Here is a 54,566-nt window from a genome sequence, read left to right on the forward strand (position 1 = left end):
CGCGGGGACGCGGGGACGCGGGGACGCGGGGACGCGGGGACGCGGGGACGCGGGGACGCGGGGACGCGGGGACGCGGGGACGCGGGGACGCGGGGACGCGGGGACGCGGGGACGCGGGGACGCGGGGACGCGGGGGAAGGGCGTTGGTCTTAACGGTTCGGTGCGTGCGGCGGTTGGCAGTCGTCGTGCCCGCCGCGTGGGAGCGACGTTCGCGGCACTCGACGACTGCGCAGAGGCGGATTTAACTGAGTGACCGAAGTACACCCCCCACGACGATGCGCCAGCACGAGAGGCGGTGCTTGAGAGCCCGCTGCGAAGAAGGATCCCCCGGACGGACCTCGTGGAAGCGAGGAGCTAGACGCGTGCTGCGGTGTTTCACGTGAAACAACGGTCTCGATGGATGTGCCAGGAACTCTGGCGGGCATCCTCCCGTGTTTCACGTGAAACACGCGGGGAGTCACATGGCGGCCTTGCGGATGTCGTCGAGGAAGTCGTCGACGTGGCCAGGAGTCGTGTCGAAGGCGGTCATCCAGCGGACGACGCCGGTGGCCTCGTCCCAGTAGTGGAACCGGTAGCGCTGCAGGAGTGTCGTGGCCACCGTCGGCGGCAAGGCAGCGAAGACGGCGTTGGACTGCACGGGATAAGCCAGCGACACGCCGGCGATGCCCTCCAGGCCGTCCGCCAGTCGCGTCGCCATCCGGTTGGCGTGATCAGCGTTCTGCCGCCACAGGTCATCCGTCAGGAGCGCCGACAGCTGGGCCGATATGAAGCGCATCTTCGAGGCGAGCTGGAGCGACTGGCGGCGCAGGAAAGGCACGGCCTGGGTCAGCCCGGAGTCGAGCACCACCACGGCTTCGGCGGCCAGCGCACCGTTCTTGGTGCCGCCGAAGCTGAAGACGTCCACTCCCACGTCGGTGGTGATGGCTTTCAGATCGCAGTCCAGGAAGGCGGCGGCGTTGGCGAGCCGTGCGCCGTCCACGTGAAGGCGGAGTCCGGCCTCGTGTGCCGTCTCCGCGAGGGCGGCGATCTCTTCGGCGGAGTAGGTGGTGCCGAGTTCCGTGCACTGGGAGATGGAGACGACGGCGGGCTGGGATTCGTGGTGGTTGCCGACACCGCCCAGGCGAGCCTTGATGTCGTCGGGTTGGAGCTTGCCCTGCGCGGTGGGGATCGTCATCAACTTCACGCCGAGCAGCCGCTCAGCTGCCCCTGCTTCGTGGGTGGCGATGTGGGCGCTGTCGGCGCAGAGAACGGCGTCGTAGCGGCCGAGCATCAGGGCGAGGCCGACCATGTTGGCGCCCGCTCCGTTGAGCACCGCGAAGCCTTCCGCGCCCGGTCCGAACACCTCCTTGATCCCCTCTTCGAAGGCCGCGGTCCAGCGGTCGCCGCCGTAGGCGGGCGCGTCTCCGTCGTTCGCGGCGGCCATGGCCGCCAGGATGTCCGGGTGCACGCCCGCGTGGTTGTCGCTGGCGAAGCTCTTGGGGTACGTCGAATCGATCAGCACACCGCAAGGCTACTTTCACAACCGACGCGGACCACCTCGGGGCAGGGGAGGCGGGCGCCCGGCAAGCCGTCACGGGCCGGTTGCCGACGGGTTCTCCTGCCTGCCGCATGCCGGTGGCGAACGGGCTGGCGGCGCTGCCGTGGCTCGGCGGATCGCAGTGGCGGCGCCGTCGTGGGTGGAAGCGGGATCGGGAAGTGGCGACGCCGGTGCCGTCGGTACGTTTCAGGTTCCGGGCCGGACTTCAGGTACGGGAACAGATCCGCGTAGGGAAGAAGGGCGGGAGCGCGTCTTCGTGGGGGTGGAGCTCTGGGACGGACACCATGCGCGGGCGTGGGCCGAACGCCAGGCATGGGTCCGCACCCGCGTTGGGCCTGGGTGTCTGGGTGGGCCGAAGGGAGCGCGGGTCCGTGCCTTGGATGAGCTCCGAACGTGCCTTGGCCTAAGGCGTTGCGGGGCCGCGCTCCTAGAGGGGGTTTTCGGGACGGAAGCGGGCAGCGGCGTTCTGGAGGAGGGCGCGGCAGAGGTCGCCCAGGTCCTGGCCGGCCGCTTCGGCGGCCATGGGCAGGAGGGAAGTCTCCGTCATCCCCGGCGCCACGTTGACCTCGAGGAAATGGGGGACGCCCGCCGCGTCGACGATCAGGTCCGTACGGGAGATGTCGCGCAGGCCGAGTGCCGTGTGAGCGGTCACCGCCGTCTCCGCGCACGCCGCGGCGGCCTCGGGGGAGAGGCGGGCGGGGGCGAAGAACTCGGTGTGGCCGGCCGTGTAGCGGGCCGCGTAGTCGTAGACCCCTTCGTCGGGGACGATCTCCACGGCGGGCAGGGCCTCAGGGCCGTTGCCGAGGTCGACAACGGAGACGGCCACCTCCACGCCCTCGACGTACCGCTCGATCAGTGCCGTGTCGCCGTAGGCGAAGCAGCCGACCATGGCGGCGGGGAGCTCTTCCGCGGTGCGGACGATGGAGGCGCCGAGCGCCGAGCCGCCGCGGGCGGGCTTGACGAAGAGGGGCAGGCCGAGCCGCTCCACGATGCGGCCGAGCACGACGGTGGCGCCGAGGTCGTGGAACGTCTCCTTCGGCAGCGTGACGGACTCGGGGGTGTGCAGCCCGACGGAGCGTACGACGGCCTTGGCGGTGGGTTTGTCGAAGGCCACCCGGCAGGCGTCGGGGTCGGCGCCCACGTAGGGAACGTTGAGCAGTTCCAGGACGGAGCGGATGGCGCCGTCCTCGCCCGCGCCGCCGTGCAGGGTGACGAACACGGCATCCGGCGGGTCGGCGAGGATCGAGGGCACGAGGGACGCGTCGGTGTCGCGGGCTTCGACGTCGACGCCCGCCGCGCGCAGCACCTCGCTGACTCGGCGACCGGACCGCAGAGACACCTCTCGCTCATAGGAGAGGCCTCCGGCCAGCACGAGCACGTGGCCCAGATCGCTCATCACAACTCCTCCGCTGATCGCACGCTGTCCAACCGTACCGGCGCCGGGGGTGGATGGTGTACGGCAGGGGCTTCGTCCGCGCGCCTGGCCGGGTGGAGAAATGAGAAGGGCCGGCGTCACCCGGCGCCGGCCCTTCTCGTGACGTTCAGGCCAGGTCGGGCCCGGGCGTGTCCACGCCGGCGTGTTCGCGGGCCGACGAGGTGCCGAACGTGTCGCGCAGCTGCATCTCCTGCTCGATCACCCCGGCGAGCCGGCGTACCCCTTCACGGATGCGGTCGGGCTCGGGGAAGCAGAACGACAGGCGCATGTGTCGTGCCCCGCTGCCGTCGGAGAAGAACCCGGTGCCTGGTACGAACGCGACCCGCTCGGCCACGGCCCGGGGCAGGATGGCCTTCGAGTCGAGCCCTTCGGGCAGGGTGGCCCAGACGAAGAACCCGCCGGCGGGGCGGGTCCAGGTGACCTCGGGCGGCATCAGGGCGTCGAGCGCGTCGAGGAGGGCGTCGCGGCGCTCGCGGTAGAGCTCCTTGAACGTCTTGATCTGCTCGCGCCATGGCTGCGTGGCGAGGTATTGGCCGACGGCCAGCTGGGTGAACGAGGAGTGGGACAGCACGGCCGATTCCATGGCGAGCACGAGCTTGTCGCGGATGGCGTGCGGGGCGAGCGCCCAGCCGACGCGGAAGCCGGGGGCGAGCGTCTTGGAGAAGGACCCGAGGTAGACGACGCCGTCCGGGTTGTCGGCTCGCAGGGCGCGCATGGGCTCGCCGTCGAAGCCGAGCAGCCCGTACGGGTTGTCCTCGATGACGAGGACCCCGGCCCGCTGGCAGATGTCGAGCACCTGCTGGCGGCGGGCGATGTTGAGGGTCACGCCGGCCGGGTTCTGGAAGGTCGGGATCGTGTAGAGGAACTTGATGGGCGCGCCCGCGGTCTCGAGGGCGTAGATGGTCTGGGCCAGGGATTCGGGCACGATGCCCTGATCGTCCATGGCGATGTGAACCACTTTGGCCTGGTAGGCGGCGAACGTTCCCAAAGCCCCCACGTACGAGGGGCCCTCGGCGAGCACCACGTCGCCGGGATCGATGAAGATCCGGGTGATCAGGTCGAGGGCCTGCTGCGAACCGACGGTGACGACCACGTCGTTCGGCCCGGCGTGGATCCCCTCCAGCCGCATGACCTCGCAGATCTGCTCGCGCAGGTGCGGGTCACCCTGGCCGGAACCGTACTGCAGCGCGACGGGGCCGCGCTTGGTGACCAGGTCGGAGACCAGCTCGCCGACCATGTCGAGGGGGAGCGCCGTGACGTACGGCATGCCGCCGGCCAGCGAGACCACCTCGGGCCTCGACGCGACGGCGAAGAGAGCTCGGATCTCGGAGGCGACCATCCCGGTAGCTCGTGCGGCGTACCGATCGACGTACGCGTCGATGCGCGACCCGTGAGTCGCGGGTGCCTGACCGTGATCCCGCTCTGCTGTCACGGCCCACCTCCTAGGTGTCATATCGGACTGAAATACCAGATTACGCTAGACGGACATGTCGCCCGTGACGGGGCTGACCGTCGTGGTGTCGGCTGGTGGCATCTTCACTGGGCTACGATGCCACCTGTGGACGCGGTTTTCGCGCGCTTTTCCGGGTCAACGATAGGGGCGGTAGTTGTCGCGCCGGCTGGTCAACATAACCCTGGACAATCTTGACGATCTGCCGAGGCGCTGCCGGCGGTGCGTGTTCTGGGAGCTCGATCCCGTCAACGGTGAGCGCGCGGTGGATGCGGGCGACTCCGGGCTGGAGAAGGAGGCCTGGATCTCCGGCACGCTCCTGGAATGGGGGAGCTGCGGGAAGATCGTCTATGTCGACGGGGTGCCCGCGGGCTTCGTGCTCTACAGCCCGCCACTCTACAGCCCGCGTTCGCTCGCCTTTCCCACCTCGCCGGTCAGCGCTGACGCGGTGCTGCTGATGTCGGCCCACATCATTCCCGAGTTCTCGGGCGGCGGGCTGGGCCGGATGCTGGTCCAGGGAGTCGCCAAAGATCTGACCCGGCGCGGGGTGAAAGCCATAGAAGCTTTTGGCGACCTCAAGTGGGAAGAGCCTAGTTGCATAGTTCCTGCGGAATACTTGCTTTCTGTTGGATTTAAGACAGTTCGTCCGCATTTGAGATTTCCGCGGCTCCGACTGGAACTCAAGACCGCCGTTTCGTGGCGCGAGGACGTCGAGGTGGCGCTGGAACGGCTGCTCGGCTCCATGAGTCCGGAACGCGCCCTACGTCCCGTCTGACGGCATCTCAGCCCTCCGTGCGCCCATGCGAAAGCCCCCGCCGCGAGGGACGGGGGCTCTGCCGGGCGAAGCGCGCCACGACGGACGAACTACCAGCGCCGCAGGGCGCTAGATGATGCCCTCGAGCTCGCGCAGCAGCATGGCCTTCGGCTTGGCGCCGATGATCTGCTTCACGACCTCTCCACCCTTGTAGACGTTCAGCGTGGGGATCTGGAGTACGCCGTACTGGCGCGGAACCTCAGGATTCTCGTCGATGTTGAGCTTGACGATCTCCAGCTTGTCGCCGTGCTCCTTGGCGATCTCCTGGAGGATGGGTGAAACCTGGCGGCACGGACCGCACCATTCGGCCCAGAAATCGACCAGGACGGGCTTGTCGCTCTTGAGGACCTCGGTGTCAAAGGTGGCGTCGGTGACAGCCTTCACGGTGCGCTCCTTCACTTCTCGATGGTGGCCAGCCAGCGCTCGGAGTCGAGCGAGGCCGCGCAGCCGGTGCCGGCCGCGGTGATGGCCTGGCGGTAGGTGTGGTCCACGACGTCTCCTGCGGCGAAGACGCCCTCGATGTTGGTGGCGGTGCTGGGGGAGGCGACCTTGATGTAGCCATTCTCGTCGAGGTCGATCTGCCCCTTGACCAGCTCGGTGCGCGGGTCGTGGCCGATGGCCAGGAACAACGCGTCGGTGGCCAGCTCGCATTCCTCGCCGGTCTTGAGGTTGCGCAGCTTGACCGCCTCGACCTTGGTGTCGCCGATCACGTCGAGGACCTCGGAGTCCCAGACGAACCGGATCTTGTCGTTCGCGAACGCGCGGTCCTGCATGATCTTGCTGGCCCGCAGTGTGTCACGCCGGTGGACCACCGTCACCATGCGGCCGAACCTGGTCAGGAACGTGGCCTCCTCCATCGCGGTGTCGCCGCCGCCGACGACCACGATGTCCTTGTTGCGGAAGAAGAAGCCGTCACAGGTGGCGCACCAGGACACGCCGTGCCCGGACAGGCGCTTCTCGTTCGCCAGGCCGAGCTCGCGGTAGCCGGACCCCATCGCCAGAATGACGGACTTGGCGTAGTAGGTGTCGGTGTGGGTCTTGACGACCTTGGGATTGGCCTGGAGGTCGACCTCGACGACGTCGTCGGCGACCAGCTCGGCCCCGAAGCGCTCGGCCTGCTTGCGCAGGTTGTCCATCAGGTCGGGACCCATGATGCCGTCGGGGAAACCGGGGAAGTTCTCCACGTCGGTGGTGTTCATGAGCGCGCCGCCCGCCGTGACGGAGCCCTCGAAGATCAGCGGCTTGAGCTCGGCACGAGCGGAGTAGACGGCCGCGGTGTAGCCGGCTGGGCCGGATCCAATGATGATCACGTTACGCACGTCGCTCAACGCTTCACGCCTGCCTTCCTGGTGTGCTGATGCCATCGGCGTCAACAGATCCTAGGCCGCCATGATTCCCCACCCTGCCCTCAACGCCCACCCAAAACGAAAGAGCCCGCCGGAGCGGGCTCTGACGTGGGGTTTCGCCTACCAGCGGCCCAGCGCGGGCTTGCGCAGGTTCTTGCAGTTGAACGGGTCGACGATGTCGATGCGCAGCCTCTGCGCGGCCTTGTCCTTCCACGAGGCGATCACCAGGGCCTCCTGGCCGTTGTACTGCCCCTGGTCGACCGCGTACGTCGGCAGCTTCGACCGGTTGGCCACCCTGCTCACGCACTTGTCGACGCTCGCGGCGTCGGACGTGCCGCCGCCGACGATGGGCGCTGGTCCGAAGACGCCTTCGAGCGGCTGCCGCAGCTCGTGGTCGCTGTAGTTGTGCTGGCTGTCGGTCAGCGCGTACGACTTCGCCCGCTGCGGAGCGCGCTCCGCCTGCGAGGGTGTCGAGACCGGCTTCGACTGCGTGGGCAGCGCCACCGGTGGGGCGACGGCTTCGCCCTGGTTACCGCCACCGCTCGCCAGCAGGTTGGTGGAGGCCACCGCCGTGCCGACCACGACGGCCGCCGCCGCTGCCGCGACCGCGGGCAACGCCCAGCCGCGTCGTCGTGCGCGCGTGCGCCTGGCCGGGACGATGGTGCCGTCGTCGGCGACCACCCCGAGGCGCACCGGCTCGGCGACTTCCTCTCCTGGGCCATCGGTCGACACCGGCTCAGGAACCGCGGGCCTGCCGAAGCGTGCGGGCTCCGGCACCTCGGCTGCGCGCTCCCACGGGGCGTCCCGCATGAGCTCGTCCCAGTCGGGTGCGTTCGCGAGGCCGACGCCTCCGCCCTTCCGGGACTCCGCCTCGGCGGCCAGAGCCTTGTCGATGCGCAGTGCGACGCCCATCGGCATGGCCGGTGTGGGGGTCGCCGCGAGCACCTCGCGAACCGTCGCCAGGTCTGCCAGTAGCTCCCCGCAGGGGTCGCAGACCGCGAGATGCCCGCGGACCTGGCGTGCCGTGTCGACGTCTAGGAGACCCTCGGCCAGCTCGGCCAGGATGTCCAGATCGTAGTGCGTATCACCCGTCACGAAGTTCTGCTCCCTTCGCGGATGAGACGCGATTGCCGTCCGTTCGGTTCCGCAGATGCGAAAGAATCGGGGCAAGTTTCGCGCGTCCCCTGGCGCACCGGCTCTTCACCGTGCCGCTCGGCACCTGGAGCACCTGAGCTGCGTCTTCTACCGAATAGCCCATCATGTCGACGAGGACGAGAGCCGCCCGCTGATCGCCGGGCAGGAGTTTGAGTGCGGCGGAGACCTCCATGGAGACCTCACGCTCCACGGTCTGGTCGGGCAGGGGGGTCTCGCGCTCCGCGGCCTCGATCAGCTCGTCGTCGGCGACAGGCCTGACGGACTTGCGACGCATCCGGTCGAGACAGGCGTTGACCACGATGCGGTGCAGCCAGGTGGTGACGGCCGCCTCGCCGCGAAACGTGGCGGCCTTGCGGTATGCGGAGACGAAGGCGTCCTGCACGGCGTCGGCGGCCTCGTCAGGGTCACCGAGCGTACGCAGGGCGACCGCCCACATGCGGTCGCGGTGCCTTTTGACGATTTCGCTGAAGGCGTGAGGGTCCCCGTTGATATGGGCAGACAGCAGCTCGGCGTCTGTGACCGCCGGCCGCTCCGCTGCTGAGGGTGTCTCGGGTGGGGAGTTCACAAGAGAGTTTCCTGATTATGCCGATCCGGGAGAGTGCACCACTACTTCATAGATGGTGCCATGAAACTTGCCCGCATCTGCCGGAACGCGCGTAAACCAGATCAAAACGTACTGACCGCTTGCCGGTTCTTCGGGGGTGAGGGTGGTTTTACCTGCTGCGTTCTTCTTGGTCGCCACCGTCTTCATCGCGTCGAGATCGGCGGAGTCGCCCACCTTGAGTTCCACGTTCGCGCCCGACGCGTCGCCCAGCGTGGCCACCACGTCGCTGATCTGCATGGACTTGCCCATGTCGAGCAGCAGGCCGACGCCGTCCTTCAGCCGGCCCAGGTCGGCGCTGGTGTAGGCCTCGGTCTTCCACAACGTGCTGGGCTTGCCGTCGATGGCCAGCTTCGCGATGTCGGACTTCTCGTCACTGTCGCCGAGCGGGTCGAAGCCCTTGGCGCTCTCGGGCTTGACGGCCTGAGCCTCTGCGGACGCCGACGCCGACGTGCTGGGCACGGTCTGCTGCGCCTCAGGATTGGTGGGGCTGCCCAGGCTCCTGCCGATCGTCCACGCGCCCACGCCGACGGCGGCGATGACGAGCAGCACCACCAACGTCATCAGCACCCGGTTGACCATGCTGCCCTCGCCCTTGGGCACGCGGTGCGGCAGGGCCTGCGGCGGCGGGACGGCCAGCTTCTGGCGGTGGGCGATGTCGAGACCCTCGGTGTGGGAGGCGGAGGCCACCGCGGGAGTCGAAGGATAGGAGATCGGGATCGGCATCGGCCTGGCGACGTCGGCCAGCGCATCGGCCACCTCGGCCGGAGTGGCCAGCGCGCCCTGGCCCCTGCGCGCCTCGGGCAGGCACGCCCGCACGGTCACCGCGTCGAGATAGCCGGGCACGCCCGCGGTGACCTGCCGAGGCGTGCAGAAGTGGCCGTCGGTCATCGGCGCCGCGGGCAGGCCGCCCTCTTCCTCGTCGCCGGGCCAGTGGCCGGTCAGCCCCGCGTAGAGCAGCCGGCCGAGGCCCTCGGCGTCGTCGAGGGCCGGCTGGTCGGTGGTGAGTCCGTACATCGCCGCGTCGACGGCCACGCCGAGCACCTTGACCGTGTTGCCGGTCGTCCACACCAGGTGGGACGGGCGCAGGCACAGGTGGTAGAGCTGCGCCTCGTGGGCGTGCGCGAGCGCCTCGGCGGCCTCGGCGACCAGCCCCGCCGCGCGCTCCGGCTCCAGCGGCCCCGAGGCCAGCAGGTCGGTCAGGCTCTCGCCGGTGACCCACTCGCTGACGACGTAGGAGGCCTTCTCGTCCTCCGCCGCGTCGAACACCTGGGTCAGGCGCGGGTCGGTGAGCCGGCTCGCCGACCGGGCGGCCGTGACGACCTCGTGGACCCGGGGGAAGCCGGGGGCGAAGGTGTGGACCGCCACGGGCCGGGCGAGGATCTCGTCGATGGCCTTCCACAGGGTGGCGCCGTCGGACTCGCTGACGCGGTCCTCGAGCCGGAAGCGCTCGGCGAGGCGGGTGCCGGGTTCGACGGCCGACGTGCTCACTGGCTCACTCCGCTGGGCCGATCGGGCGTGCTCATGACTCGACTCACCTGCGTGGTCGTGTACCACGAAGGCACGCTATGCCGGGTGGATCCGCCCACGCCCCTCCTGCTTCCATTCGCCGCGTGTCGGGCTCCATGGTAGTGCCGAGTAGATTCCGCCCGCGTTCTTTACCGACCTACCCGCCCCGCGACCATCCCAACGATGGAGTTGACCTCCGGGATGCGCATTCTGTGCGCAACGCCGAGATAGAGGATCAATCCAAGGCCGCCACCGACGGCCAGAACGATCAGCGAATTGACGAACCCTAGCCCGTCGAAGACCCCCGTGACCACCCAGACCGCCCCGAGTGCCAGCACGGCGGTGGGCAGAGCGGCGAGATACATCCTCGTCAGCGCCATGCCGATGCTCCATCCGCCCAGCCCTTGGACCCGGCGGCCGGCCAGCCACCACGCCGTCAGGGCGCCCAGCGCGTACGCGACCGCGTACGCGAGAGCCAGCCCCATCACGGCGTAGCGCGCCGGCAGCAGCGTGAAGAAAAGCCACATGAGCAGGGCGTTGACCGCCGTCGTGCCCGCGCCGACGAACACTGGCGTGCGGGTGTCGCCGAAGCTGTAGAAGACCCGGAGCAGCAGTTGGAAGAGCGCGAACGGCACCAGCGCCAGCCCGTAGACCTGCAGCACGTTGCCGATGTAGACGGCGTCGGCGACGCTGTTGGCGCCGTGGCCGTAGATCGGCACAGTGATCGCCGGGCCGAGCACCATGAGCAGCAGCGACACCGGCACCATCAACGAGCAGATGAGGCGTACGCTCGACCCGAACTCGGAGCGGACGTCGTCGAACCGCCCGTCGCTGACGGCCCTGCTCATGCGCGGCAGCATGGCCGTGATCACCGAGACGCCGATGACGCCGTAGGGCAGCTGGAAGAGCTGGAACGCCAGGGTGTACGGGCTGATGCCGTGCCCCTCCACCACGGAGCCCGCGGCGCTGGCAAGGTTGGTGGTCAGCACGAAGCCGAGCTGGGTGACGACGGTGTAGCCGATCGTCCAGACGCCTGCCTTGGCCATCTCACCCAGCCGGGCGTTACGCAGGTCGAGGCGGGGCTTGAAGGAGAACCCGGCGCGCTTGAGCGCCACGATCAACACGGACGCCTGCGCCACGATGCCGGCCGTGGTACCGAGGCCCAGCAGGACGAGATCACCGTCGGTGACCTTGGAGATGTCGCCCTTCGCGGTGCTGACCAGGGCGAAGAGAAGGAACGCGCAGATGACGACGACGTTGTTGAGCACCGGCGCCCACATGGGCGCGGCGAAGCGGTCGCGGGTGTTGAGGATGGCGCCCGCCACCGCGCCCATGCCGAAGAAGGCCAGCTGCGGCAGGATGAAGCGGGCCAGCATGACCGCGACCTCGAACTCCCGGCTGTCCGGTGCCCACACCGTGTAGAGGTCGATGAGCAGCGGCGCGGCGAGAGCGGCGGCGACCGCGATGACGGCCAGCGCCAGCGTGGCGAGCGTCAGCAGGCGCTGCTCGTAGGCCCGCCCGCCGTCGGCGTCGTGCTGCTGCGCCCGGACGATCATCGGCACCACGACGCTGCTCAGCACGCCCAGCAGCAGCAGGTCGAGAATGCTGTACGGGATCGCGTAGGCCGCGTTGTAGGCGTCGCCGAGCAGAGCCGTGCCGATGGCGTACGCCAGCACCATGGTCCTGACGAAACCCGTCACCCTGGACACCATCGTGCCCGCCGCCATGATCGCGCTGGCCCGCAGCATGCGGCTCATGCCGTGCTCACCTCCCGGTTCTTGGCGGCCCTGGCGAGCTTGCGTTCCGACCGTCGCCGCAGCACCCGCGTCACCACGGCGGCGAGCATAACGGTGAGAGCGGCTCCGACGATCACCGAGGCGATGCCCGTGTAGCCCGTGGTGCGGATGGTCAGCCGCACCGGCTCGCCGTACGCCTTGCCGTCGGTGGTCTTGAGCTGCACGGTGACCGTCGCGTCACCGTTGCTGGTGGCGCTCATCGGCACCTGGACAGTGCCGCTCTGCCCGACGCCGATGTTGAGCAGCTCGTCCTGATCCTTCACCTGCAGCAGCTTGCGGTTGTTGGACTGGACGTCGATGTAGAGGGCGATGGGGGCGCCCGTGGAGTTCTTCACGCTGATGGGCACCACGCCGTTGCTGCCGGCCAGCGTGCGCGGCCTGTCGGGGCCGGCCCCGGTGATCGCGACCTTCTCCAGGCGGTCCTCGACCTCCGCGCTCACCACCTTGGTCAGCGCGCGGCCCGTCCGCGAGCTGGCGCGCCAGGCCGAGGAGGAGAGCCTGAGCACGGCCGCGTCGAAGCTCGACTGCGTCGTGGTCGTCGTGATCTCGGCGGTCAGCTGCGCCTCCGCCCAGGTCTCCTTGACCCGCTTGAGGTATTTGCCGCTCAGCTCGTCCTTGCGGTCGGCGTCGGTGTAGGTCAGCCCGGCGCGCGGCACCGACGCCTTGCCCGGCTTGATCGACTCGAGTGTCGTCATCTGCAACCACGGCAGGCGGCCCGCGGTCTTCATCAGGGCGGAGACGAGCGCCGGGTTGGGGTCCCAGCGCCGGGACGGGGCGATGACCAGCGACCTGGGCGCGGCCTGCCCCTGTTCGGCGGAGATCATCGCGGTCTCGGCGATGAAGCGCTGCGTGCTCAGCAGCGTGCTCGTGGCGCCTTTGGGCTCGAACAGGGCGCTCAGCTGGGGGTCGGCGACCAGCGCGGTGACGGGGCCGTTGACCGAGTCGAGAGTGGACGCGGCGTCGGGAGTGAAGGTGACGGGCGGCTGCGGCGGCAGGTTGCCGGCGTCGAGCAGCACCCGGTCGACCTTGGCCTCGGCGACCGAGAGCAGGTCGAGCGCGTCCGGGTCGAGCCGGCCCGACGGCGGCCAGTTGACGTTGGTCTTCACCTCGCGGCCCAGCAGCTCTCTGGCTTTCTGCCCGGCCAGCTGGATGGCCCTGTTGGGCTGCACGTCGAGGCCGCGGTGGGCCAGCCCTGTCACGTCAGGGTCGGCGTAGGGGACCGCGACCACGGGTGAGGAGGCCAGCGAGGTGCGCATGGTCGTCAGCCACGTGCCGGCCTCGGCGCTGGCCGGCCGCTGCTCGTCGCCGTCCTTCGTCTTGACCGTGTAGCCGCCCTTCATCATGTTGACGTCGTCGAGCAACGCCGGGTCGACGAACCAGCTGACGGTCTTGGGCGCGACCTGCGCGATGCGGGCCAGGTCGGCCAGCCGGCCCTTGCCGGTGATCGCCTGGCTCAGCTTGTCGTCCACGAACCGCGACGCGTCGGTCGCCCGGTGCGGCTGGTCGATGACCGGCAGGGCGATGGCCAGCTGGTTGCGCGGCAACTTGGGCACGGTGGGCGGCGCGTAGGTGAGGAAAGTGCGCTGCGCGTAGACAGGAACGCCGTACTGGGCCACGTCGATGGCGATCGGATAGACCCCGAACGAGCGGTAGCCGAGCTGCACCGGCGTCGCGGTGAACTCCCAGCGCGCCTCCTCACCGGCGGCGAGCGGCGGGATGTCCGTCGCCGAGGAGCTCGAGACGTTGGCCGGGAGCGTTGCGGTGTTCTGGTCGGCCGCGTAGGTGGCCATGGAGGCCCGGTCGGTGAACCTCTGCGGCGTGTAGCGCAGGCGTACGCGCTGGGCCGGCGTGGGCGCGCCGGTGTCGTTGCGGACCGTGCCGGTGAACGTGATCTCGTCTGTCTGCAAGGTGGGCACGTCAGGCGTGATCGACGCGAGCGACACGGTGACGGTCTGCCTGCTCGCGCTGGTGGCAGCCGCGCCCGGCGTCGCGGCCACCAGGGGGGCGAGCAACGCGGCGGAGAGCACGGCGAGCAGCGTGGCCTTACGGATCACGCGGATGCCCGAGCTGGAGTACGACGACGCACGCCCGCAATGGTACGGGTTCAGTGCCGCCGCGCGACCGCCCCACGTGATCCTCTCAGGCGTGTGCCCCGTAGGTCGGCCAGCTTTCCCGGCAGGAGTGTCAGCAGGTCGACGGCGCGCAAGGAGAGCGCGGTGTGGCGTTCGCCGATGGGCATGAAGACCGGCCCTTCGTCCACGCGCAGCCGGTCGTCGATGAAGACGGGCAGCGACTCCGGCAGCAGCAGCGGGCACACCAGCCCGTCGGCGTAGTCGGTGGCCGCGTTGACCACGTGGGCCGGGGCGTAGCGCACCTGGCGCGCCGCGAGCAGACCGCCGACGGCTCCAGGGCTGGGCGGCAGGGCGACGGGGGAGGTCACCGCGACGACGACCTCGCGGCCGACCCTGGTGGCCACGTCGAACACGGTGACCATCAGGCACCTCTCGGGTGCCGCGGAGACCGTCCTCGGCAGCTCTTCCGCGGATGTCATGGGACGCGGAAGGCGTACGATCTCATGATGGACCTGGTGTGCGAGGAGCCAGCGGTGGATCGCGAGGGCGTCCTTCATATAGTCCTCCTTACCTCGTTCCATGGCCCCCGACGGTCCCATGACCGAAGGTAACCCGGACCTGGTGTGGCTCGGGGGATATGTTCCGGAAGGACCCACTGAGTTTGTCCGACTCAACTCTGACCGAAAGCCAGCGGCAGGCCATGCACGGCCTGTTCCGCAAGATCGCGCCGGCGGCCGACGAGCTCGGCCGCCTGTTCGCCGCGCACGGCCACGAGCTCGCTCTGGTCGGCGGGCCCGTACGTGATCTCCTCCTCGGCCGCATCGGCAACGACCTCGACCTGACGACCGACGCCCACCCCGAGCGGGTGCTGGAGCTCGTCAAACCCTGGGCCGACTCCGTGTGGACGATCGGCATCGACTTCGGCACCGTCGGCCTGCGCAAGGGCGCCTCGCTCATCGAGGTCACGACCTACCGCAGCGAGTCGTACGACCCGAAGTCGCGCAAACCCGAGGTCATGTACGGCGAGACGCTGGAGGCCGACCTGGAGCGGCGCGACTTCGCGGTCAACGCGATGGCGGTGCGGCTGCCCGGGCACGAGTTCGCCGACCCGTACGGCGGGCTGCGCGACCTGCGCGCCAAGGTGCTGCGCACGCCGGGGCCTCCCGAGCGGTCCTTCGGCGACGACCCGCTGCGCATGTTGCGGGCGGCCAGGTTCGCCTCGCAGCTCGGGTTCGAGGTGGACGACGAGGCCCTCGCGGCGATGTCCTCGATGGCCGAGCGCATCCAGATCGTCTCGGCCGAGCGCATCCGCGACGAGCTCGACAAGCTCCTCTGCGGCGCCCACCCGCGCGAAGGGCTGGGGCTGCTGGTCCAGACGGGGCTGGCGGCCTACGTGCTGCCCGAGCTGCCCAAGCTGCGCCTCGAGATCGACGAGCACCACCGGCACAAGGACGTCTACGAGCACACGCTGACGGTGCTCGACCAGGCCATCGCGCAGGAGGAGGACGGCAAGCCCGACCGGATCCTGCGCTGGGCGGCGCTCATGCACGACGTCGGCAAGCCGAAGACGCGCCGCCACGAGCCGGGCGGGCGGGTGTCGTTCCACCACCACGAGGTGGTCGGGGCCCAGATGACGAAGAAGCGGATGACCGAGCTGAAGTTCCCGAAGGACGTCGTGTCCGACGTCTCCCGGCTGGTCGAGCTGCACCTGCGCTTCCACGGCTACGGCACGGGCGAGTGGACCGACAGCGCCGTGCGGCGCTACGTGCGCGACGCCGGCCACCTGCTCGACCGGCTGCACAAGCTGACCAGGGCCGACTGCACGACCCGCAACAAGCGCAAGGCCGCGGCGCTGTCGCGGACGTACGACCACCTCGAGGAGCGCATCTCCAGGCTCGCCGAGGAGGAGGAACTGGCCAAGATCCGGCCCGAGCTCGACGGTAACGAGATCCAGCGCGTGCTCGGGGTGGGGCCGGGGCCGGTCGTGGGGCGGGCGTACAAGTTCCTGCTCGACCTCAGGCTCGACAAGGGCATGATCGGCAAGGAGGCGGCCACCGAGGCGCTGCTGGAGTGGGCCAGGTCAAACGACCTCGGCACGTGACGTGGTGGTGATCATCCGGTAGGCGAGCGCCGCCGCGGGATAGCCGACCGAGATGATCAGCACGGCGGCGTACGACTTGCCGTCGGGAGGCAGGATCACCGCCGACAGGGCGGCGGCGAGCACGTACATGCCGTTGAAGAGCATGTCGTAGATGGAGAACGCGCGGCCTCGGTAGATGTCCTCGACGTCGCGCTGGACCGTCGTGTCGGCGCAGATCTTGACGCTCTGCCCGGCCAGGCCCAGCACGAACCCGGCCACCGGCAGCCCCCACTCCTGGAACGGCAGGACGAGCACCGCCGTCAGCACCCCGGCTCCGGCCATCGCGATCTGCACCCACCGCTCGATCCCGAACCACTCGGTCGCGTACGGGGTGACGATCACGGCCAGGGCGGTGCCGAGTCCGGCGCCGACCACGACCAGGCTGACCCCGCGCAGCGCGGTCTCGGCGTCGCCGTCGGCGAAGTAGTAGCGGTAGAGGATGATGCCGAGCGCGGTGGACATGCCGAACAGGAACCGGTGCGTGGCCATCGCGCCGAGCGTCGCGGCGGCCACCCGGTGCCGCAGCAGGTGCTTGGCGCCGTCGGCCAGGCCGGTGACGACGTTGCGCAGCTCCTGGCGCGCCTGCGGCCGGTCGGGGTCGGGCCACGGGCCGAGGAGCTGACGCTCCATCGTCCGCGCCACCAGCGCGCTCAGCGTGAACACCACGCCGGACGTGGCCAGCAGCAGCGCCACCCCGAAGTCGCCGCCGCCGAAGATCTCCCGCAGCAGGAATCCGACGCCCGCGCCGATGAACGTGGCCACCGTCCCCGAGGTGGGGGTGACCGCGTTGGCCGCGATCAGCCGCTCAGAGGGGACGACGTGCGGCAGCGAGGCGCCGAGCGCGGCCAGGAAGAACCGGTTGACGCCGAGCACCAGCAGCGCCGCGCCGTAGAAGAGCGGATCCGGCACGTCGGCGGCGATCAGCCCGGCGGCCACGAGCAGCAGCAGACCGCGTACGAAGGGCGCGACGACCAGGATCTGCCGCCGCGACCAGCGGTCGATGAACACGCCGACGAAGGGCCCGAGCACGCTGTACGGCAGCAGCAGCACGGCCAGCCCGGCGGCCACCTCGAGCGCGGTCGTCTGGTTCTCGGGGCTGAAGAAGGCGAAACCGGTCACGCCGAACTGGAAGATCCCGTCGGAGAACTGGGAGACCAGCCGGGTCCCGAACAGGCGCCGGAAGTCCCGGCCTCGTAGGACCACGCGGAGATCGGCGACGAACGACACTCCGTCAGCCTAGCCCCGTGCCCCCCGCCCGGGACGCGCGGATGCCGGTCCGGCAGGTGGTCCCGGGTTCCGCACGGCACACATGATCACGTACGCTTCATAGCGTGACGACTGAGGAACACGTTGTGCTGGTCGATCGCAGTGGCCACGCGCTCGGCACCGCGCCGAAGACGTCGGTGCACTCCCGCGACACCCCCCTCCATCTGGCCTTCTCCAGCTACGTCTTCGATCGGGAAGGCCGCGTCCTGCTCAGCAGAAGGGCCGACCACAAGATCACCTGGCCGGGCGTCTGGACCAACAGCTGCTGCGGCCACCCGCTGCCGGGCGAGCCGCTGGATCGCGCGGTCATGCGCCGGCTCTCCTACGAGCTGGGGCTGAAGGCCGAGCGCGCCGACCTGATGTTGCCCGGCTTCGCCTACCGCGCCGTCATGGCCAACGGCATCGTCGAGCACGAGCTGTGCCCGGTTTTCCGGGTCACGGTCGACGCTCCCGCCGTGCCCAACCCCGACGAGGTGGGGGAGGTGTCGTGGATGCCGTGGAAGGAGTTCACAGAGGGCGTGCTGAACGGCCTGCTGGCGATCTCGCCGTGGTGCAGGGAGCAGGTGCCGCAGCTGGCGGAGCTCGGCTCCGACCCGCTCACCTGGCGGCCGGCCGCCGCCGGCGAGCTGCCTCCGGCCGCCCGCCTCTGAGCCCGCCTCTGTGCCTGCCTCTGTGCCTGCTCTCTGGGCCCGCTCTCTGGGCTGCCTGAGATGCGGAAGGCGCCGCGCCCGCTCGGGGGTGCGGCGCCCTGGGGGCGGTCAGGGGGTCAGCGTTCGACCTCTCCGCGGATGAATTTCTCGACGTAGTCGCGGGCCTGGTCGTCGGAGTACTGCTCGGGTGGTGACTTCATGAAGTAGGAGGACGCTGACAGGATGGGGCCGGCGATGCCGCGGTCGAGGGCGATCTTGGCGGCGCGGACGGCGTCGATGATGATGCCGGCGGAGTTGGGGGAGTCCCAGACTTCGAGTTTGTATTCGAGGTTGAGGGGGGTGTCGCCGAAGGAGCGGCCTTCGAGGCGGACGTAGGCCCATTTGCGGTCGTCGAGCCAGGGGACGTGGTCGGAGGGGCCGATGTGGACGTCGCTTTTGCCCATTTCGCGGGGGATTTGGGAGGTGACTGACTGGGTTTTGGAGATCTTCTTGGACTGCAGGCGCTTGCGCTCCAGCATGTTCATGAAGTCCATGTTGCCGCCGAAGTTGAGCTGGTAGGTGCGTAGGAGTTCGACTCCGCGGTCTTCGAAGAGTTTGGCCATGACGCGGTGGGTGATGGTGGCGCCGACCTGGGATTTGATGTCGTCGCCGATGATGGGGAGGCCGGCTTCGGTGAACTTGGCGGCCCAGGCGGGGTCGGAGGCGATGAAGACGGGCAGGGCGTTGACGAAGGCGACGCCGGCGTCGATGGCGCATTGGGCGTAGAAGCGGTCGGCGTCTTCTGAGCCGACGGGTAGGTAGGAGACCAGGACGTCGACCTGGTTGTCGCGGAGCACGTGGACCACGTCGACGGGGCTTTCGTCGGATTCTTCGATGATGTCCTGGTAGAACTCGCCGAGGCCGTCGTGGGTGTGGCCGCGTTGGACGGTCACTCCGGTGGGTGGCACGTCGGTGATTTTGATCGTGTTGTTCTCGCTGGCGACGATCGCCTCGGACAGGTCGCGGCCGACCTTCTTGGCGTCGACGTCGAAGGCCGCGACGAACTCGATGTCGCCGACGTGGTAATCGCCGAACTTCACGTGCATCAGGCCCGGGACCCGTACGTCCGGGTCGGCGTCCTTGTAATAGTGAACGCCCTGGACCAGCGACGACGCGCAGTTGCCGACACCGACAATGGCCACGCGAACCGAACCCATCGCACTCGCTCCCTTACTCATCAGTTGACGTGGTGTCTCTTCCGGGCTCTTCCGAGGCCCGGCGCTCCGTTGCGATCAGCTCGTTGAGCCAGCGAACCTCGCGCTCGACCGACTCGAGCCCGTGACGTTGCAGCTCGAGCGTGTAGCTGTCGAGGCGTTCCCTGGTGCGCGCCAGCGCCGTGCGCACCGCGTCGAGCCGCTCCTCCAGCCGGCTGCGGCGGCCTTCGAGAATGCGCAGACGGACTTCGGCCTCGGTGTGCCGGAAGAAAGCGAAGTGCACACCGAAGCTCTCGTCCTCCCATGCGGAAGGACCTGCCTGGGTGAGCATGTCCTGCAGGCGTTCCTTGCCCTCGGCGGTCAGTTTGTAGACGATTTTCGACCGGCCGCCGACGATCGTGGCGGGAGCGGGCTGCTCCTCCGCGATGAGGCCCTGAGCCAGAAGTGATCGCAAACAGGGGTACAGCGACCCGTAGGAGAACGCACGGAACATCCCCAGCAGGGCATTGAGCCGTTTGCGCAGCTCGTAGCCGTGTAGCGGCGTTTCGTGCAGCGACCCGAGCACGGCCAGTTCCAAGACTCTGCCCTGTCCGCTGGCCATGGGAACCGCCCCCCTCTCGTGTCGATGTATCGAGCCGATACATCTTGAGGATACGTCGTGGCGCTATATCGCCGCAATCTATGAATCCGCGGAGTCGTTGGGATGGACCCGCAAAACGCCGTAGTCTGGCGCTCATGTGGTCACAGCGAAGGGTGGTGGATTACGGTCTCGCGAAGAGAGCGGCAGTCCGCTCCCTGCGTTCCGGGCGAGCCTCGCGCGGTGACGTCTGTGACGCACAGCCCTACCTCCTTCGCGCGGCACGCCACTTCGGCGAGCCGACCGAACGACTCTGCCCGGTCTGCGAAAGGGAGAACGTCACTAATGTGACTTATGTCTACGGTGAGTGCCTCGGGCGCCATGCCGGCCAGGCAAAAGTCACATCAGAGCTCATCGCCATGGCTCATGATTACGATGAGTTCCGGGTGTACGTTGTCGAGGTCTGCCAAGGTTGTTCCTGGAACCACTTGACGGTTTCGTACGTACTCGGGAACGGACCGCCTGACCTCGTCGGCCAAGCGTGAAGACCGAGGGCGGCGAGGAGCCTCACGCCCTACCGCCGTTTCAGTTCCGACGACGTTGCGAGGACGTGTGAGTAACAGCATGAATGAGGGGACGGCACGCCAAGGAAGGCGCCGTCGCTCCAACTCATCCCGTTCTGTGCCCCAAGGTTCCTCTCGCCAAACCGGCGGACCCGGCTGGGGCGAGGAGCCGGAGGCCCGACGTCCTGAGGCGGCGTACGAGCAGACCGGCGCCATGGCCGCACAGCCGTACGACGAGCCTCCTCGACGCGGCGACCCGGCGGGCGAGCGCGGCGACCAGCCGCCGCCGCGCTCCCGCTCGCGCGAGGAGTCGCGCACGCTCGGTAACCAGGAGACGATGGTCAGCGACGCGCCGCGGCGCCGCAGAAGGGGGCAGGGCGGACCGCCCGAGCCTCCGGGACCGCCCGTCAAGAAGGGCGGCGGCGGCCGGGGCGGCTGGCGCAGGTTCGTGCCGAGCTGGAAAATCGTCGTGGCCGGCGTCGTGGTGCTCGCGGCCGGCATGTTCGGCATGGTCATGGTGGCGTACGCCAACACCCCGGTGCCGACGACCGTGCAGGCGGAGGCGACCGCGCAGCAGAGCACCATCTACTACAACGACGGCAAGACCGAGATCGCCAGGCTGGGCATGCCGCGCGAGAGCGTCGAGATCAACGAGATGGCCGACAGCGTCAAGGACGCCGCGATCGCCATCGAGAACGACACGTTCTACGAGGACTCCGGCATCTCCTTCTCCGGCATGGCGCGCTCCGTGTGGATGACCGCGACCGGTCAGCAGTTGCAGGGCGCCTCGACCATCACCCAGCAGATGGCCCGCGGTTACTACGACGGCCTCAGCCAGGAAGTGTCCATCGAACGAAAGATCAAGGAGATCTTCGTCGCGGTCAAGCTCGACGACACGCTGACCAAGGACGAGATCCTGCGCAACTACCTCAACACCGTCAACTTCGGCCGCGCGTACGGCGTCCAGGCCGCCGCGCGGGCCTACTTCGGCAAGAGGATGACCGCCGCGAAGCTGTCCCCCGAGCAGGGCGCCTACCTCGCCGCGCGGATCCAGCAGCCGGCCTGGGAACCCGACTCCCCGGCGCTGAAATACCGCTTCAACCAGACCATCAAGAGGATGGCCGAGCTCTGGCCCGAGAAATACGGCCAGCTCCCGCAGACCGCTAAGTTCCCCAAGACGAGGAAGAGCACCAGCAGCAACTCCCTGGGCGGTGACAGGGGCTACATGGTGCGGCAGGTGCTGAACGAGCTGGAATCGCGCGGCCTGACCCGCGACGAGGTCGAGAGCGGCGGCTTCAAGATCACCTCGACCTTCGACAGGAAACTGATGAAGGCCGCCCGGCAGGCCATGAAGACCACGATGCAGGGCATGTCGAAGGAGTTCCACGGCGGCCTGGCCGCGGTCAACCCGAAGAACGGCCGCGTCATCGCCTTCTACGGCGGCGACAACTACGTCAACGACCCGTGGAACGAAGCCTTCGAGTCGAAGAAGCAGGCCGCGTCGGCGTTCAAGCCGTACGTGCTGGCCGCCTGGCTGCAGGCCGGCTACTCGCTCAGCAGCTACGTGCCGGGCAACGAGACCGTGCCGAAGGAGCTGCCGGGGCAGCAGAAGGGCGGCATCACCAACAGCCACAACGTCGGCAGGGCCGTCGACGTGGTCAAGGCGACCGCCCAGTCGGTCAACACCGCCTTCGTCTCCATGGCGTACGCGCTGCCCAACCAGCTCGACGACGTGAAGAACCTCGTCGTGGCGGCCGGGTTCAACGAGAAGGCCATGACAGCCGACATCGAGGAGCACCACTACCAGTTCGCCATCGGCAGCGCCCCGGTGACGCCGGTCGAGCAGGCCGCCGGCTACTCCATCTTCGCCAACGCCGGGAAATACACCCGCTACCACGTCGTGCAGAAGGTCGAGCAGAACGGCCAGGTCGCCTACCCCGAGCAGCAGCTCACCAAGTCGGTCATCGACCCCGGAGTGGCCGCCGACTCCACCGTCGCCATGGCGGCGGTGCTGCGCAACGGCACCGCGGCGGGCAAGGGCCTGGGCAACAGGCCGGCCGCCGGCAAGACCGGCACCAACAACGACGAGAACGGCGCCTGGTTCGTCGGCTACACGCCGCAGATCTCCACCGCCGTCGGGTTCTACCGCGAGGAGTGCAGGACGAAGAGCGGCAAGGTCGTCCCGCCGCTGCACTCCAACTGCCCCATCACGCCCAAGGGCAAGGCAAGCAAGAAGTACGACGTCAACAACCCGTACACCAGACCGTACGAAGTGTCCCTGGGCTTCGAGGGCGCGGGCCCGCCCACGATCGCCTGGCAGCGGTTCATGCTGGCCGCGCACGAGGGCAAGCCGGTCGAGGAGTTCCCCGAGAAGGCCGAGATCGGCACGCCGGAGAACATCGTGCCGAGCCCGACGCCCACGCCGACGAAGACGCCGGAGAACCCGTTCGACGACGGCGAGAACCCCTTCGACGACGAGACCGGCGACGATCCCGACTGCCTCATCGGCTGCGACGGCGACACCGGCGACGAGCCCACCATCGACGATCCGCCGCCGGCCGACGACGGGTTCCCCGAGATCGACGACCCGAACGTCGCGGGCGGTGACAACGGGCCCGACAGGAGAGCCGCGGGCCCGGGGCCGGCCAACGGCAGGCTCGAGGGCCAGTGACGAGCACGGAGGTGCGCGCGCCGCTGGTGGCGCGAGCCATCCCGTACCTTCCCCTGGGGCTGTTCGCGGCCCTGGGGGCGTCTCTCGCGTACATCGTCCGGCTGCCGTGCCGCACCGGCGGCTGGAACGACCAGATCTCGACGTACACCAACTTCTGCTACACCGACATCTACCCGCTCTACTTCGACAGGCAGCTGGCCACCCAGAACCCCTACTTCGCCGATGTGCCGTTCGACAAGCAGGTCGAATACCCGGTGGTGCTGGGTGAGGTCATGCAGGCGTTCAGCTGGATCGTCCGGTGGCTGGAGCCCGACCAGGTGGCCCAGGCGGTCAGGTTCTACGACCTGACGGTCATCCTGCTCGGCGTCTCCCTCGTGGCCGGCGTGCTGCTGATGGCCGCGGTGGCCGGACCCACACGGCGGTGGGACCCGCTCTGGTACGCCGTCGCGCCCGCCGTGGTGCTGGCCGCGTACATCAACTGGGATCTCATCGCGGGCGCGTTGTCCATGGGCATGCTGCTGGCCTGGGCACGCAAACGTCAGGTGCTGGCCGGGGTGCTGCTCGGGCTGGCGATCGCCACGAAGTTCTATCCGCTGATGTTCGTGGGCGCGTTGTTCCTGCTCACCTGGCGGACGGGGCGATGGCGGCCGTTCCTGGTCACCATGGGCTCGACCGCCGCCGCGTGGCTGGTGGTCAACCTGCCCTTCATGGTCCTCGCATGGGACGGCTGGCGCCGGTTCTACGTCTTCTCCCAGGAACGCGGCGTCGACTGGGGCTCGCCGTGGTTGTTCTTCCAGAACAAGGGCTGGCCGGTCCTCGGCGAGGCCGACGTCAGCACGCTCGGCATGGCGTCACTGGCCGTCCTGTGCCTCGGCATCGCCGTGCTCACGCTGGCCGCGCCGCGCCGGCCGAGGCTGGCGCAGATCTGCTTCCTGGCGCTGGCCGCGTTCATGATGACGAACAAGGTGTGGTCGCCGCAGTTCGTGCTCTGGCTGGTGCCGTTCGCCGTGCTGGCCAGGCCCAACTGGAAGCCGCTGGCGTTGTGGCAGCTCGCCGAGGTGTGGTATTTCGTCGCCATCTGGCTCTACCTGCTCGCGCAGCCGCCGCTCAGCAGGGACGACCTGGGCATCGGCGACGACACCTACTTCACCGCCGTCTGGGGGCGGGTCATCACGATCGGCATCATGATGGCGTTGGTGGTGCGCGACATCCTGCGCCCCGACAAGGACGTGGTGCGGCAGGCCGGGCTCGACGACCAGGCGGGCGGCGTGTTCGCCGACGCGCGTGACCGCTTCACCCTGGCGTCCATCACCCGATGATCACACGCTCGTCCGGCCGGGACGCGCTGCTGCTGTGGTGCGGCTCGCGGGCGGGGCTGCTGCTGGCGACCGTGCTCGGTGTGACGCTGGGCGAATATCTGGACAGGTGGCGCAAGTGGGATGCCACGCTGTTCATCACGATCGCCCAGTACGGCTACGACGGCGAGCCGGGCAGGCCGGTGGACGAAGGGCTGCCCGCGTTCTTCCCCGGGCTGCCCGCGGCGCTGCGCATGGTCTACCTGGTCGTCCCCGACTGGGCGGCGGCCGGGCTGCTGGTCTCGCTGGCCGCCGGGGCGGTCGCCATGATGGCGCTGGCCCGGCTGACCGAGTTCGAGGGCGCCTCCGGCTGGATGGCGGTGCTGGCGCTGCTGCTCTTCCCGATGGCGGTGTTCCTGGCCGCGGGCTACAGCGAGTCGCTCTTCCTGGCCTTCGCCGTCCCCGCGTGGCTGGCCGCCAGGCAGGGACGCTGGCCCGCGGCGGCGCTGCTGGCCGCGGGCGCCTCATGCGTGCGGATCACCGGGTTGTTCCTGGCGGTCGCTCTCATCGTGGAGTTCGTCACGAAGAAGGAGGCGCCGCGCCGGGCCGGATGGCTGGCGGTGCCCTTCGTCCCGCTGGTGGCGTACTCGTCCTACCACTACAGCAGGACGGGTGACTGGCTGGCCTGGAAGCACGCGCAGGAGGCCGGGTGGGGGCGTGACTTCGTGTGGCCGTGGGAGGCGTGGCGGACGACCTGGCACTCCGCCATGGGCGCCGACGACTTCGCGGTGGCCTTCAGGATGGAGATCGTGGGGGCCGTGGTGGCGGTCGCGGCGCTGGTCTGGCTGCTCGTGTTGCGCCGGTGGAGCGAGTTGGTCTACACGGGGGCGCAGGCGGCGGCGCTGATGACGTCGGCGTACTACCTGTCGATCCCGCGCTCGCTGCTGCTGTGGTTTCCCGTGTGGGTGCTGGTCGCCAAGGTGATGACCAGGAAGGCGTGGGTGCTGGCCCTCTATGCCCTGATCTCGGGGCCGCTCATGCTGGTCAACGCCGCCCGGTTCCTCGATGGCGCGTGGGCAGGCTGATCTTTCTACCCCCTTTCTTTCCTCGGTAATCCAGGGAAGTTATCCACAGGCTGTGTGTTTTCCCTAGAGGTTCTTCCTCAGGAAGGCGATGTCGTCGGCCTGGCCCTCGGCCGGCGTCTCCACCACGACGGGCGCCGCGGCCGCCCGGCAGACCGCCAGGATCAACTCGGGGTCGATCTTCCCCTTGCCCAGGTTGGCGTGGCGGTCGGCGCCGGAGTCGAAGGCGTCGCGGGAGTCGTTGCAGTGGACCAGGTCGATCCGGCCGGTGATGGCCTTGACCCGGTCGACCAGGTCGACCAGCTCTTCGCCGCCCGCGTGGGCGTGGCAGGTGTCGAGGCAGAAACCCACGTCGAACCCGTCGAGCGCGTCCCACAGGCGGGCGATGCGCTCCAGCTTGCGCGCCATCGCGTTGCCGCCGCCCGCGGTGTTCTCGATCAGCACGGGGATGGGGCACTCCATGCGCTCGAACACCTTGCGCCAGTTGTCGAACCCGGTCTGGGGATCGTCGTCCTTGCCGACGTGGCCGCCGTGCACGATGAGGCCCTTGGCGCCGATCTCCGCGGCCGCCGTGAGGTGCTGCTGCAGCAGCTTGCGGCTCGGGATCCTGATGCGGTTGTTGGTGGTGGCGACGTTGACGAGGTAGGGGGCGTGGATGTAGATGTCAACGCCCTCGACCGGTTTGGCGGGCAGCACGGGCTTCTTGTAGCCCTGGGGGTCGCCGAGGAAGAACTGCACCACCTCGGCCCCCACCTCCTCGGCGTGAGCGGCGGGGTCGTCCTGGTCGACGTGAGCTCCGATGCGCACCATGTCACCGAGCTTATCCGTTTGACCAGGGCGCGCCGGGGCAGTCGCCTGGTACCCCCGATCCGAGGAGAAACCATGAGCCGCTGGCGCTTACGAGCGCTGATCATCTTGATCTACGTGGTCATCGGCATCTACGTCGCATGGGTCTACGACTACATCACCCCAGGACTCCTCAAGGATCTCGCAGAGGCGCTGCTCTCCGTCTTCCTCTGGTTCCTGGTGCTGCTCGGAATAGACCTGCACATCAGCGGATAAGTCCGCATCAATGACGGCCCCGATCGGGGACGCCGGGACCGTTGACCTGGCGAAGGGCTCACGGATAGGGAAGGAAGCCGCCGTGGGCGATGCCGAGCGCGGCGCCCACGAACGCCCCCACGAGCCCGACGACGTTCAGCGTGCGCTGCGGCGTGGTCGCCGAGATGTACTGAGAGTAGAGACCGACGCCGAACCCCAGCGTGCCGAACCAGGACGCGATCATGTGCGCGGAAGCCCAGAACGTCGCCACGAACGCCACCACGCCGCAGACCAGTGTGACGACGGCCAGCGTGTTCTCCAGCGGGTGCGCACGTCCGTCGCTGTTGAGCCTGAGACGGAACCGCTCCTGTTCGGAGGGCTGAAGCACGTGTGGCACAACCACCACCCCCTCGGTTTCCTAAAGGCTTTCCCACCTTGTCGAGGCTGGTAACCTTGGGCACGCTGCGTTGTGATGGATGACCCATCACCCCCGGGCGCCGAAAGGGGCGCCAGGGCTCAGACGTCAGCGTCCTCCTGTCACGGCAGAGTGTCGTGACCGCAAGAGTCCAGAGGAGGTTGGAGTCCCGCATGCGTCGTTACGAAGTAATGGTCATTCTGGACCCTTCGCTCGATGAGCGCACCGTCGCGCCGTCCCTCGACCAGTTCCTCACCGTGGTCCGCAACGACGGCGGCACCGTGGAGAAGGTCGACGTCTGGGGCCGTCGCCGTCTCGCCTACGACATCGACAAGAAGTCCGAAGGCATCTACGCCGTCATCGACCTGTCCGCGGAGCCCGCGACGGTCAAGGAGCTCGACCGGCAGATGAACCTCAACGAGGGCATCCTCCGCACCAAGGTCCTGCGTCCCGACGTGCACTGAGCAAGCTCGTTGCCCGGCATTCTGTCGGGCCGGGACCGTAGTCTGAGCCGAAACCCAAGCGAAGGCGTGCAGGAAGGCGAGCGCTAGCCATGGCAGCAGGCGACACCGTAATCACCCTTGTCGGCAACCTTGTCGACGACCCGGAGCTGCGCTTCACCCCGACGGGGCAAGCGGTGGCTCGATTCCGCATCGCATCCACTCCGCGGTTCATGGATCGCCAGACCAACGAGTGGAAAGACGGCGAGAGCCTCTTCCTGACCTGCAACGTGTGGCGGCAGGCGGCGGAGAACGCCGCCGAGAGCCTCCAGCGCGGCATGCGGGTCATCGTGCAGGGGAGGCTCAAGCAGCGGTCCTACGAGACCAAGGAAGGCGAGAAGCGCACGGTCTACGAGGTCGAGGTCGACGAGGTCGGCCCGTCTCTGCGTAACGCCACCGCCAAGGTCAACCGCACCTCCCGCCAGGGTGGCGGCGGCGGCTTCGGCGGCCCGGCCGACGACCCCTGGGCCTCCGCGACGCCCGCCCCGCCCCAGGGCGGTGGCGGTGGCGGTGGCGGCTTCGGCGGTGGAGGCGGCGGCCAGCAGGGCGGCGGTTTCGGCGGCGGCGGCAACGACTTCAGCGACGAACCGCCCTTCTAACACCCAAGATCCGCGCGAGCGGATGACTGTCCATTCCCGCCCTGGTGCGGGGCTCTGAGAGGAGCACCACGATGGCCAAGCCGGCACTGCGCAAGCCCAAGAAGAAGGTTTGCCTGTTCTGCCATGACAAGATCTCCTACGTCGACTACAAGGACACGGCGCTGCTGCGGAAGTTCATCTCCGACCGCGGCAAGATCCGTGCCCGCCGGGTGACGGGCAACTGCACCCAGCACCAGCGCGACGTGGCGACCGCGATCAAGAACGCCCGTGAGGTGGCCCTGCTGCCTTACACGAGCACGGCGCGCTAAGGAGGCATGTCGACATGAAGCTCATCCTCACCAACGAGGTCTCCGGCCTCGGCACCCCTGGCGACGTCGTCGAGGTGAAGGACGGCTACGGCCGTAACTACCTCATCCCGCGCGGCTACGCCATGCGCTGGACGCGCGGCGCCGAGAAGCAGATCGAGACCATCAGGAAGGCCCGCGACGCTCGCGAGATCCGCGACCTCGGCACCGCCAAGGAGGTCGCCGGCCAGCTCGGCGCCCTGCGCGTGCGCCTGGCCACCCGCGCCGGCGAGTCCGGCCGCCTGTTCGGCTCGATCACGACGGGCGACATCGCCGAGGCCGTCAAGGCCGCCGGCGGCCCGATCGTCGACCGCCGCCGCATCGAGATCGTCAACGCGATCAAGAGCGTCGGCTCGCACAAGGTCACCGTCAAGCTGCACCCCGAGGTGTCCGCCTCGATCGACGTCGAGGTCGTCGCAGGCTGACCTGCGCGAAGGCCCCCGCTCCATGCGGGGGCCTTTTCGTTTCACGGCGAGCCCGTGCGGGTGTGCCGTATCCATCCGTCACGCCCGCCGCACAGAGTGCTGCCTTCCTCCCCTTACGCGCTGCCGTGGCCCGCCACCCGCCGCACTTCGGCTGGGGGCCCTCCAGGAAACGGCCTCTGACCCGTCACCGGCTGAGCGCCGTGACGCGAGCCCACGTTGCCCGATTGCCGTGGTGAAAGGGCACCCGTGAACGAAATACCCTACTCGGGCAGCGTAGAATGCCGTCGTTCTCTCGCACGTCCCCCTGGAGGCTCGGCCATGGCCCGTCCCCTCATGCTGCTCGCACTCGCGGTGGCGGTCGTTGGTTGCGCACCCGTTGACGACACGGCGGCCGCCCCGACCGCGTCCACCGCGTGTGCCAAGGAGCAACTCCAGCTCGTCACCCCCGGCAAGCTGACCGTCGGCACCGACAAGCCGGCCTACGAGCCGTGGTTCAAGGACGACGACCCGAGCAACGGGCAGGGTTTCGAGAGCGCGGTGGCGTTCGCCGTGGCGGGTGAGCTCGGTTTCGACCGCACCGAGGTGCAGTGGAGCACGGTCAAGTTCGACTCGGCGTACGCGCCGGGCAAGAAGCAGTTCGACTTCGACATCAACCAGGTGTCCATCACGCCTGACCGGGCCAAGGCGGTCGACTTCAGCAAGGGCTACTACACGGTCAAGCAGGCCGTCGTGGCGGTCGACGGGGGCAAGGTGGCCGGGGCGAAGAGCCTGGCCGAGCTGAAGGACGCGAAGATCGGCGTACAGGTGGGGACGACCTCGCTCGACGCGGTGAGGAGCGTCATCCAGCCCGGCAAGGACCCCAACGTCTACAACGAGCAGGTGGACGCCGTGAACGCGCTGAAGAACGAGCAGGTCGACGCGATCGTCGTCGATCTGCCGACGGCGTTCTACGTGACGGCCGCGCAGGTGGACAACGCCAAGATCGTGGGCCAGTTCAGCTCGACGGGCGGCACGCCGGAGGAGTTCGGGCTGGTCATGGAGAAGGGCAGCGCGCTCAAGTCCTGCGTCGACAAGGCGGTGGACGCGCTGAAGTCGAAGGGCGAGCTGGCCAGGATCGAGCAGCAGTGGCTCGGCTCGGCGGCGGGCGCGCCCGAGCTGAAGTGATCCCTCGGTGAGCGAGTGGGTCAAGTCGGAGCGGCAGGCCGAGCGCGAGCGGATGCGCAGGTCGCGCAGTCGCCGCACGGCCTCCATCGCGACGGCTTCGACGGTCGTCTTCGTCGTCATGGTCGTGTGGATCGTGACGAGCTCGCCGGGCTGGCCGCGGGTGCGGGAGACGTTCTTCGACTTCGGCGAGTTCCGCGAGGCGCTGCCCGACGTGCTGAGCGGGTTCCTGCTCAACATCAAGATCTTTCTGATCGCCGAGCCGCTGATCCTGATCGTGGGGCTGCTGGTGGCGCTGGCCAGAGGCATCAGGACGCCCGCGTTCTTCCCGATCCGGGCGCTGGCCACGCTCTACACCGACATCTTCCGCGGCGTGCCGACGATTCTGGTGATCTATCTGGTGGGGTTCGGGCTGCCCGCCCTCAACCTGCAGGGCATTCCCACCGACCTGGCCACGCTGGGCATCATCGCGCTGACCCTCTCCTACGGCGCGTACGTGGCGGAGGTGTTCCGCTCGGGCATCGAGTCGATCCATCCCAGCCAGGTGGCCGCGGCCCGCTCGCTCGGGCTGAGCCATGTCAGGACCATGCGGTTCGTGGTGCTGCCGCAGGCGACGCGCAGGGTGGTGCCGCCGCTGCTGAACGACTTCGTCTCGCTGCAGAAGGACACGGCGCTGGTGGCCACCATCGGGCCGCTGGAGGCACTGCGGCAGGCGCAGATCCACGCGGCCAGCACGTTCAACTACACGCCCTACCTCGCCGCCGCGCTGCTGTTCATCCTGCTCACCATCCCCATGGCGAGGTTCACCGACCATCTGGCCGCCCGTACGCGCAGGAGGCGTGGCGCATGAGCGTCCTTTCCATCGACGGGGTGTGGAAGTTCTTCGGCGGGCACGGCGTGCTGCGCGGCATCGACCTGGACGTGCGGCCGCACGAGGTGGTGAGCCTGATCGGCGCGTCGGGCTCGGGCAAGTCGACGTTGCTGCGCTGCGTCAACCTGCTGGAGACCGTGGACGACGGCACGATCCACCTCGACGGCGACGAGATCACCGACCCGCGCGCGAACGTCGACGACGTGCGCAAGCGGCTGGGCATCGTGTTCCAGGCGTTCAACCTGTTCCCGCACATGACCGTGCTCGACAACGTCACGCTGGCGCCCCGGCAGGTGCACCGGGTGGCGAAGGGGCAGGCGGAGGAGCAGGCTCATGACCTGCTGGCCAGGTTCGGGCTGGCGGACAAGGCGCGCGCCTACCCCGACCAGCTCTCCGGCGGCCAGCAGCAGCGGGTGGCCATCATCAGGGCGCTGGCCACCCAGCCGCGGCTGATGTTGCTCGACGAGGTCACCTCGGCACTCGACCCCGAGCTGGTGGTCGAGGTGCTGGGCATCATCAGGGAGCTCAAGGAGTCGGGGATGACGATGGTCCTCACCACCCACGAGATGGGCTTCTGCCGCGACATCTCGGACACGGTGTGCTTCCTCGACGGGGGCGTGCTGCTGGAGAAGGGGCCGCCTGAGCAGATCTTCACCGAGCCGGAGAACGCGCGTACCAGGGAGTTCCTGCGCAGCGTGCTCGAATCGGGACGGTTCTAGCGCCGGTGCCGCCCGCGGGGCGGCTCGACCGGGTCGCGGGGCCGGGCCAGCAGGCTGTGGCGGCGGCCGTACACGAGGTAGACCAGCAGGCCGAAGGCCATCCACAGGACGAACCACGCCCAGGTCAGCAGCCGCAGGTTGACCATGAGCCAGAGGGTGGCCACCAGGGAGAGCGCGGGCAGCAGCGGCGAGAACGGCACCTGGAATCCGCGCTCCAGGCCGGGCATGCGCCGCCGCATCACGATCACCCCCGCAGAGACGAACAGGAACGCGAACAGCGCGCCGATCACCACGAGCTCCTGCATCGTGACCACCGGCACGAACTCGGCCAGCATGATCGCCACGAACCCGATCAGCAACGTCACCCTGGTGGGTGTGTGGTAGCGGCGGCTGACGGAGGCCAGGCTCCTGGGGATCAGCCCGTCGCGGGCCATCGAGAACAGCACCCGGGTCTGCCCCACGATCAGCACCAGGATCACGGTCGTCAGGCCCAGCACCGCGCCCACGTCGATGACGTGCACCATCCAGTCGACGCCCGCCGCGCGGAACGCGCTGGACAGCGGCGCCTCCACCGAGATCCGCGTGTACGACACCATGCCCACCATGACCAGGGCGACCGCGAGGTAGATGACCGTGGTGAGCACCAGGCTGCGGATCATGCCTTTGGGCACGGCCCTGGAGGCGTTCACGGTCTCCTCGGCCGCGGTGGCGAGCACGTCGAACCCGATGTACGCGAACGCGATGGCCGAGGCCGCCGCGAAGATGCCGAACCAGCCGAACGCCTGGCTCTGCCCGACCACGATCTCCAGCACGGTGGCGGGCGGGGTCGGCAGCGTCCTGGGCGGCACGTGGAACTCGCCGATGTTCGCCACGTCGACCTGGGTCAGGCCCACGACGATGACCGCCCCGACGGCCAGCAGCTTGGCCGACACCATGATCCACAGTGCCCGCAGCCCGACCCGCGCGCCGAGCGCGACGACGCCGGTGAGCACGAGCAGGATCGCGAGCACCAGCACGTCGCTCACGAGCTCCGCGTCCGGCACGCGCACGCCGAAGGCGGCGATGGCCCCGACCGTGATCGAGGCCCACGCCCTGGCCACCACGGCCACGGCGAACTGCAGCTCCAGGATCAGCGCCCAGCCGATGATCCACGCCCAGACCTCGCCGAAGATGACGTACGTGAAGGTGTAGGCGCTGCCGGAGGCCGGCATCGTGGAGGCCAGCTCGGCGTAGCACAGACAGGCGAGCAGGCACGCGATGCCCGCGATCATGAACGAGAGGATCACGCCGGGACCCGCCGTGGTGGCGGCCTGCCGGCCGGCGATGCTGAAGATGCCCGCGCCGATCATCACCCCGAAACCGAGCACCACGAGGTCGGCCGGGCGGTAGACCTCGGCCAGGCTGTGCCGCGCGCCTGTGCGCAGCCCGGTCGCCTCGGAAGGCGGCAGTCGTCGCAGAATCGTGGACACCGAACACCCCTCAGGGAGCCCACCATGTCTCACCTTGTGGGCGGCGGCAAGCACGAGCAGATCACGCCCCGGTCACCAGCCAGGCAGTGCCGGCGGCCCGGCGTACCAGGGTGATCAGGCGTGCGAACATCCACACCCCGAGCGCGCACCAGAGAGCGACCACGCCGACACCGGCGGCGAGGAGGGCGGCAGGCAGGTAGGCCAGCGTCGTCCACACCCCCGCCCACGCGAGGTAACGCTGGTCGCCCGCGCCGATCAGCACGCCGTCCAGCACGAACACCACCCCGCACACCGGCTGGAACAGCGCCACCGGCCACAACACGGCCAGCAGCAGCGCGGTGACCGCGGGGTCGGCGTCGAACAGCCCGGGCAGCAGCGGCCGCGCCGCGATGACGAGCACGCCGAGCACGATGCCCGACCAGATGCCCCACTGGACCATGCGCCTGGTCGCGGCCCTGGTGGCGGCGACGTCGCCCGCGCCGAGCGAGCGCCCCGTGATGGCCTGCCCGGCGATGGCGATGGCGTCGAGGGCGAAGGCGAGCAGCGTCCACACCTGGGTGGCGATGGCGAACGCGGCCAGCTCGGCCTGGCCCATCCTGGTGGCGACCATGGTGGCCACGAGCAGCACGACTCGCAGGCATGCCGTACGGATGAGCAGCGCGAACCCGGCCGTGCCCGCCTGCCTGAGCCCTTCGAGCCGGGGCGTCAGCGCCGTACCGAGCCGCCGCGCGCCCCTGACCACCACGACGAGGTAGACGGCCGCGCCGAGCGTCTGCGCGAGCACGGTGCCCCAGGCCGACCCGGCGATGCCCCACCCGAGCCCCAGCACGAACCACGCGTTGAGTGCCGCGTTCAGCGCGAACGAGCCCACGGCCACCACCAGCGGCGTGACCGTGTCCTGCAGGCCGCGCAGCACGCCCGTGCCCGCCAGCACGACCAGCATCCCGGGCGCGCCGAGCAGGCTGATCCGCAGGTACGTCACCGCCTCCGCGCTCTGCTCCGGAGCCGCCCCGAACACCTCCACGATGGCCGGTGCGAGCGGCCAGCACACGGCGATCAGCGCGACGCCGATGCCCAGCGCCAGCCAGATCCCGTCCACGCCGTTGCGCATGGCCCGGTCGTGGTTGCCGGCGCCCGTCTGCCGGGCCACGGAGGCCGTGGTGCCGTAGGCGAGGAAGACGCACAGGTTGACCAGCGTGGTGAGGACCGCGCCCGCCACGCCCAGCGCGCCCACCGCGGTGGTGCCCAGGCCGTGTCCCACGATGGCGTAGTCGGCCAGCAGGAACAGCGGCTCGGCGACCAGCGCGCCGAACGCGGGCACAGCCAGTCGCAGAATCTCCCGGTCTCTGGAGGTAATGGGCACTAGTCCATTATGAGCCTTACACGGCATGTCGGGGAAACTTTCTTCCCTCCACAGCCGGTGGACGGTCTTTTCCCAGCTCAGGACGGTCGCTGCGGAAACCCGAAAGAGTTATCCCCAGCCCCGTCCACAGGCCTTTCACAGGCTGGGGGCGATAGTGCACAGCTTGACCACAAGGTTGTCCACAGGCCACGTTGCCGACTGACCGCGACTCCGCGAAACTGTCAGACCGGTCGACTACAAGTGGGGGTGGTGCGACCGCCTGCGAGGTTCGAGGGGGCGCGGTGAGCATTGACGAAGAGACCGGTGGCGCAGGTCCAGGCTTCGAGCGCACCCCGCCGCACAACATCGACGCGGAGCAGTCGGTGCTCGGCGGCATGCTCCTGTCGAAGGACGCCATCGCCGACGTCGTGGAGATCCTGCGTTCCGACGACTTCTACCGCCCCGCCCACCAGATGGTCTACGACGTCATCACCGACCTCTACGGCCGGGGCGAGCCCGCCGACGCGGTCACCGTCTTCGACGAGCTGCAGAAGCGCGGTGAGATGGCCAGGGTCGGCGGCGCCGCCTACCTCCACACGCTCACGGCCGTCGTCCCCACCGCCGCCAACGCCGGCTACTACGCCAAGATCGTCCGGGAGCAGGCCATCCTCCGCCGCCTCATCGAGGCCGGCACCCGCATCGTCTCCTACGGCTACGGCGGCCAGAACGAAGAGGTCGACGACCTCGTCGACCGCGCCCAGGCCGAGATCTACAAGGTCACCGAGCGCCGCACGTCCGAGGACTACGCACCGCTGGCCGACATCATGCCCGGCGCCCTCGACGAGCTGGAGGCCATCGGCAGCCGCGGCGGCCAGATGGTCGGCGTGCCCACCGGCTTCCAGGACCTCGACCAGCTCACCAACGGCCTCCACCCCGGCCAGATGATCGTCGTGGCCGCCCGCCCGGCCATCGGCAAATCCACGCTCGGTCTGGATTTCGCCCGGTCTGCGGCTATCAAGCATGGGATGACCACGGTCATCTTCTCGCTGGAGATGTCCCGTAACGAGATCACCATGCGCCTGCTGTCCGCCGAGGCGAGGGTCGCGCTGCACGCCATGCGCTCCGGCATGATGGGCGACGACGACTGGACCCGCCTGGCCCGCCGGATGAGCGAGGTGGCGGAGGCGCCGCTGTTCATCGACGACTCGCCCAACATGTCGATGATGGAGATCCGGGCCAAGTGCCGGCGGCTCAAGCAGCGTAACGACCTGAGATTCGTGGTCATCGACTACCTCCAGCTGATGAGCTCGCCGAAGAGGGTCGAGAGCCGCCAGAACGAAGTCTCCGAGATCTCCCGTGCCATCAAGCTGCTGGCCAAGGAGCTCGAGGTCCCCGTCATCGCGATCTCCCAGCTCAACCGAGGCCCCGAACAACGCACCGACAAACGCCCCCAAGTGAGCGATCTGCGCGAAAGTGGTTCTATCGAGCAGGATGCCGACATGGTGATCCTTTTGCATCGGGAGGACGCTTACGAGCGTGAGTCGCCCAGGGCGGGCGAGGCCGACCTGATCGTGGCCAAGCACCGTAACGGCCCCACCGCCACCGTGACGGTGGCGTTCCAGGGCCACTACAGCCGGTTCGTCGACATGGCCCAGCACTAGCGGCTCGCCAAGGGCCGCGCGGCCGGGCCGGTGCCGTCAGCCGGTCTTCGCGGCGAAAGGGCCGCCGTCGCCGAAGACCAGCCGCGCGAAGTTCTCGCCGATGCGGCGGTGCCCTGCGGGATCGGGGTGGATCGCGTCGGGCAGCGGGAATTCGGCGTAGTCGCTCTCGCCGTACAGGGCACGGCCGTCGAGGTAGTGCAGGTTCGGGTCGTCGGCCCTACGCTGGTCGACGATCCGCGCGAGCTCGTCGCGGACGACGTTCAGTGTCAGGCGCCCGGCGGCGCGCTCTGCCGGGTCGCCCGTGGCCTTGAACCGCAGGGTCACGCCGTCGTAGTCGGGCGCGAGCGGGCCGGGGGTGTCCTCCTGGACCGGGCACAGGATGGGGGAGACGACCAGCAGCGGAGTGGTCGGATGCCCCTCGCGGATGGTGTCCAGGAAGCCGTGGACCGCGGGGGTGAAGGCACGCAGCCGCATCACGTCGCCGTTGACGACATTGATGCCGAGCTTGACGCTGATCAGGTCGGCGGGGGTGTCGCGCATCGCGCGGGCGGTGAACGGGTCCAGCAGCGCGCTGCCACCGAACCCCAGGTTGACCAGTTCCGCTTCGCCTCCGGCGGCTGCCAGGGCCGGCCAGGTCGCGGTCGGGTGGGCGGCGTTCGAGCCGTGGCTGATGGAGCTGCCGTGATGCAGCCACACCCTGCGCCCGCTGTCTCGTGCCGGCTCGACAGGGGCGTCGGTGCGCAAGGCGATCAGCTCGGTGATCTCCGTGTGCGGGAGCCAGATCTCGACGTCCTTGTCACCTGCGGGCAGGCCGGTGAACCGGGCGGTGCCGGCGGGTCCCTCACGCACCTCTGCGGACTGGGTGACCATGTCGGTGATCGTGTGGACTCGGCCGCCGGCCACCGTGGCCTGGGCGGCGAGGGTTCCCTCGACCAGCAGGTCGTACACGCCGTCGGCCGGGGGCGGGAACCCCTGGTAGACCCGCTTGGTGGGCAGGGTGTCCAGTTCGATCGTGGTGGCGCGGGTGCGGAGGGCCAACCGTACGCCGGAGGGCTGCGCCTCGGCCATGGCCAGCCGGTCGTCGGGGATCTGCCGGCGCGCCCGGGCGGGCAGCCGGTGCGGCAGCAGGCCGTGCGCGGTCGTCTCCACGTCGAGGAAACCGCGCAGCAGGTCCGCGGTGACGGGCGTGGTGATCCAATCGGTGATCATTATCTCTGCCGTTCTTCGAAGCGTTCATCCGCCGTCGCGACGGTGCGGGTCAGGACGTGGCCCGGTCGCGGAGCAGGGCGTCGAGGGAGTCCAGGATCCAGGCCCAGGACTCCTGCGTGCCGACGGGAGTGTGGCTGAAGCCTCCGGCCGTCTCCAGGCTGACGTAGCCGTGGAAGACGCTGCCCAGCATCCGGACCGCGTGCGTCTGGTCCGGCTCGGTCAGGTCGTAGCCGCGCAGGATCGCCCGCGTCATCTGCGAGTGCCGTACGCCGGCGCTGGCGGCCGCCGTCTCGGGGTCGAGCCGGAGCCGGGCGGCGGCGTAGCGGCCGGGGTGTTCGCGTGCGTAGTCACGGTAGGCGTCCGCGAATGCGGCCAGGGCGTCCTTGCCGGCACGCCCGGCCAGGGCGGCGGCCACTCGGTCGGCGAGTTCTTCCAGGGCGAACAGGGCGATCCTGGTCTTGAGCTCCTGGGAGTTCTTGACGTGCGAGTAGAGGCTCGCGACCTTGACGTCGAACCGCCGGGCGAGCTCAGAAACGGTCACCTGGTCGAAGCCGACCTCGTCGGCCAGTTCCGCTCCTGCCCGGGTCAGCCGTTCGGGGGTCAGCCCTGCTCTCACCATAAGCTTCCTCCTGTCTGCCGACAACTATAAGGCATTTGCCTAATAGCTTTAGGCAAATGCCGACCCGGAGGCGGGCGGTCACACCGCCGGGATGATTCCTCCGTCCACCCGGAACTGGGCGCCGGTGAGCCACTTCGCCCGGGGGGAGGCGAGGAAGGCGATCATCTCCGCGACGTCCTCGGGCTCGCCCGGCCGCCCCATCGGCACGTCGAGGTGGTCGACGATCCGCTGCTTGAGCTCCTCCAGGCCGGTGCCCTGCCTGTCGGCGATCCGCTGGAGGTGCTCCGTCGCGCCCTCCGTGGTGACGAAACCGGGCAGGACACACACCACGCGTACGCCATGCTTGCCCACGTCGATGGCGAGTTCGCGGCTGTAGGCGTTGAGCGCCGCCTTGGCCGCCGCGTACGAGGCGTCGGACGGTTGCGGCAGGCGGCTCGCGATCGACGAGACGTGCACGACCACCCCTGAGCCCCGCTCCACCATCCCCGGCACCAGGGCCCGGTCGAGACGGACGGCGCTGAGCAGGTTCATGTCGAGGTCGGAGCGCCATGCCTCGTCGGAACGCTCCAACGTCGGTATCGCTCCGGTCGTCGCGCCCGCGTTGTTGACCAGCACGTCGACGCCGCCGACGGTGTCGATCACCCTCTGGGCGAGTTCCGCCACGCCCTGCGCGCTCGCGAGGTCCGCGCGGATGAAGATGCCGGGAGACCCCTCCGGGGGCACGCTTCGCGAGGCGGTCAGCACGTTCGCTCCGGCTTCGGCGAAGCGGCGGGCGGTGGCCGCCCCCAGGCCGCGGCTCGCGCCGGTGACCAGCACGCGCAGGCCCCTGAGGCCTTCTTCTGGCACTGTCATGACTCCTGCTCCTTCGATAAAGTGAACCGGACTCCGGAAACTATACTGAACCCGACTCACCTTATGGAGGGACTGTTGTCATCGTCACGGTCACTGCGTGCCGACGCCCAGCGGAACCGGGCCGCTCTGCTCGCCGCGGCACGTGCCGCCTTCATCGCCGGCGAGGACGGTGCTCACGTCGAGGACATCGCCCGTCGGGCGGGCGTCGCCGTCGGCACGCTCTACCGCCACTTCGAGACGCGCGAAGCCCTCGTCGAGGAGGTCTACCGGCAGGAGGTCGCCGAACTCTGCGCGGCGCCGCCGAGACTCCTGGAGCAGCACGCCCCTGGCGAGGCCCTGCGGCGATTCCTGCTCCTGCTGGTGGAGCACGCCGCGATCGGCAAGGGAATGGGCGCCGCGCTGGCGAGCATCATGGCGACGGACTCCCCGGTCTTCGACGACGCGCGCTCACAGATGGCCGCCAGTCTCGACCGCCTGCTCGCCGCCGGATCTGCGGCAGGCGCGATCCGTACCGACACCAACGGCAAGACTCTCCTGCGCGCCATGGGCGGCGTCTGCAACCTGCGCGCCACGGAGGGCTGGCGTGAGAACGCCACCCGGATCACCGCGCTCCTCTTCGACGGCCTTCGCTACCCCGCCGACATCGCGGCACGCGATGGCGGGGACGCCGATCCCGTCCGCCCGTGACGGTGTGACCAAGCAGACAGCGGGCCCCGGAATGGCGCCCGATCGCTTCGGTGCTTCACCGGTGGAGCTTCGGTGCTCTGCTGAAAGAGCGAAGCGAAGGGAAGAACGCCATGACCATCCTTGTCGCCTACGACGGCTCGGCCGACTCGCGCGCCGCCATCGAGTTCGCGGCCAAGCACCTGACCGCCCAGCCCACCGTCGTGGTCACGGTGTGGGAGCCGCTGCTCGTTCAGATCAAGAGACATCCGCTGGCCGCGGCGGCGTTCGACGCGGGTGCCGAGGACGCGGCCCACGCGCAGGCCGAGCAGCACGCCAAGGCGGGGGCCGAGCTGGCGATCGCGGGAGGGATGGCCGACGTCACCTATCGGGCGGTGGCCGACAACGAGTCGATCTGGAAGAAGATCGTGGACGTGGCGGACGAGATCGACGCCTCCCTCGTCGTCATCGGCTCGCGCGGCCTGGCGGGGGTCAGATCGGTGCTGCTCGGCAGCGTCTCCAACCATGTGCTGCACCACGCGGGCCGGCCCACGCTCATCGTCCCCCCGCGGAAGGAGCCGTCGTAGCGGCACCTGTGTCACAGCAACCCGTCTGAGGCGGGCACAGCCGGGTGTCGATGCGCCGCGCGCCCGGCCCTTCGTCGCCCAGCCGATCGTACGGGTTGGCCACCGGGCACCGGTCCAGCGACAGGCAGCCGCACCCGATGCACTCGGTGAGGTCGTCGCGCAGCCGCTGCAGCTGCTCGATGCGGTCGTCGAGCTCGCCGCGCCAGGCGGCCGACAGCCTGGCCCAGTCGTCGCGGGTGGGGGTGCGCTCGTCGGGCAGCCGGCTGAGGGCGTCCTTGATGGTCTTCAGGGGGATGCCGATGCGCTGCGCCAGCCTGATGAAGGCGACCCTGCGCAGGCTGTCGCGGGTGTAGCGGCGCTGGTTTCCGGACGTACGGCGGCTCGTGATGAGGCCCTTGGACTCGTAGAAGTGCAGGGCGGAGACGGCGACGCCACTGCGCTCGGCGAGCTGGCCCACGGTGAGCTCTCGTGTGTTCCAGGCGACCTTCGTCATACCTGGAGTTTACTTGAGGGTCCGTTCGAAGAGGGTCTGCAGGACGACGACCGTCTGCGTGCCCGTCACCCCGTCCACCTGGAAGACCTGGCGCAGCAGGTCCTGCAGTTCCTTGGGCCCGCTCGTACGCACCTTGAGCAGCACCGACGCGGGCCCGGCGATGACGTGCGCCTCCTCGATCTCCGGGATCGCGGCCAGCCTGTCCCCGCTGTCGCCCATCCACGTGTTGCCGTCGACCAGCACGTACGCGGTCACCGTGCGCCCGAGCGCCTCCTGGTCGACCTCGATCGTCGTGCGCCTGATGACGCCGCGCTCGCGCAGCTTGCGCACGCGTTCGTGCGCGGCGCCGCTGGACAGCCCCACCGCCTTGCCGAGCATCGCGTACGACCGCGTCGCGTCGTCCTGGAGCAGGCCGATCAGCATTCTGTCGATATCGTCCACGGCAGGATGATATATCGTAGTTCGTCGGAAGATCCGAACTACGTATGGTGGATGACATGACGGACACGATCCCCACTGAGTTCGAGGTGCTCGACGAGCGGTTCGCCGCCATCGGAGGAGACGACAGGGTCGAACGCCTCCACACCGGCACCCGCTGGGCGGAGGGCCCGGTCTACTTCCCGGCCGGCCGGTTCCTCGTCTGGAGCGACATCCCCAACGAACGCATGCTCCGCTGGGACGAGACGACCGGCGCGGTCGGGGTCTTCCGGCAACCGTCCGGCTACTCCAACGGCAACACCCTCGACCGCGAGGGCCGGTTGATCACCTGCGAGCACGGCAACCGCCGGGTCACCCGCACCGAGCACGACGGCTCGATCACGGTGATCGCCGACCGCTGGCAGGGCAGGCGGTTCAACAGCCCCAACGACGCGGTCGTGCGCTCCGACGGCTCCGTCTGGTTCACCGACCCGCCGTACGGCATCCTCAGCGACTACGAGGGCCACGCGGCCGAGCAGGAGATCGACGGCTGCCACGTCTATCGCGCGGATCCGGCGACGGGCGAGGTCCGCATCGTGGCCGACGACTTCGTCCGGCCCAACGGCCTGGCCTTCTCGCTGGACGAGAGCCGGCTCTACGTCGCCGACACGCGGGCCAGGCACGTACGCGTGTTCGACGTGCGCGACGACGGCTCCCTCGCGGGCGGCGAGGTGTTCGCCGAGGGCACCGAGAGCGACAACTTCGACGGGATCCGCCTCGACAACACCGGCCGCGTCTGGACCGCGGCGGGCAAGGCGGTGCTCTGCTACGACCCCGACGGCACGCTGATCGGCCGCCTCAGGCTGCCCGAGTTCACCGCCAACCTGGTGTTCGGCGGGCCCAAGCGCAACCGCATGTTCATCACGGCCTCGACCTCGCTCTACTCGCTGATGAGCAACGTGACCGGCGCGCCGCCTGTCTGGGCCGCGCGCTAGCCTCACTCCCACCGGAAGAGCCGTACGGCCAGCCCACCGAAGATCACCAGTCCGGCGGCCACCACCGCGAGGTGCCCGAGCTCGGGAGACTGTCCGGCCCAGGCGTCCTTGAGCGCCTGGGCGAACGGCCCCGCCACGGAGAAGTCGCTGACGGCGCGCAGCGCGTCCGGCATGATGTCGCGCGGCACCCACATCCCGCCCAGGAACATCAGCGGGAACATCACCACGGCGCCGATGCCCGGAGCGGTCTTGCCGTTCGGCGCGAGGGCGGCGATCACCAGCCCGATGGCCAGCAGCGCGGCGCTGCCGAGCAGGAGCACGAGGACGAAGACCACCGGCTGCCCCGGCAGCGGCGAGCCGAACACCACGGCCGCGGCCGAGATGAGGATGGCCGCGGACACCACGCCGACGACCAGGTTGATCAGCAGTTGCACGCCGAGCAGCCGCACCGGATGCACGGGCGTGGTGGACATCCGCCTGAGCACGCCCCGCTCGCGGTAGGTGGTGAGCACCGCGGGCAGGATGTTGCAGGCGAGCGTGAGCAGTGCGAGCAGCGTCATCATGCTGGGCATCTGCGTGTCCATCGGCCGCTCGCCCGACGCGTTCGCCTCGGTCATGAACGGGATGCTGAGGCCGAGTACGAGCAGGAGGCCGACCGGCAGCCCGACGGTGAACAACAACGACGGCCAGTCACGCAGGTAGAGCCTGGTCTCCACGATCAGCATCTTCTTCACGTGAGCTTCCTTCCGGTGAGCGCGAGGAACGCGTCGTCGAGTGTGGCCTGCTCGATACGCAGGTCTCCGGGCACGATCTGCTGCTGGGCGAGCGCCAGGGTGACGGTGGGGGCGAGGTTGCCGGAGCCGGTCACCACGATCTGGTCGCCGCTCCTGGTGACCCCGCGCACTTCGGGCAGGGCGAGCAGCACGGCGTCGTCGACGGGCGCGGACGGCCGGAACCTCACCCGCTGCTCATCGCCCACCTGCGCGATGAGCCCCGACGGCGTGTCGGTGGCGGCGACCCTGCCGGCGTCGATGAGCGCGAGCCGGTCGCAGAGGCGTTCGGCCTCCTCCATGAAGTGGGTGACGAGCACGATCGTCACCCCGGAATCGCGTACCTGCTCGACGAGCTCCCAGGTGTCCCTGCGGGCCTGCGGGTCGAGCCCCGTCGTCAGCTCGTCGAGCACCGCCACGCGCGGCCTGCCCACCAGCGCGAGCGCGACCGACAACCGCTGACGCTGCCCGCCGGAGAGCTCCTTGAACAGGGTGTCGCGCTTGCCGCCGAGCCCGACCTGCTCGATCAGCTCGGACCAGTCCGCGGGGTCGGGGTAGTAGGAGGCGTACAGGTCCATGGCCTCCCGCACCTTGATCTTCTCCGGCAGCTCGGCGCTCTGCAGCTGCATGCCCAGCACCCGCCGCAGCTCGATCCGGTCACGCTGGGGGTCGAGCCCCGCCACCTGTACGGTGCCGCCGTCCGGCGCCCGCAGGCCCGCCACGCACTCCACCGTCGTGGTCTTTCCCGCGCCGTTCGGGCCGAGAATGCCGAAGATCTCGCCCTCCGCCACCTCGAAGGACACGTCCTCGACCGCCACGTGGTTCGGATACTGCTTGCGCAGGTTCCTGACCTCGATGATTTTCATGCCATCGACGCTAGGAAGCCGTGCTCTTCCGGGGAATCCGGGTGGATGCCCGCCAAGGGTGTACTTAGATGCAGTGACCCTGGCGCGGCGTTGCCCCAGACTGGAGGCATGCTTCGAAGCTTCGGCCGGATTCTGGTGCTCCTCGCGCTTCTTGTCCTCGAGGTGCCCGCGATCCCGCTGGCCGGGCTCATGATGTTGCTGACGTTCGGCCTGGGCATGGTCTTCCTGTTCCCGTGGCAGGTGATGATGGTCCGGCGCCTGGCGGAGCTGAACCGGCGGCTGATGCGCAGGTGGACGGACATCGAGATCGAGCCCCCGTACCTGCCGGCACCGCCGCCCCCGGTGCCGCAGGCCGACGGCATGTACCGCTCCGACCGCACCCTCTACAAGACGCCACGGATCCCGGAGTGGAACAACCGGTGGAAGTGGCTGCTGTCCGACCCGGGCTCGTGGCGGGACCTGCTCTGGCTGGTGCTCGACGTGGTGGTGAAGCCGCTGCTGGTGCCGCTGTTCATCGTGCTTCCCGCGCGCGGGCTGCGCCTCTACGCGCAGTGGAGCGAGCTGCTGCTCGGCGCGACCACCGCCAGCCGCCTGGCGGGCCAGGTGAGCCATCTCAAGCGCACCCGCAACCTGGCCAACGACTCCCAGGCGGCCGAGATGCGCAGGATCGAGCGCGACCTGCACGACGGCACGCAGGCCAGGCTTGTGGCCATCGGCATGACGCTGGGCGCCGTCGAGCAACTCGTCGACAAGGACCCCACGGCGGCCAAGGCGCTGCTGGCCAAGGCCAGGGACGCCTCCTCCGAGACGCTGACGGAGCTGCGCCAGGTCATCCGGGGCATCCACCCGCCGGTGCTGGCCGAGCGCGGGCTGGCCGACGCCATCCGCGCGCTCGCCATGGACAGCCCGATGGACGTCACCGTGGACGTCGACCTGCCCCACCGGCCCGACGCGCCGGTGGAGGCGGCGGTCTACTTCGCGGTCAGCGAGCTGCTCTCCAACGCGGCGCGGCACGGCAACGCCCGCAAGGTGCTGGTCGACGTCAGCGCCAACGGCCCTCACCTGCGCATCTCGGTCACCGACGACGGCATGGGCGGCGCCGACCCGTCGAAGGGCACCGGTCTTTCCGGCATCGAACGGCGGCTGGCCGCCTTCGACGGCGTGCTCGCCCTGTCCAGCCCGCCGGGCGGGCCCACCACCGTGACGATGGAGATGCCCCGGGTGCTGCCCGAGCACTGGGCGGGCGACCTGCACAAGATGCCGCGCTGGAAGACGGTGGCGGTCGTCATGTTGTGGGCGACGGCCTGGTGCCCGACGATGCCGCAGGGGGTCGTGGCGGGCGTCTTCAAGGCCTTGGGCGTCGAGCAGAAGACCTGGTTCCTCGCGCTGTACATGCCGGAGTTCTGGCAGTGGCCTACGATCATTGGCATGATCACGGTGGGTCTCGTCATGCACGTCCTGGCCATCCGGATCCCGGCCGCCCACAACCGCGAGCGCTTGCTCGCCGGCGAGCAAGCGGCCAAGGTGTTCTGCTGATGAAGAACCGCGTGCTCGTCGCCGAAGACCTCTACCTGCTCAGAGACGGGCTGGTCCACCTGCTCCAGGCCCACGGCTTCATGGTCGTCGCGGCCGTGGAGAGCGGGCCCGAGCTGCTCAAGGGCCTGGTGGAGCTGCGCCCCGACGTCTCGATCGTCGACGTGCGCCTGCCGCCCACGTTCACCGACGAAGGGCTGAAGGCGGCGCTGGCGGCCAGGGAGAAGGTGCCGGGCCTGCCGGTCCTCGTGCTGTCCCAGCACGTCGAGCAGCTCTACGCCCGCGAGCTGCTGGCCGACGGCTCGGGCGGGATCGGCTACCTGCTGAAGGACCGCGTCTTCAACGCCGAGCAGTTCGTCGACGCCGTACGCCGGGTCGCCGAGGGCGGCACGGCCATGGACCCCGAGGTGATCGCCAAGCTGCTGGCCAGCAACGCCAGGGACGAGCCGCTGGCCGCGCTGACGCCCCGCGAGCGCGAGGTGCTGGAGGCCATGGCCGAGGGCCGGTCCAACGCGGCCATCTCCCAGCGCCTCTACCTCAGCGAGAGCGCCGTGGCCAAGCACACGGCCTCCATCTTCGGCAAGCTCGGCCTGGCGCCGTCCGACGACGACAACCGGCGGGTGCTGGCCGTGCTCGCCTACCTCAACAGCCGTTAGCCGTAGTGACCACGGCGGCCCGCCACGAGTTGTCGGTCGTAGCGGCTATTTTCGTAGGGGCACGGCGACGAAGAGGTGGTAACAGGTGAAGATCCGGGTTAACCGCGATGTTTTGGCAGATGCGGTGGCGTGGGCCGCCCGTGTCCTGCCCAGCCGGCCTGTGGTGCCTGTCCTGTCCGGGTTGCTGCTGGAGGCGGGTGACGAGCTCACCCTGTCCGCGTTCGACTACGACGTCTCCGCGCGGGCCGCGGTCGACGCCGACGTGGCCGAGACGGGCAGCGTGCTGATCCCCGGCCGGTTGCTGGCCGAGATCAGCCGGAGCCTGCCCGCCGACGACGTCGAGATCGTCACCGAGGGCGCCGAGGCGGTGTTGACCTGCGGCAGCGCCGAGTTCGGGCTGATCACGATGCCGGTCGAGGATTTCCCGACCATGCCGGCCATGCCGCCGAGCGTCGGAGCGATCGGCGGCGGCGTGTTCGCCTCCGCCGTCGGGCAGGTCGCGCCGGCGGCCAGCCGCGACGACACGCTGCCCATGCTCACCGGCATCAGGGTCGACATCGAGGGCGAGTCGGTGGCGATGGCGGCGACCGACCGCTATCGCATCGCCGCCCGCGACTTCACCTGGCGCCCGGTCGCCTCCGACGTCGCCGTCTCCGCGATGGTGCCGGCGCGGGTGCTGGTCGAGGTGGCCAGGTCGCTGCGCGGCGGCGAGGTGTCGGTCTCGATGGGCGACGGGGTCGCCGGGTTCGAGAGCGTCGGCCGCAGCACGACCGTGCGCCTGCTCGACGAGCAGTTCATCGACTATCGCGCGAGGCTGACCGACGACTGGTCGATCAGGGCCGACGTGGCCGTGGCGCCGTTCGTCAACGCGATCAAGCGGGTGGCGCTGGTGGCCGAGCGCAACACCGCGATCCGGCTGTCGTTCAGCCAGGGCCAGGTGCTCATCCAGGCCGGTGGCGGCGACATCGGGCGCGGCACCGAGGTGGTCGAGTGCGAGCTGCGCGGCGACGACATCCAGATCGCCTTCCAGTCACAGTTCCTGCTCGACGGGCTGACCGGCATCGAGAGCGAGCTGGCGCGCATCAACATGGAGTCGCCCACCAGGCCCGCCCTCATCCAGGACGTGCCCGGCGACGCCGAGCCCGCCTTCCGCTACCTCGTCATGTCGCTGCGCCAGTCATGACTCCTGCCTGACGTTCAGGCTTCGGCTTCGGTGAGGGCGATGAGGATGTGCTCCATGCAGGCGTGCCCGGCCCGCTCGGCGGCGGAGGCGTCGCCGGCGGCGATGGCCCTGGCGATCGCGTCGTGGGGGATGTAGCTCTTGTTCAGCGACGTGCCCGCGGCCGTGATGCTGGCCCGCAGCGCCGCGGAGAAGTCCTCGTAGAGGTCGATCAGCACCAGGTTGTGCGTGGCGTGCGCGACCGCCATGTGGAAGGCCAGGTCGGCCTCCACGAAGAGATCGGGGTCGTCCAGCTCCCAGGCCCGGTCGCGCTCGGCCAGCGCCGCCTCGATGCGCTCGATGTCCTCGTCAGTGCGCCGGGTGGCGGCAAGGCGCGCCGATTCGACCTCGAGCGCGCGGCGCACCTCGAAGATCTCGAGCTGCTCGGCCTGGCGCAACCGCCGCAACATCGCGCCGGACAGCTCGCTGGTGGCCCGGACGTAGGTGCCGTCGCCCTGGCGGCATTCGAGCAGCCCGGCGTGCGTGAGCGCGCGTACGGCCTCCCGAACGGTGTTGCGACCAACACCGAGCTGCTCAGCAAGCACCGTCTCGGTAGGGATCTTGCCGTTCATCGGCCACGTCCCTGAGGTGATCTGCTCCTTGAGCTGATCGATCACCTGGTCGACGAGCGAAGCTCGCTGCGCCGTACGCAGACTCACAGTCCGCCTCCTCCGGGAAACCAATCATCCTATGAGTGAATGACTGGTAGACCCTAATTATTCCAGACTCGAAAAGCCAAATCTGGAGCTCCCGGAGGTTCAGCGAGAAACTGTGGCGTCGACCGTCACCCCCGCCATGGCGGAGCGGACTCCGGCCGACTCGAGCGCCTTGTGGTAGGCCGCGGTCTGCTGGGTCACGGATCCCATCCTGCCGTAGAGGTCGCCCAGCTCGCGCCAGCAGCGTGCGGCCTGCCGATCGGAGCCGAACACCGGCCGGTCGAGCCCGGCGAGCAGGCCCTGCGCGTCGCGCACGTGGGCCGCGGCGTCGCCGCCCAGGTCGAGCGCGACGGTGGCCAGCACGAGGTGCGCCTCGGCGGCAGTCGTGCCCAACCGGTCGTGCGACAGCCCGAGGGCCACCGTGGCGAGCTCGCCGGCGCGCGCCGGGTCGCCGGCCCGCAGCCGGACCCGCGCGTGCACCACAAGGCTCTCGCCGTGCTCGCGGACGGTGCCGGGGAAGGCGGCGAACGCCTCGGAGGCGGCCGTGACGAGCCGCTCGGCCTCGTCGATGTCCGCCGTGGGCAGCCGCGACCAGTGCATGGCGGCCCGCGCGAGCTGCAGCGCCAGCCGCGTCTCGCGCCCGGCCATGATCGCGTCGTCGGCCAGGCTGACGGCCAGCGCGGAGTCCTCGCCCGCGGCGGCGGCCGAGCTCGCCTCCCACAGCGCCCTGATCTCTCCGGAACGGTCCACAACCTGTGGGACACCGGTCGCGTCGAGCACGCTCTTGACGTAGTCGAGCTCGGGAGAGTCGTCTTCGCGCTCGCTGCGCGACTCCACCAGCGCGGTGGCCAGGTCGATGGCGACCTCACCCTGGGTGATGGACAGCCGCTCGGCCTGCCGCAGCGCGGAGACCGCGAGATCGTGGGCGCGCAGCCGGTCGCCCGCCCGCTGGTAGCAGCGGCTCAGCGAGATGGCGAGCGGCAGGTCGGCCAGCCGCTCGGGGTGGGCCGACGCCTCCCTGCGCAGGCGCTCGAAGGCCTCCACGGCCTGGCCGAGCCGGCCCTGCGCCTCCAGAGCGCGCGCCCTGCCGAAGCGGGCGTGCGCGGTCAGCATGGCGTTCTCCTCGTCGGCCGCCTTCACGATCTCCGTGAAACGGTCGGCGGCTGTGGACGGGTCGCCGTGCTGCAACTCCAGCTCGGCATGGCGCAGCCCCAGCTCGGTGTCGATCCGCTGGCGGGGCTCGATCCCGTGCAGCAGGAACTCGGTCGTGCAGCCGAGTCGCTCGGCGAGCAGCCGGGCCACGACAGGAGTCGGCGTGCGCTTGCCCGACTCTATGAGCGAGACATAACTGTCAGACAGGTCGGGTCCGGCCAGTTGGGCCTGGGACATCCGCCTGTTCAGCCGCAGTCCTCGGACGCGGTCACCGATGGTTCCCTGACTCGGCATCTCATCTCTCAAGGCGGGGAAGGGTCAACAACACGCAATGATTGCATGAAGTAGCCGAATCGGGTATCCCCGCGTGAAGAATTCCCCGCAGGGAGATTAATCGTCGCCGTCGTCCTTGCCGGGGAAAAGCATCTGGCAGACCTCGAGGTACAGGGTCTCCGGATACGGGATGTACTCGACCGTTGACAGTGCCTGGTCCTGACCTGCCGACTCCAGGATGAACTCACCGTAACCGAGCATGCGCCCAAGCAGAGATCTTTGGAAGCTCATGTCGGTGACCTTGCCCAAGGGCATCATCGCGACCTTGCGGGTGATGAGCCCGGTGGTCAGCAACATTCGTGTGGACGTCACCACAAAGTAATCGACCGACCACTCCGCCACTTTCCATACGAAACGGATCAGTAGCAGGAGCCACAGCCACCAGACGACGACGAGCGCCGTGCCACCCGCCTCGGCGCCGCCGAAGAAGCTGCTGAGCAACCCGGCGACGACGAGGCCGCCGAAGACCTCGGCGACCGGACGGAGCAGGATGGCAGGGTGCCGCCGCACCATGAGGACCTGTTGTTCGTGGGGGAGGAGGTAGCGGTTGACCGACGACGGAGCGGAGTCCCCGTGGGTCACAAGTCTCATGCGAGGCTGTTCACGAATTGGGCCAGCGAGTCGGCCGCGTTGAACACCGTGTCGAACGCTCCCCTCACCGCATCCGCGGCGTCAGCTGGTCGCGCGAACAGGTAGTACGCGACAAATGCGATACCACCGTATGTGAGGACTTTTTTGACCTGCACTGTCGCCTCCGTGCCACTTACCCACTCCACCCACCGTCTACATTACCCACCCGGGTGCCCGGGTAAAGGTAACTTGGCGGGTATGTTCGGATCTTGCTAACCACGTTCGCTGGCCACCAGAGCCAGCACGTGTAGGTGCTTACGCGCGATGCGCTCCACGAGGCTGGGATGGGCGTAGCCAGTGACCTCCAGCGCGCCGTAGTGCGCTGCTTCGACACAGCGCGTTACGGTGGTCGAGGAATGGATGCCGGCGAACTCGTCGCGCAGCAGCGCCTCTACCTCCGCGTACGGCATCGGATCGGCCTTGGTGTGATCGTTCACGAGAACACCTCGGCACCGGGCATGTCGCTCATCGTGCTCCCCCACGCGCAATGCGGAAGTTGCCTTCCTGTCTCTTCGTACCCACTCAACCACAGTATGTAACGAAGTGACGACTCCGCGTGACGGAAAAAGGACTTTTCGCGACAGTGCTTCTGCTCACACCGCTCAGACCACGCCGTAGAGCCGGTCGCCGGCGTCGCCGAGCCCCGGCACGATGTAGCCGTTGTCGTTGAGCCGTTCGTCGAGCGCGGCGGTCACCACGCGGATCGGCTTGCCGGAGCTGGCGAACACCTTGTCCATGTGGGCCAGGCCCTCGGGCGCGGCCAGCAGGCAGATGGCCGTGACGTCGACGGCTCCCCTGTCGAAGAGGAACTGCACGGCCGCCGCCAGCGTGCCGCCGGTGGCGAGCATGGGGTCGACCACGAAGCACTGGCGCCCGGACAGGTCGTCGGGCAACCGCGTGGCATAGGTCTCCGCCTGCAGCGTCGACTCGTTGCGGATCATGCCGAGGAACCCGACCTCGGCCGTCGGCAGCAGCCGGGTCATGCCGTCGAGCATGCCGAGCCCCGCGCGCAGGATGGGCACGACCAGCGGGTGCGGCTTGGCCAGCCGGACGCCATGGGCGGGGGAGACAGGCGTGTCGACCGTGACGTCGGTGACGCGCACGTCACGGGTGGCCTCGTACGCGAGCAGCGTCACCAGCTCGTCGGCGAGCCTGCGGAACGTCGGCGAGTCGGTGCGGACATCACGCAGCGCGGTCAGCTTGTGTGCCACGAGCGGATGGTCGACGACGAGGGTTTCCATAGAGGACCACGCTATCTCGTGACGGCTGGGGACGCAGATGGTGCTGCGTAGGGCCGCTCACCTCATCGGTTTTGATCACAATTTGGTCGGAGAGGCACACGGCCGGTGGCCGACTCTGGAACCATGAGGTGTTGGTGATATCTGTCGTGTCAGAGGTCGGGTGGAGATGGCGATGACAGACGAAGACGCTCTCGACTTCGCCATCGTGGTTTATCGCGAGGACGATCGCTGGGATGCCGGGCTGTTGCCCAGCACGCTCACGTCCGACTTGAAGGGGCTGATCCACGCCCTCAGGCAGCAGCCCAGTGAGAGCAGCACGATCGGCCTGGTCGCCGTGGGCGACGAGTTCTTCGTGGCGCTGCGGGTCCTGGGCGAGCGGGTCGAGGTGTTCCTGTCCGACATCGCCGCCTCGTGGGACTTCCCGCTGGCGGAGCAGGTGCTCGACTACCTCGACGTGCCCGTCCCCGACGAGGAGGAGCTCGACGAGATCCTCCAGGACGAGGAGACCGTGCTTCCCGCCGGAGATCTGTCGATCTTCGCCGATCTCGGGTTGGACGAGATGGAGCTGGGCATCCTTTCCGGCGACATTGACCTGCTGCCCGAAGACGTGTTGTCCAGCATCGCTGCCCGGCTCGGCTTCTCCGAGCCGTTCGAGCGGGCCATCGAATCGGTCTTCGGCTGACCCCCTGGAGCGCGGACATGGCGGCCAACACCTTCTCTGCGGCTTTTGTCAGGACATCTGATGGTTGGAGCGGCGCCGAGGTCGATCTGGATGACGCCGAGATCGTCGACGACTTCGGTGACGCCGTCATGGAGACGCTGGGGCTCGCGGGCGACGAGCTGGCTCTGCTCTGCGTCGAGGTGGAGGACGAGTGGTTCGCCCTCGTCCGCTACCGCGGCGACGACGAGCCGCGCGTCTTCCTGTCCGACGTGCACGCGGTCGTCTCCCACAGCCTGGGCGAGCTCTTCGCCGAGTTCGCCGGAGTGGTCCCGGAAAAGGAGGGCAACGGCCTCGGGGTGCGCCCTGCCGGCGACTTCGAGCTGCTCAGCGACCTCGGGCTGAGCTCGGAAGAGCTGCTGGAGCTGAGCGTGGAAGAGGGCATGCTGCCCGCCGACATCCTGTCGGTGATCGCCGAGCGGCTGTCGTTCGCCGACGAGCTCGACCGGTTGCGGTGACCCACGAGGAGGCCATGCGCCTGGCCCTGGCGGAGGCCGCCACGGCCGGCGACAGGGGAGAGATCCCCGTGGGAGCCGTCGTGCTCGACCAGTTCGGCGAGGTCCTGGCCGCGGCGGGCAACGACCGCGAGTCGTCCGCCGACCCGACCGCCCACGCCGAGGTGCTCGCGCTCCGCCGGGCCGCCGCCCGCCGCGGCCAGTGGCGGCTGACCGGCTGCACGCTCGTGGTGACCCTCGAGCCCTGCACGATGTGCGCGGGCGCCGCGGTGCTGGCGCGGGTCGACAGGATCGTGTACGGCGCCGTCGACGAGAAGGGCGGCGCCGTGGGCTCGCTCTGGGACGTCGTACGCGATCGCCGGCTCAACCACCGGCCCGAGGTCGTCATGGGGGTCCTGGCCGCCGAGTGCTCCGCCGTACTAAAGCGGTTCTTCGCTACTCGCAGGATCCGGTAAGCTCGTTCGCGGTGGTGTCGCCTAGTGGCCGAGGGCGCACGCCTCGAAAGCGTGTGATGGGGCAACTCATCCGTGGGTTCAAATCCCACCACCACCGCCATCCGCCCAAGGGCCTCCGAGATCTCGGGGGCCCTTTCGCGTGCCCGCGCACCGGGGCGCGGGCAGCGCTCATTCGGGCAGCTCCAGGACCCTGGCGTGCAGGATCGATCGTTGGTGGAGCGCGGCGCGCAACGCGCGGTGCAGGCCGTCCTCCAGATAGAGCTCGCCTTGCCACTGCACCACGTGCGGGAAGAGATCACCATAGAACGTGGAGTCGGCGGCGAGCAGCGAATGCAGGTCCAGCATGGCCTTCGTGGTGATCAACGAGTCGAGCCGGACCTGCCGTGGCGGGATCTGCGCCCACTCTCGGGGCGTCAAACCGTGTTCGGGATAAGGGCGTCCGTCGCCGACAAGCTTGAAGATCACCCCCCTGATTTTAGGAGAGAATCCGAATCCTCGCGTTATCCGCGGTGCGTCGGCCCAGCTGAGCACGCGCATACGAGTTTTCCCGGCCCTGTGGGAAAAGGGGTTTCCCGCGCTTCTTGATCGGCTTTTCGGCTCAGATGTCCCCGGAGAAGGTGTCGCACTGCCGGGGCCGGCCGCTCTCATATCCTCTGCTGAACCATTTCGCGCGCTGCCGTGAGGTGCCGTGCGTGAAGGCGTCGGGGTTCACCCGGCCCTGGGAGCGCCGCTGGATGCTGTCGTCGCCGACCGCCGCGGCCGCGCTGAGTGCCTGGTGGATGTCGGCCTTGGAGAAGGGTTCCTGGTAGAAGCCGGTCCTGACCGCGTTGCGCGCCCAGACGCCCGCGTAGCAGTCGGCCTGGAGTTCCAGGCGTACGGACGCGCTGCCGGCGCCGGGCAGGCCGGCGCCGCCCAGCCGTTCCATGGTGCCGAGCAGGTTCTGTACGTGGTGGCCGTACTCGTGGGCGACGACGTACGCCTGCGCGAAAGGTCCGCCTTCGGCGCCGTAGTCCCGCTGGAGGGCGTCGAAGAACGTCAGATCCAGGTAGACCTTGCGGTCGGGCGGGCAGTAGAAGGGCCCGACGGCGGAGTTCGCCGTGCCGCAACCGGTGCTGACCGTCCGGGAGAACAGCACGGTCCTGGCCGGCCGGTACACCATCTGGCCCTGCCGCCCGAACTCGTCCCGCCAGTACGACTGGATGCTGTTGACCGTGCCGACGATGCGGCAGTCCTCGGACTGGTCGGCGTCGGCGCCGGTCCGGCAGCGTTCGGCCAGGTTGCCGCTGCGGCTCGGTGAGAGGGCCGGAGGGCCGCTCGGCGCCTGCCCGTCACGCTGCTCGCCATCCTGCCGGCCGCTCTCGTCGCCCTCGAACGGCGAGGGGACGATCCCGAACAGGAGCAGCCCGGCCACCGCCAGGGCCAGCGTCAGGCAGCCGCCGCGCCGGCCGAGGGGCACCATGCAGCCGCCGGGCATGCCGCCACCGCGTGGTCGGGGGCGCGTGGCGCGTGCGTCCTCGACCTGCGACGGGTCGAGCGGCGCGTCGTCATCGAATTGCATGTCACCTCCGCAAGGGTCATCCCCAGTAGTTCGGCGAATACGCAGGGTGGCCAGCGAAGGTGTTTTTTATGGATATACCGGATAATCTACCGACATGACGGTAGGAATAATCGGGATTGCGCTGGTCTCCCTGGGCATGGTTCTCACACCCGGCCCCAACATGGTCTATTTGATCTCACGCTCGATCGCCCAAGGCCGCAGGGCCGGCCTGATCTCCCTCGCCGGAGTCGTCCTCGGCTTCACCGTCTATCTGGCGGCGACGTGCCTCGGGTTGACGGCCTTCTTCGCGTACGTGCCGGCCGCGTACACCGCGCTCAAGCTGGCCGGCGCCGCCTACCTGCTCTGGCTGGCCTGGAACGCCGTCAAGCCCGGCGGCACGTCGGCCTTCCAGCCGCGCGACCTCCCGGCGGAGCGGCCGGCCAGGCTGTTCGGCATGGGCCTGCTGACGTGCCTGCTCAACCCCAAGATCGCCATCCTGTACCTGTCGCTGCTCCCGCAGTTCATCGACCCGTCGATGGGCCACGTGCTGCTGCAGAGCCTCGCGCTGGGCTCCGCGCAGATCGTGGTCGCCACCACGGTCAACGGCCTGATCGCGGTCTCGGCGGGGGCGCTGGCCGCGTTCCTGGCCGGCCGCCCGGCCTGGCTGCGCGTGCAGCGCTACATCATGGGCAGCCTGCTCGGCGGCTTCGCCGTACTCATGGCGACCGACCGCTCCAAGGCGCTCGCCCCCGCCTGAGCCACGCGGTCGCGGAGCGCGGGAAAAGGATGAGACCTCGGAGCGGCGGTCTGT

At 69.1% G+C, this 54,566-nt stretch carries 58 protein-coding genes and 1 tRNA gene; 27 read left to right on the forward strand and 32 right to left on the reverse strand.

Annotated features, from left to right (window positions below; translation table 11 throughout):
- Positions 1-457: 457 nt before the first annotated feature.
- From ABGB14_RS31675 to ABGB14_RS31685, 3 genes are all read right to left on the reverse strand, one after another.
- Positions 458-1,501 carry a beta-eliminating lyase-related protein gene (locus ABGB14_RS31675; RefSeq protein ID WP_347647507.1) on the reverse strand — a complete coding sequence of 348 codons (1,044 nt, stop codon included), beginning with the start codon at positions 1,499-1,501 and terminating at the stop codon, positions 458-460.
- 463 nt (positions 1,502-1,964) lie between these two features.
- Complete coding sequence (locus tag ABGB14_RS31680; RefSeq protein WP_347647508.1) at positions 1,965-2,933, reverse strand: D-alanine--D-alanine ligase; 969 nt, start codon at positions 2,931-2,933, stop codon at positions 1,965-1,967.
- Between the two features lie 145 nt (positions 2,934-3,078).
- Positions 3,079-4,311, reverse strand: a complete 1,233-nt coding sequence (locus tag ABGB14_RS31685) for a PLP-dependent aminotransferase family protein (RefSeq protein WP_347623129.1) — start codon at positions 4,309-4,311, stop codon at positions 3,079-3,081.
- Between the two features lie 268 nt (positions 4,312-4,579).
- Here ABGB14_RS31685 and ABGB14_RS31690 point away from each other — a divergent pair, with 268 nt between their 5' ends.
- Positions 4,580-5,197 (forward strand): GNAT family N-acetyltransferase, encoded by a 618-nt coding sequence (locus ABGB14_RS31690; RefSeq protein ID WP_347647509.1) that lies wholly within the window; start codon positions 4,580-4,582, stop codon positions 5,195-5,197.
- A gap of 108 nt (positions 5,198-5,305) precedes the next feature.
- On the opposite strand, the gene trxA is transcribed toward ABGB14_RS31690, so the two are convergent.
- From trxA to ABGB14_RS31730, 8 genes are all read right to left on the reverse strand, one after another.
- Positions 5,306-5,620: a thioredoxin gene (gene trxA, locus ABGB14_RS31695; RefSeq protein WP_347647510.1), complete on the reverse strand. Its 315-nt coding sequence runs from the start codon at positions 5,618-5,620 to the stop codon at positions 5,306-5,308.
- 11 nt (positions 5,621-5,631) lie between these two features.
- On the reverse strand, positions 5,632-6,564 hold the full coding sequence (trxB, locus tag ABGB14_RS31700; RefSeq protein WP_347647511.1) for a thioredoxin-disulfide reductase: 933 nt from the start codon (positions 6,562-6,564) through the stop codon (positions 5,632-5,634).
- A 138-nt stretch (positions 6,565-6,702) separates the two neighbouring features.
- Entirely contained in the window at positions 6,703-7,677 is a 975-nt protein-coding gene (locus ABGB14_RS31705) for a hypothetical protein (protein ID WP_347647512.1), read from the reverse strand.
- Positions 7,667-8,302: an RNA polymerase sigma factor SigM gene (gene sigM, locus ABGB14_RS31710; protein WP_347647513.1), complete on the reverse strand. Its 636-nt coding sequence runs from the start codon at positions 8,300-8,302 to the stop codon at positions 7,667-7,669. The genes ABGB14_RS31705 and sigM overlap by 11 nt, the downstream gene beginning before the upstream one ends.
- Before the next feature lie 15 nt (positions 8,303-8,317).
- Positions 8,318-9,829 carry a protein kinase family protein gene (locus tag ABGB14_RS31715; RefSeq protein ID WP_347647514.1) on the reverse strand — a complete coding sequence of 504 codons (1,512 nt, stop codon included), beginning with the start codon at positions 9,827-9,829 and terminating at the stop codon, positions 8,318-8,320.
- Positions 9,830-9,996: 167 nt separating this feature from the next.
- Positions 9,997-11,604: a murein biosynthesis integral membrane protein MurJ gene (murJ, locus tag ABGB14_RS31720; RefSeq protein ID WP_347647515.1), complete on the reverse strand. Its 1,608-nt coding sequence runs from the start codon at positions 11,602-11,604 to the stop codon at positions 9,997-9,999.
- The gene (locus ABGB14_RS31725; RefSeq protein WP_347647516.1) at positions 11,601-13,697 is read right to left on the reverse strand and encodes a DUF6049 family protein; all 2,097 of its coding nucleotides are present in this window, start codon (positions 13,695-13,697) and stop codon (positions 11,601-11,603) included. The genes murJ and ABGB14_RS31725 overlap by 4 nt, the downstream gene beginning before the upstream one ends.
- A gap of 50 nt (positions 13,698-13,747) precedes the next feature.
- Positions 13,748-14,272: a YbaK/EbsC family protein gene (locus ABGB14_RS31730; RefSeq protein ID WP_347647517.1), complete on the reverse strand. Its 525-nt coding sequence runs from the start codon at positions 14,270-14,272 to the stop codon at positions 13,748-13,750.
- Between the two features lie 143 nt (positions 14,273-14,415).
- Here ABGB14_RS31730 and ABGB14_RS31735 point away from each other — a divergent pair, with 143 nt between their 5' ends.
- Positions 14,416-15,816: a CCA tRNA nucleotidyltransferase gene (locus ABGB14_RS31735; protein WP_347647711.1), complete on the forward strand. Its 1,401-nt coding sequence runs from the start codon at positions 14,416-14,418 to the stop codon at positions 15,814-15,816.
- On the opposite strand, the gene ABGB14_RS31740 is transcribed toward ABGB14_RS31735, so the two are convergent.
- Complete coding sequence (locus ABGB14_RS31740; RefSeq protein WP_347647518.1) at positions 15,796-17,082, reverse strand: MFS transporter; 1,287 nt, start codon at positions 17,080-17,082, stop codon at positions 15,796-15,798. The two genes, ABGB14_RS31735 and ABGB14_RS31740, sit on opposite strands and share 21 nt — an antisense overlap.
- A 104-nt stretch (positions 17,083-17,186) precedes the next feature.
- Between ABGB14_RS31740 and idi the strand changes: the two genes are divergently transcribed.
- A complete protein-coding gene (gene idi, locus ABGB14_RS31745) occupies positions 17,187-17,771 on the forward strand; it encodes an isopentenyl-diphosphate Delta-isomerase (protein ID WP_347647519.1) in 585 nt (194 codons plus the stop codon).
- A gap of 116 nt (positions 17,772-17,887) precedes the next feature.
- Here idi and ABGB14_RS31750 read toward each other — a convergent pair whose 3' ends face one another.
- Complete coding sequence (locus ABGB14_RS31750; RefSeq protein WP_347647520.1) at positions 17,888-18,967, reverse strand: inositol-3-phosphate synthase; 1,080 nt, start codon at positions 18,965-18,967, stop codon at positions 17,888-17,890.
- Between the two features lie 13 nt (positions 18,968-18,980).
- Positions 18,981-19,565 (reverse strand): PadR family transcriptional regulator, encoded by a 585-nt coding sequence (locus ABGB14_RS31755; RefSeq protein WP_132512827.1) that lies wholly within the window; start codon positions 19,563-19,565, stop codon positions 18,981-18,983.
- Between the two features lie 134 nt (positions 19,566-19,699).
- Here ABGB14_RS31755 and ABGB14_RS31760 point away from each other — a divergent pair, with 134 nt between their 5' ends.
- The 4 genes from ABGB14_RS31760 to ABGB14_RS31775 all read left to right on the forward strand — a co-directional run bounded on the left by ABGB14_RS31760 (position 19,700) and on the right by ABGB14_RS31775 (position 25,155).
- A complete protein-coding gene (locus ABGB14_RS31760; protein ID WP_132597080.1) occupies positions 19,700-20,086 on the forward strand; it encodes a DUF5318 family protein in 387 nt (128 codons plus the stop codon).
- A 232-nt stretch (positions 20,087-20,318) separates the two neighbouring features.
- The gene (locus tag ABGB14_RS31765; protein ID WP_347647521.1) at positions 20,319-22,775 is read left to right on the forward strand and encodes a transglycosylase domain-containing protein; all 2,457 of its coding nucleotides are present in this window, start codon (positions 20,319-20,321) and stop codon (positions 22,773-22,775) included.
- Positions 22,772-24,094, forward strand: coding sequence for a glycosyltransferase 87 family protein (locus tag ABGB14_RS31770; protein ID WP_347647522.1), 1,323 nt, complete (start codon positions 22,772-22,774; stop codon positions 24,092-24,094). Before ABGB14_RS31765 ends, ABGB14_RS31770 begins: the two co-directional genes overlap by 4 nt.
- Positions 24,091-25,155 (forward strand): mannosyltransferase family protein, encoded by a 1,065-nt coding sequence (locus ABGB14_RS31775; RefSeq protein WP_347647523.1) that lies wholly within the window; start codon positions 24,091-24,093, stop codon positions 25,153-25,155. The genes ABGB14_RS31770 and ABGB14_RS31775 overlap by 4 nt, the downstream gene beginning before the upstream one ends.
- Before the next feature lie 63 nt (positions 25,156-25,218).
- Here the strand turns inward: ABGB14_RS31775 and ABGB14_RS31780 are convergent, their stop codons facing one another.
- Positions 25,219-25,962, reverse strand: a complete 744-nt coding sequence (locus ABGB14_RS31780; protein WP_347647524.1) for a deoxyribonuclease IV — start codon at positions 25,960-25,962, stop codon at positions 25,219-25,221.
- Positions 25,963-26,034: 72 nt separating this feature from the next.
- Between ABGB14_RS31780 and ABGB14_RS31785 the strand changes: the two genes are divergently transcribed.
- Positions 26,035-26,214 carry a hypothetical protein gene (locus tag ABGB14_RS31785; RefSeq protein WP_132597084.1) on the forward strand — a complete coding sequence of 60 codons (180 nt, stop codon included), beginning with the start codon at positions 26,035-26,037 and terminating at the stop codon, positions 26,212-26,214.
- A gap of 58 nt (positions 26,215-26,272) precedes the next feature.
- Here the strand turns inward: ABGB14_RS31785 and ABGB14_RS31790 are convergent, their stop codons facing one another.
- Positions 26,273-26,590 carry a hypothetical protein gene (locus ABGB14_RS31790; RefSeq protein WP_347647525.1) on the reverse strand — a complete coding sequence of 106 codons (318 nt, stop codon included), beginning with the start codon at positions 26,588-26,590 and terminating at the stop codon, positions 26,273-26,275.
- Between the two features lie 191 nt (positions 26,591-26,781).
- Here ABGB14_RS31790 and rpsF point away from each other — a divergent pair, with 191 nt between their 5' ends.
- The 7 genes from rpsF to ABGB14_RS31825 all read left to right on the forward strand — a co-directional run bounded on the left by rpsF (position 26,782) and on the right by ABGB14_RS31825 (position 31,227).
- On the forward strand, positions 26,782-27,072 hold the full coding sequence (gene rpsF, locus ABGB14_RS31795) for a 30S ribosomal protein S6 (RefSeq protein ID WP_026214314.1): 291 nt from the start codon (positions 26,782-26,784) through the stop codon (positions 27,070-27,072).
- A gap of 89 nt (positions 27,073-27,161) precedes the next feature.
- Positions 27,162-27,707, forward strand: coding sequence for a single-stranded DNA-binding protein (locus ABGB14_RS31800; RefSeq protein WP_347647526.1), 546 nt, complete (start codon positions 27,162-27,164; stop codon positions 27,705-27,707).
- Between the two features lie 71 nt (positions 27,708-27,778).
- Complete coding sequence (gene rpsR / locus ABGB14_RS31805; protein ID WP_020543048.1) at positions 27,779-28,015, forward strand: 30S ribosomal protein S18; 237 nt, start codon at positions 27,779-27,781, stop codon at positions 28,013-28,015.
- 14 nt (positions 28,016-28,029) lie between these two features.
- Positions 28,030-28,476 carry a 50S ribosomal protein L9 gene (gene rplI, locus ABGB14_RS31810; RefSeq protein ID WP_347622957.1) on the forward strand — a complete coding sequence of 149 codons (447 nt, stop codon included), beginning with the start codon at positions 28,030-28,032 and terminating at the stop codon, positions 28,474-28,476.
- Between the two features lie 318 nt (positions 28,477-28,794).
- Positions 28,795-29,640, forward strand: a complete 846-nt coding sequence (locus ABGB14_RS31815; RefSeq protein ID WP_347647527.1) for an ABC transporter substrate-binding protein — start codon at positions 28,795-28,797, stop codon at positions 29,638-29,640.
- 7 nt (positions 29,641-29,647) lie between these two features.
- Positions 29,648-30,487, forward strand: a complete 840-nt coding sequence (locus ABGB14_RS31820; protein WP_347647528.1) for an amino acid ABC transporter permease — start codon at positions 29,648-29,650, stop codon at positions 30,485-30,487.
- Positions 30,484-31,227, forward strand: a complete 744-nt coding sequence (locus tag ABGB14_RS31825; RefSeq protein WP_347647529.1) for an amino acid ABC transporter ATP-binding protein — start codon at positions 30,484-30,486, stop codon at positions 31,225-31,227. The genes ABGB14_RS31820 and ABGB14_RS31825 overlap by 4 nt, the downstream gene beginning before the upstream one ends.
- On the opposite strand, the gene ABGB14_RS31830 is transcribed toward ABGB14_RS31825, so the two are convergent.
- Together ABGB14_RS31830 and ABGB14_RS31835 are read right to left on the reverse strand one after the other, a co-directional pair.
- Entirely contained in the window at positions 31,224-32,696 is a 1,473-nt protein-coding gene (locus ABGB14_RS31830; RefSeq protein ID WP_347647530.1) for an amino acid permease, read from the reverse strand. The genes ABGB14_RS31825 and ABGB14_RS31830 overlap by 4 nt on opposite strands.
- A gap of 61 nt (positions 32,697-32,757) precedes the next feature.
- Positions 32,758-34,059, reverse strand: a complete 1,302-nt coding sequence (locus ABGB14_RS31835; protein WP_347647531.1) for an MATE family efflux transporter — start codon at positions 34,057-34,059, stop codon at positions 32,758-32,760.
- A 281-nt stretch (positions 34,060-34,340) separates the two neighbouring features.
- Between ABGB14_RS31835 and dnaB the strand changes: the two genes are divergently transcribed.
- Complete coding sequence (dnaB, locus tag ABGB14_RS31840; RefSeq protein ID WP_347647532.1) at positions 34,341-35,699, forward strand: replicative DNA helicase; 1,359 nt, start codon at positions 34,341-34,343, stop codon at positions 35,697-35,699.
- 36 nt (positions 35,700-35,735) lie between these two features.
- Here the strand turns inward: dnaB and ABGB14_RS31845 are convergent, their stop codons facing one another.
- The 3 genes from ABGB14_RS31845 to ABGB14_RS31855 all read right to left on the reverse strand — a co-directional run bounded on the left by ABGB14_RS31845 (position 35,736) and on the right by ABGB14_RS31855 (position 38,379).
- Positions 35,736-36,908, reverse strand: a complete 1,173-nt coding sequence (locus ABGB14_RS31845) for a GDSL-type esterase/lipase family protein (RefSeq protein ID WP_347647533.1) — start codon at positions 36,906-36,908, stop codon at positions 35,736-35,738.
- A 49-nt stretch (positions 36,909-36,957) separates the two neighbouring features.
- Positions 36,958-37,527: a TetR/AcrR family transcriptional regulator gene (locus ABGB14_RS31850; protein WP_347647534.1), complete on the reverse strand. Its 570-nt coding sequence runs from the start codon at positions 37,525-37,527 to the stop codon at positions 36,958-36,960.
- 78 nt (positions 37,528-37,605) lie between these two features.
- Positions 37,606-38,379: an oxidoreductase gene (locus ABGB14_RS31855; protein WP_347647535.1), complete on the reverse strand. Its 774-nt coding sequence runs from the start codon at positions 38,377-38,379 to the stop codon at positions 37,606-37,608.
- 75 nt (positions 38,380-38,454) lie between these two features.
- Between ABGB14_RS31855 and ABGB14_RS31860 the strand changes: the two genes are divergently transcribed.
- Entirely contained in the window at positions 38,455-39,066 is a 612-nt protein-coding gene (locus tag ABGB14_RS31860) for a helix-turn-helix domain-containing protein (protein ID WP_347647536.1), read from the forward strand.
- A 110-nt stretch (positions 39,067-39,176) separates the two neighbouring features.
- Entirely contained in the window at positions 39,177-39,629 is a 453-nt protein-coding gene (locus ABGB14_RS31865; RefSeq protein WP_347647537.1) for a universal stress protein, read from the forward strand.
- Here ABGB14_RS31865 and soxR read toward each other — a convergent pair.
- Positions 39,598-40,122, reverse strand: a complete 525-nt coding sequence (gene soxR, locus ABGB14_RS31870) for a redox-sensitive transcriptional activator SoxR (RefSeq protein WP_347647538.1) — start codon at positions 40,120-40,122, stop codon at positions 39,598-39,600. The two genes, ABGB14_RS31865 and soxR, sit on opposite strands and share 32 nt — an antisense overlap.
- A 9-nt stretch (positions 40,123-40,131) precedes the next feature.
- Positions 40,132-40,563 carry an Lrp/AsnC family transcriptional regulator gene (locus ABGB14_RS31875; protein WP_347647539.1) on the reverse strand — a complete coding sequence of 144 codons (432 nt, stop codon included), beginning with the start codon at positions 40,561-40,563 and terminating at the stop codon, positions 40,132-40,134.
- A gap of 56 nt (positions 40,564-40,619) precedes the next feature.
- Between ABGB14_RS31875 and ABGB14_RS31880 the strand changes: the two genes are divergently transcribed.
- Entirely contained in the window at positions 40,620-41,534 is a 915-nt protein-coding gene (locus ABGB14_RS31880; RefSeq protein ID WP_347647540.1) for an SMP-30/gluconolactonase/LRE family protein, read from the forward strand.
- 2 nt (positions 41,535-41,536) lie between these two features.
- Here the strand turns inward: ABGB14_RS31880 and ABGB14_RS31885 are convergent, their stop codons facing one another.
- Both ABGB14_RS31885 and ABGB14_RS31890 read right to left on the reverse strand, forming a co-directional pair.
- Positions 41,537-42,259 carry an ABC transporter permease gene (locus ABGB14_RS31885; RefSeq protein WP_347647712.1) on the reverse strand — a complete coding sequence of 241 codons (723 nt, stop codon included), beginning with the start codon at positions 42,257-42,259 and terminating at the stop codon, positions 41,537-41,539.
- Between the two features lie 5 nt (positions 42,260-42,264).
- Complete coding sequence (locus ABGB14_RS31890; protein ID WP_347647541.1) at positions 42,265-43,170, reverse strand: ABC transporter ATP-binding protein; 906 nt, start codon at positions 43,168-43,170, stop codon at positions 42,265-42,267.
- A gap of 108 nt (positions 43,171-43,278) precedes the next feature.
- On the opposite strand from ABGB14_RS31890, the gene ABGB14_RS31895 reads away from it, so the two are divergent.
- The 3 genes from ABGB14_RS31895 to dnaN all read left to right on the forward strand — a co-directional run bounded on the left by ABGB14_RS31895 (position 43,279) and on the right by dnaN (position 46,542).
- A complete protein-coding gene (locus ABGB14_RS31895) occupies positions 43,279-44,706 on the forward strand; it encodes a histidine kinase (RefSeq protein WP_347647542.1) in 1,428 nt (475 codons plus the stop codon).
- Complete coding sequence (locus ABGB14_RS31900; protein WP_347647543.1) at positions 44,706-45,359, forward strand: response regulator transcription factor; 654 nt, start codon at positions 44,706-44,708, stop codon at positions 45,357-45,359. The genes ABGB14_RS31895 and ABGB14_RS31900 overlap by 1 nt, the downstream gene beginning before the upstream one ends.
- An 85-nt stretch (positions 45,360-45,444) precedes the next feature.
- Positions 45,445-46,542, forward strand: a complete 1,098-nt coding sequence (dnaN, locus tag ABGB14_RS31905) for a DNA polymerase III subunit beta (RefSeq protein ID WP_347647544.1) — start codon at positions 45,445-45,447, stop codon at positions 46,540-46,542.
- Between the two features lie 14 nt (positions 46,543-46,556).
- On the opposite strand, the gene ABGB14_RS31910 is transcribed toward dnaN, so the two are convergent.
- The 5 genes from ABGB14_RS31910 to upp form a co-directional block, all read right to left on the reverse strand.
- Positions 46,557-47,237 carry a FadR/GntR family transcriptional regulator gene (locus ABGB14_RS31910; protein WP_347647545.1) on the reverse strand — a complete coding sequence of 227 codons (681 nt, stop codon included), beginning with the start codon at positions 47,235-47,237 and terminating at the stop codon, positions 46,557-46,559.
- A gap of 99 nt (positions 47,238-47,336) precedes the next feature.
- The gene (locus ABGB14_RS31915; RefSeq protein ID WP_347647546.1) at positions 47,337-48,680 is read right to left on the reverse strand and encodes a helix-turn-helix transcriptional regulator; all 1,344 of its coding nucleotides are present in this window, start codon (positions 48,678-48,680) and stop codon (positions 47,337-47,339) included.
- Positions 48,681-48,776: 96 nt separating this feature from the next.
- Positions 48,777-49,310, reverse strand: a complete 534-nt coding sequence (locus ABGB14_RS31920; RefSeq protein WP_347647547.1) for a PH domain-containing protein — start codon at positions 49,308-49,310, stop codon at positions 48,777-48,779.
- Positions 49,311-49,561: 251 nt separating this feature from the next.
- Entirely contained in the window at positions 49,562-49,759 is a 198-nt protein-coding gene (locus ABGB14_RS31925; protein ID WP_347647713.1) for a hypothetical protein, read from the reverse strand.
- A 192-nt stretch (positions 49,760-49,951) separates the two neighbouring features.
- Entirely contained in the window at positions 49,952-50,590 is a 639-nt protein-coding gene (gene upp, locus ABGB14_RS31930; RefSeq protein ID WP_347622978.1) for a uracil phosphoribosyltransferase, read from the reverse strand.
- 172 nt (positions 50,591-50,762) lie between these two features.
- On the opposite strand from upp, the gene ABGB14_RS31935 reads away from it, so the two are divergent.
- The 4 genes from ABGB14_RS31935 to ABGB14_RS31950 all read left to right on the forward strand — a co-directional run bounded on the left by ABGB14_RS31935 (position 50,763) and on the right by ABGB14_RS31950 (position 52,318).
- Positions 50,763-51,272, forward strand: a complete 510-nt coding sequence (locus ABGB14_RS31935; protein WP_347622979.1) for a tRNA adenosine deaminase-associated protein — start codon at positions 50,763-50,765, stop codon at positions 51,270-51,272.
- A 17-nt stretch (positions 51,273-51,289) separates the two neighbouring features.
- Positions 51,290-51,766, forward strand: coding sequence for a tRNA adenosine deaminase-associated protein (locus ABGB14_RS31940; protein ID WP_347647548.1), 477 nt, complete (start codon positions 51,290-51,292; stop codon positions 51,764-51,766).
- Positions 51,763-52,218: a tRNA adenosine(34) deaminase TadA gene (tadA, locus tag ABGB14_RS31945; protein WP_347622981.1), complete on the forward strand. Its 456-nt coding sequence runs from the start codon at positions 51,763-51,765 to the stop codon at positions 52,216-52,218. The genes ABGB14_RS31940 and tadA overlap by 4 nt, the downstream gene beginning before the upstream one ends.
- A gap of 10 nt (positions 52,219-52,228) precedes the next feature.
- Positions 52,229-52,318 (forward strand) — tRNA-Ser (locus tag ABGB14_RS31950).
- Between the two features lie 68 nt (positions 52,319-52,386).
- On the opposite strand, the gene ABGB14_RS31955 is transcribed toward ABGB14_RS31950, so the two are convergent.
- Together ABGB14_RS31955 and ABGB14_RS31960 are read right to left on the reverse strand one after the other, a co-directional pair.
- Positions 52,387-52,683 (reverse strand): type II toxin-antitoxin system VapB family antitoxin, encoded by a 297-nt coding sequence (locus ABGB14_RS31955; protein ID WP_347647549.1) that lies wholly within the window; start codon positions 52,681-52,683, stop codon positions 52,387-52,389.
- Positions 52,684-52,816: 133 nt separating this feature from the next.
- Positions 52,817-53,776: a neutral zinc metallopeptidase gene (locus tag ABGB14_RS31960; RefSeq protein ID WP_347647550.1), complete on the reverse strand. Its 960-nt coding sequence runs from the start codon at positions 53,774-53,776 to the stop codon at positions 52,817-52,819.
- Between the two features lie 94 nt (positions 53,777-53,870).
- Between ABGB14_RS31960 and ABGB14_RS31965 the strand changes: the two genes are divergently transcribed.
- The gene (locus ABGB14_RS31965) at positions 53,871-54,512 is read left to right on the forward strand and encodes a LysE family translocator (RefSeq protein WP_347647551.1); all 642 of its coding nucleotides are present in this window, start codon (positions 53,871-53,873) and stop codon (positions 54,510-54,512) included.
- Positions 54,513-54,566: the final 54 nt, after the last annotated feature.

The sequence above is a fragment of the Nonomuraea sp. B10E15 genome (assembly GCF_039871615.1).
Lineage (GTDB): Bacteria > Actinomycetota > Actinomycetes > Streptosporangiales > Streptosporangiaceae > Nonomuraea.

What these genes read in the sequence shown, in the direction of transcription:
- ABGB14_RS31680 (WP_347647508.1), bottom strand. Translation starts at nt 2,933, where the DNA reads ATGAGCGATCTGGGCCACGTGCTCGTGCTGGCCGGAGGCCTCTCCTAT.
- ABGB14_RS31685 (WP_347623129.1), bottom strand. Translation starts at nt 4,311, where the DNA reads ATGGTCGCCTCCGAGATCCGAGCTCTCTTCGCCGTCGCGTCGAGGCCC.
- murJ (WP_347647515.1), bottom strand. Translation starts at nt 11,604, where the DNA reads ATGAGCCGCATGCTGCGGGCCAGCGCGATCATGGCGGCGGGCACGATG.
- ABGB14_RS31730 (WP_347647517.1), bottom strand. Translation starts at nt 14,272, where the DNA reads ATGAAGGACGCCCTCGCGATCCACCGCTGGCTCCTCGCACACCAGGTC.
- ABGB14_RS31735 (WP_347647711.1), top strand. Translation starts at nt 14,416, where the DNA reads ATGCACGGCCTGTTCCGCAAGATCGCGCCGGCGGCCGACGAGCTCGGC.
- ABGB14_RS31750 (WP_347647520.1), bottom strand. Translation starts at nt 18,967, where the DNA reads ATGGGTTCGGTTCGCGTGGCCATTGTCGGTGTCGGCAACTGCGCGTCG.
- ABGB14_RS31755 (WP_132512827.1), bottom strand. Translation starts at nt 19,565, where the DNA reads ATGGCCAGCGGACAGGGCAGAGTCTTGGAACTGGCCGTGCTCGGGTCG.
- ABGB14_RS31760 (WP_132597080.1), top strand. Translation starts at nt 19,700, where the DNA reads ATGTGGTCACAGCGAAGGGTGGTGGATTACGGTCTCGCGAAGAGAGCG.
- ABGB14_RS31765 (WP_347647521.1), top strand. Translation starts at nt 20,319, where the DNA reads ATGGCCGCACAGCCGTACGACGAGCCTCCTCGACGCGGCGACCCGGCG.
- ABGB14_RS31775 (WP_347647523.1), top strand. Translation starts at nt 24,091, where the DNA reads ATGATCACACGCTCGTCCGGCCGGGACGCGCTGCTGCTGTGGTGCGGC.
- ABGB14_RS31780 (WP_347647524.1), bottom strand. Translation starts at nt 25,962, where the DNA reads ATGGTGCGCATCGGAGCTCACGTCGACCAGGACGACCCCGCCGCTCAC.
- ABGB14_RS31785 (WP_132597084.1), top strand. Translation starts at nt 26,035, where the DNA reads ATGAGCCGCTGGCGCTTACGAGCGCTGATCATCTTGATCTACGTGGTC.
- rpsF (WP_026214314.1), top strand. Translation starts at nt 26,782, where the DNA reads ATGCGTCGTTACGAAGTAATGGTCATTCTGGACCCTTCGCTCGATGAG.
- ABGB14_RS31800 (WP_347647526.1), top strand. Translation starts at nt 27,162, where the DNA reads ATGGCAGCAGGCGACACCGTAATCACCCTTGTCGGCAACCTTGTCGAC.
- rpsR (WP_020543048.1), top strand. Translation starts at nt 27,779, where the DNA reads ATGGCCAAGCCGGCACTGCGCAAGCCCAAGAAGAAGGTTTGCCTGTTC.
- rplI (WP_347622957.1), top strand. Translation starts at nt 28,030, where the DNA reads ATGAAGCTCATCCTCACCAACGAGGTCTCCGGCCTCGGCACCCCTGGC.
- ABGB14_RS31815 (WP_347647527.1), top strand. Translation starts at nt 28,795, where the DNA reads ATGGCCCGTCCCCTCATGCTGCTCGCACTCGCGGTGGCGGTCGTTGGT.
- ABGB14_RS31825 (WP_347647529.1), top strand. Translation starts at nt 30,484, where the DNA reads ATGAGCGTCCTTTCCATCGACGGGGTGTGGAAGTTCTTCGGCGGGCAC.
- ABGB14_RS31845 (WP_347647533.1), bottom strand. Translation starts at nt 36,908, where the DNA reads ATGATCACCGATTGGATCACCACGCCCGTCACCGCGGACCTGCTGCGC.
- ABGB14_RS31850 (WP_347647534.1), bottom strand. Translation starts at nt 37,527, where the DNA reads ATGGTGAGAGCAGGGCTGACCCCCGAACGGCTGACCCGGGCAGGAGCG.
- ABGB14_RS31855 (WP_347647535.1), bottom strand. Translation starts at nt 38,379, where the DNA reads ATGACAGTGCCAGAAGAAGGCCTCAGGGGCCTGCGCGTGCTGGTCACC.
- ABGB14_RS31865 (WP_347647537.1), top strand. Translation starts at nt 39,177, where the DNA reads ATGACCATCCTTGTCGCCTACGACGGCTCGGCCGACTCGCGCGCCGCC.
- soxR (WP_347647538.1), bottom strand. Translation starts at nt 40,122, where the DNA reads ATGACGAAGGTCGCCTGGAACACACGAGAGCTCACCGTGGGCCAGCTC.
- ABGB14_RS31880 (WP_347647540.1), top strand. Translation starts at nt 40,620, where the DNA reads ATGACGGACACGATCCCCACTGAGTTCGAGGTGCTCGACGAGCGGTTC.
- ABGB14_RS31885 (WP_347647712.1), bottom strand. Translation starts at nt 42,259, where the DNA reads ATGCTGATCGTGGAGACCAGGCTCTACCTGCGTGACTGGCCGTCGTTG.
- ABGB14_RS31890 (WP_347647541.1), bottom strand. Translation starts at nt 43,170, where the DNA reads ATGAAAATCATCGAGGTCAGGAACCTGCGCAAGCAGTATCCGAACCAC.
- ABGB14_RS31895 (WP_347647542.1), top strand. Translation starts at nt 43,279, where the DNA reads ATGCTTCGAAGCTTCGGCCGGATTCTGGTGCTCCTCGCGCTTCTTGTC.
- ABGB14_RS31900 (WP_347647543.1), top strand. Translation starts at nt 44,706, where the DNA reads ATGAAGAACCGCGTGCTCGTCGCCGAAGACCTCTACCTGCTCAGAGAC.
- ABGB14_RS31915 (WP_347647546.1), bottom strand. Translation starts at nt 48,680, where the DNA reads ATGCCGAGTCAGGGAACCATCGGTGACCGCGTCCGAGGACTGCGGCTG.
- ABGB14_RS31920 (WP_347647547.1), bottom strand. Translation starts at nt 49,310, where the DNA reads ATGAGACTTGTGACCCACGGGGACTCCGCTCCGTCGTCGGTCAACCGC.
- ABGB14_RS31925 (WP_347647713.1), bottom strand. Translation starts at nt 49,759, where the DNA reads ATGCCGTACGCGGAGGTAGAGGCGCTGCTGCGCGACGAGTTCGCCGGC.
- upp (WP_347622978.1), bottom strand. Translation starts at nt 50,590, where the DNA reads ATGGAAACCCTCGTCGTCGACCATCCGCTCGTGGCACACAAGCTGACC.
- ABGB14_RS31935 (WP_347622979.1), top strand. Translation starts at nt 50,763, where the DNA reads ATGACAGACGAAGACGCTCTCGACTTCGCCATCGTGGTTTATCGCGAG.
- ABGB14_RS31940 (WP_347647548.1), top strand. Translation starts at nt 51,290, where the DNA reads ATGGCGGCCAACACCTTCTCTGCGGCTTTTGTCAGGACATCTGATGGT.
- ABGB14_RS31960 (WP_347647550.1), bottom strand. Translation starts at nt 53,776, where the DNA reads ATGCAATTCGATGACGACGCGCCGCTCGACCCGTCGCAGGTCGAGGAC.
- ABGB14_RS31965 (WP_347647551.1), top strand. Translation starts at nt 53,871, where the DNA reads ATGACGGTAGGAATAATCGGGATTGCGCTGGTCTCCCTGGGCATGGTT.